Below are 56,683 nucleotides of genomic sequence, written 5' to 3' on the forward strand. Positions count from 1 at the left end.
CTGCTCGACGAAGGGACGCGACTCCTCGGTGTAAGGGGCTGTGTAGCGCTCCCAGACGCTGATCCCTATCTTCAGGCAGGAGTCGGGGTCGTCGAGGATCTCGGCGGTTCCCTCGAAGCTGACGCCGCGCAACGTGTCGTAGGTGTCGCCGTCCTCGATCATCACCGTGCACCGGTTGTTGCGGCGGAGGTTGACCGCCTTCTGCGACTTGGACTTCGTCTCGAACCAGATCTCGCCGTCGATGACGCCGTACCACATGGCGACGAGGTGGATGCCGCCGTCGGGGCCCGTGGTCGCGAGGGTGGCCGTGCGGCTGCGCGTGACGAAGTCCTCGATCTCGGCGTCGGACATGACGATCTGGTTGCGTTGGTTGACTCCCATGTGACGAAGCTATCCGACGGGCCCGTCACACGGAACGGTCACTATCGGGAGCGGCTGTGAAGGTGACTCAGGCGCGGGAGGTCTGCAGGCGCTTGTGGATCGCGTCTGCGGCGGCGAGGAGATCGGCGGCCCACCGGGCGCCGGGCCGTCGGCCCATGCGGTCGATCGGGCCGGACACCGAGATCGCCGCGACGACGTCGCCGTTGCCGTCGCGCACGGGCGCCGAGACGCTCGCCACGCCCGCGGCACGTTCGCCGGCACTCTGGGCCCAGCCGCGGCGTCGGATCTCGTGCAGTGTTCGTTCACCGAAGACGCTGTCGTGCAGCAGTGCACGCTGCGTCGCGGGTTCGGCCCAGGCGAGTAGGACCTTGGCCGCGGAGCCGGCGGTCATCGGGAAGCGCGTTCCGACGGGCACGGTGTCGCGGAGTCCGGTCGGCGGTTCCATCGCCGCCACGCACACGCGCTCGGCGCCTTCGCGGCGATAGACCTGTACCGATTCGCCGGTGATGTCGCGGAGCCGGGGAAGGACCATCAGGGCCGACTCGGTCACGGGATCGTGGGCGGATGCGGCGAGTTCGCCGAGGGCCGGCCCCGGCTGCCAACGGCCGCTGATGTCGCGGGCGAGGAAGCGGTGGGTCTCGAGACCCACCGCCAGACGGTGGGCCGTGGCGCGCGGGAGCCCGGTCCGCTCGCACAACTCCGAGAGGTTGCACGGGGCCTCCGCGATGGCATGGAGCACAGCCACGGATTTGTCGAGTACGCCGATTCCGCTGCTGACTCCGGATGCGCTATCCTTTCCCATAGGACGATACTAGCTGTCCAAATAGTGAGATGCACGTTTCATCGCGAGATGGGCGTGCACCGTCCGCCGAACCCGAGAAGATATCGAGTGCAGCCATGAGCAACAGCCCAGCCCAGCCGCTTACTCTTGCCGAGAAGGTCTGGCGCGACCACGTTGTCGTGCCCGGTGAAGCAGATGCGTCCGGAACCAGGAACCCGGACCTGATCTACATCGACCTCCATCTCGTGCACGAGGTCACCAGTCCGCAGGCCTTCGACGGCCTCCGGTTGGCGGGACGTCCCGTGCGGCGTCTCGACCTGACGATCGCGACCGAGGACCACAACGTCCCGACGATCGACATCGACAAGCCGATCGCCGACCCGGTGTCGCGCACCCAGGTCGACACCCTCCGCAAGAACTGCGAGGAGTTCGGTGTCCGGCTACACCCGATGGGTGATGTCGAGCAGGGCATCGTGCATGTCGTCGGCCCGCAGCTGGGTCTGACGCAGCCCGGCATGACCGTGGTGTGCGGTGACAGCCACACGGCCACCCACGGCGCCTTCGGATCGATCGCGATGGGTATCGGCACCAGTGAGGTGGAGCACGTCCTCGCCACGCAGACGCTTTCGCTGCGTCCGTTCAAGACGATGGCGATCAACGTCGACGGCGAGCTGCCGCCCGGCGTCACGGCCAAGGACCTCATCCTGGCGATCATCGCCAGGATCGGCACCGGCGGTGGGCAGGGATACGTCCTCGAGTACCGCGGCGAGGCGATCCGCAAGCTGTCGATGGAAGCCCGGATGACCGTGTGCAACATGTCGATCGAGGCCGGCGCCCGCGCCGGGATGATCGCCCCCGACGAGATCACCTACGAGTTCCTCAAGGGTCGTCCGCACGCCCCGAAGGGTGCCGAATGGGATGCGGCTGTTGCCTACTGGGACAGCCTGCGCACCGACGACGACGCCGTCTTCGACGCCGAGGTCCACATCGACGCCACCGAGCTGACCCCGTTCGTCACCTGGGGAACCAACCCGGGCCAGGGCGCCCCGCTGGGATCGACCGTTCCGAACCCCGCAGAGTTCGGTGACGAGGTCGCGTCGAGCGCCGCTGCGAAGGCGCTCGAGTACATGGACCTGAAACCCGGTACGCCGTTGCGTGACATCAAGGTCGACACCGTCTTCGTCGGATCGTGCACCAACGGTCGCATCGAGGATCTGCGCGCGGTCGCCGACGTGCTCAAGGGGCGCAAGCTCGCCGACGGCATGCGGATGCTCATCGTGCCCGGCTCGATGCGGGTCCGCGCCCAGGCCGAGGAAGAGGGTCTCGGGGAGATCTTCCTGAACGCCGGCGCCGAGTGGCGTCAGGCCGGTTGCTCGATGTGTCTGGGAATGAACCCGGATCAGCTCGCGCCCGGCGAGCGTTGCGCGTCGACGTCGAACCGCAATTTCGAAGGGCGGCAGGGCAAGGGCGGACGGACCCACCTGGTGTCCCCGGCTGTCGCGGCCGCGACCGCGATCCGCGGGACGCTGTCCGCTCCGGCCGATCTCGGTTGAGTAACCCCCAGACCACATTCCAGACAACTTCCGAACAGGGGCTTTGAAAAATGCAGCCGTTCACCGAACACACGGGCATTGGCGTCCCGCTGCGCCGCAGCAACGTCGACACCGACCAGATCATCCCGGCCGAGTACCTGAAGCGCTTGACCCGCACGGGCTTTGAGGACGGTCTGTTCGCCGGGTGGCGCACCGATCCGGACTTCATCCTCAACAACGAGCCGTGGAGCAACGGCTCGGTGCTCGTCGCCGGTCCGGACTTCGGCACCGGTTCCTCGCGCGAGCACGCGGTGTGGGCGCTGTCCGATTTCGGGTTCCGCGTGGTGATCTCGTCTCGTTTCGCCGACATCTTCCGCGGGAACGCCGGTAAGGCCGGGCTCGTCGCTGCCCAGGTCGAGCAGTCCGACGTCGAATTGCTGTGGAAGCGACTCGAAGAGAGTCCCGGGATGGAAATCACGGTGAGCCTTGTCGATAAGACCGTCACCGCCGGAGACCTCGTGGTGCCGTTGGCAATTGATGACTACACGCGGTGGCGCCTGATGGAGGGTCTCGACGACATCGGATTGACGTTGCGCCAGGTAGACGCGATTTCCGAGTACGAATCGAAGCGCCCGTCGTTCAAACCGAGGACTCTCGCGGACTGACCGGAGACCCTTGTCGGCCGCGCGAACGGCCGGGTCCCGCCGAAGCGGAGACCTTGTGAGCTGACATGCGATTTCGCAACACGGCGTCTTAATTGGCGTGGAAGATGGACGTTTTCAAATTCGACGTTTACCGTGTGTTGGTAGCTGGCCGAAAATCGGTCAGATCAGCTTGCGGAGGTACTCATGAACAAGGCGGAGCTCATCGATGAGCTGACCAAGAAGCTCGACGCGGATCGCAAGACTGCGACTGAAGCCGTCGAGCTCGTCGTCGACACGATCGTTCGCGCGGTCCACAAGGGCGAGAGCGTGACGATCACCGGCTTCGGTGTTTTCGAGAAGCGGAAGCGCGCGCCGCGCGTGGCTCGCAACCCGCGCACGGGCGAGACCGTGAAGGTCCGTGCTACTTCGGTTCCCGCGTTCCGTCCGGGCGCTCAGTTCAAGGCCGTCGTGGCCGGCAAGCAGAAGCTTGCCGCCAGCGGTCCGGCTGTGAAGCGCGGCAGCGGCACCACCACCACGGCGGCCAAGAAGGCGGCCCCGGCGAAGAAGACCGCGGCAAAGAAGGCCACCCCGGCCAAGAAGACCGCGGCCAAGAAGGCGCCGGCCAAGACCACGGCAGCGAAGAAGACCACCGCGGCCAAGAAGGCTGCGCCGGCGAAGAAGACGACCGCAGCAAAGAAGACGACGACCGCGGCGAAGAAGACCACCGCGGCCAAGAAGGCTGCGCCGGCGAAGAAGACCGCGGCAAAGAAGGCTCCGGCCAAGAAGACTGCGGCCAAGAAGGCTCCGGCCAAGAAGTCGACGCGTCGCTGAAAACCGGCCCGGTAGGGCAAACCTCTCAGATCAACCCCTGGTGACTTCCCCGCCAGGGGTTGATCTGTGTCCGGGGGTGCTCAGCCCGGGGGCAGTGGACTCGCGATGTGATCGGCCGCCACGAGCCGGCCGTCGAAAAGAGAGCAGACCCATACGCTGCCCTTGCGGTTCGACGCCTTCGGCAGCGTGATCCCGTCCTGCTCGGCCCACCATTCCATGAGCGGCGGGATCACCTTGCCCTGGCTGCACACCGCCAGGGTGTCCGGCATCTCGGACGCCAGCTCCCGGATCCGGCGTTGTGCCGCCGCCGGATCCGCGCGGTAGACCTCTTCGGAGAGATCCGGCTCGCTCCGCGCCTCGACCTCGAGGCGGTCCCGCAGCGGCTCGAGCGTCTGCTCGCAGCGCACCCGATCCGCGGCGTGAACCCGACGGGCGCCGAAGGCCAGCAGAAGGGGGACGAGCGCCGCCGACTGCGTGCGTCCGAGCGCGTCGAGCGGACGGAGGCGGTCGTCGCCCTTGTACTGAGAGCGCCGACCGGCCTTGGCGTGGCGCACCAACAACAGGGTGTGCAGATCGGCCGGCAGCCGCGTGAACTCGCTCAGGATCTCGCGATCCAACTCGTGGCTCAGTGTCTCGCGCGCCTTCTCGACCGTGAGCCAGCGCAATTCGTCGACCTCGTCGTCCGGGGTGAACGCAGCGTCGCCACCGCGCGCCGACCAGTAGCGCACGTGTTTGCGACCTGCCTCGACGTCGTAGTGGACATCGCCCAGGTGCCGTCCGAGGACGACGTGTTGTCCGGTCTCCTCGGCGATCTCGCGAACCGCGGTGTCGACGAGGGTCTCGCCCGATTCACCCTTGCCCTTCGGGATCGTCCAGTCGTCGTAGCGCGGCCGGTGGACGACGGCGATCTCCACGTCCTCCGTCGCCGTCGAGCCCGACGTCCCCGGACGCCAGACCACGGCGCCCGCGGCCCACACATCCTTCGGCGGGTTCTTACTCATCGGTGATCACCGTCGGGACGGGGCGCCGAGATCGGCCGGTCACGAAATGGTCTCCGGCCGACGACGATTGCGGCGCATCATCTGCCGCTGGTGATCGCGGACCTCTTCGCCGGCGGCGGGTGAGGCCACCCAGCTACCGTCGGTCTGCAGGACCCAGCAACGGGTGCGGAGGTCGAGGGCCGAGTCGAAGATGTCGCCGAGCTCGCCGGCAAGACGCTTGTCGCGTACGTTCACCATCACCTCGACGCGGCGGTCGAGATTGCGGTGCATCATGTCGGCGCTGCCGATCCAATACTCGTTCTGGGCACCGAAATGCAGGATTCGCGAGTGCTCGAGGAATTGACCGAGGATGGACCGGACGTTGATGTTGTCGCTGACACCTTCCATCCCCGGGCGCAGTGCGCTGATGCCGCGGACCACCACGTCGACCGGAACCCCGTTCTGGGACGCGCGATACAGCGCGTCGATCACCTGCTCGTCGACCAGCGCGTTGGCCTTCAGCTGCACGCGGGCACGATCGTCGCCCGCGCGGAACAGTTCGATCTCGCGGTGGATTCGCTCGATGATGCCCGCCCGGATGCCCTGCGGGGCAACGAGGATGTTCCGGTACTCCTTCTTGCGTGAGTATCCGGTCAGCGTGTTGAACAGGTCGGTCAGGTCCGCGCCGATGTCGGGGGCGGCCGTCAGCAGGCCCACGTCCTCGTACAACCGCGCGGTCTTCGGGTTGTAGTTGCCGGTGCCGATGTGGCAGTAGCGCTTGATCGTCGAGCCCTCACGCCGCACCACGAGACACGTCTTGCAGTGCGTCTTGAGTCCCACGAGTCCGTAGACGACGTGCACTCCCGCCTGCTCGAGTTGCCGGGCCCACTTGATGTTGGCCTGCTCGTCGAAGCGGGCCTTGATCTCCACCAGCGCCACGACCTGCTTGCCTGCCTCGGCGGCGTCGATGAGCGCGTTGACGATCGGGGAGTCACCCGAGGTGCGGTACAGCGTCTGCTTGATCGCGAGGACCTGAGGGTCGGCCGCGGCCTGTTCGATGAAGCGCTGCACGCTCGTCGAGAACGAATCGTAAGGGTGGTGCACGAGGACATCACCCTCGCGCAGCGTGGAGAAGACGCTCTTGGGCGTCTCCCGTTCGCCGAACGCCGGGTGCGTGCCCGGCACGAACGGGCGGTCCTTCAGATGCGGCCGATCGAGGTCGTAGAGCTCGAAAAGCGAAGACAGATCGAGCAGACCGGGCACCTGGATGACGTCGGCCGGGTTCACGTCGAGTTCGCGCAGCAACAGTTCGAGCATGTGCTCGCTCATGTCGTCGGCCACCTCGAGTCGGACCGGCGAGCCGAACCGGCGTCGGGCGAGTTCCCGCTCGAGCGCCTGCAGGAGATCCTCGTCGCGATCTTCCTCTACCTCGAAGTCGGCGTTGCGGGTGATCCGGAAGGCGTGATGCTCAACGACTTCCATGCCAGGGAACAGGTTGCCCAGGTTGGCGGCGATGAGGTGCTCCATGGGGAGGTACACCGCCTGTTTGGGGCGCCCGTCGTCGGCGCCGCGGTACGGCACCAGCTGATCGACCCGGATGAAGCGGTTCACATTGTCGGGGACCTTCACTCGCGCGAAATGCTCGCCGCTCTCGTTGATGTCTTTGACGGTCACCGCGAGGTTCAGCGACAGGCCGCTGATGTACGGGAACGGGTGAGCCGGGTCGACGGCCAGCGGCGTCAGGACGGGGAAGACCTCGTCCTGGAAGTAATCGACCATGCGGGCGCGTTGTTCGTCGGTCAGCTGCGACCAGGAGACGACATAGATGTCGTTGGCGGCCAACGCCGGCCGGACCGAGTCGAGGAAGACGCGGGCATGGCGGTCGGCGATGCTCTGCGTGCGGCCGGCGATGCGCATCAGCTGCTCGCGCGGGGACAACCCGTCGGCGGACCGGACCGACAGACCCGTCTCGTCGCGACGCTTCAGGCCGGCGACCCGGACCATGAAGAACTCGTCGAGGTTGGAGGCGAAGATGGCGAGGAACTTCGCCCGCTCGAGGAGCGGCAGCGAAGTGTCCTCGGCGAGGGCCAGCACACGGGAGTTGAAGTCGAGCCAACTCAATTCGCGGTTCAGGTACCGGTCCTCGGGCAGGTCCGCGGACTCGTCGGGGACGAGGGTTGCGGCCGGCGGTGCATTGGGGATCGGCGTGGTCGTGACCGTTGCGGTGGTCGTTGAGGTGTCGTCGGCAGGGCTCACCCGTCAATCATGGCTCAAACTCACCGCGCTTGGGATGGGTCGGAGGCCGGAACCTCACCGTCGGCGGCACGATGTCCGAATCGGCACGGTGCGACAGGCGAAGTCGCGCACCCTCAGACGTGGCGCGGACCGATCGTCACAGACGACGCAGAGCGTCGGCGGTGTGGGGGCCGAGGCCGAGTGCGCGTGCGGCGTCGAGATCGGTTGCGGTGTCGACGTCCGTACGCAGATCGGTCCACCGCGTGTGCGCGGGGTCGAGTTCGACGGCGCCGGCGGCTCGGTGCGCAGCCGCCGATCCCGGGCCGAAACGCGGTGCGTCGTCGAGCGCGCCGGGGTCGTCGGGGGTGAAGGTGCCGTGCAGCAGAACGGTGCCGGTCCCGTCGCGGTCGGTGAGGAAGCTGAGTCGGTGGGCCGGCGCCTCCTGCAGAACCTCGCGCATCGAGTCGCTGGTGGCAGCGGGCAGATCGGCCTGGACGAACACGACCCGCGTCGAATCCGGCCACGTCTCCCGCGCCCACCGTGCACCGTGACCGAAGGCGACGTTGAGTCCCGGGCCTGCGGGCGGGGAGACCACCTCGGGCAGCCCATGGGTACCGGCGCGTTGCGCGGCGGCGAGCACGTCGTCGTCGGGACTGACGACCACCACCCTCGAGACGCCGGCACCGCGCAGCGCCTCGACCGTGTCGAGGAACATCGCCAGGACCAGCCAGCCGCGGGTCGTCGGATCGTCGTGGCCGAAGGCCGACGCCAGCGTGGCCGCCAGCCTCGACTTCGCGCGATGCAGACTCTTGACCGCCAGCACGGCCGCGACCGTCGCCCCGCCGGCCGCGGGGCTCCCCGAGGCGGCGCTGAGGTCGACGCTCATGTCGACGGCGCTGTGGTCCATGCTGACCATCATGGTCCACCACGGGACCGTGGGTGACATTCCGGGTCGGTCAGAAGTGGACTGGCATTAGGGTGGGCAGGTAGTCGTTCGGTCCGGTGAAACGGACACGGGGCAGGAGGAGTGCGGTGCGCGCGGCGGTCATGGGTGCTGGTTCCTGGGGTACGGCGGTGGCGAAGGTTCTCGTCGACGCGGGGACCGAGACGGTCATCTGGGCTCGACGCCCGGAACTGGCCGATGCGATCAACTCCGAACACGTCAATCCGAACTATCTGTCGGACATCACGCTGCCCGGAGAACTCACTGCGACCAGCGACCCGGTGGCGGCCCTGAGCGGCGCCGACATCGTTGTCTGCGGGGTGCCGTCGCAGTCACTGCGGGAGAATCTCAAGCAGTGGACTCCGCACATCGGCTCCGATGCGTCGCTGGTGTCGCTCGCCAAAGGCATCGAGACCAGCACGCTGCTGCGGATGAGCGAGGTCATCGCCGAGGTCACCGGAGTGGCCGACGACCGGATCGCGGTGCTCACCGGACCCAACCTCGCGCACGAGGTCGCCGAAGGGCAGCCCGCGGCGACCGTGATCGCCTGCACCGACGAATCACGCGCGGTCACCCTGCAGAGTGCTTTCAGCACGCGCTATTTCCGCCCCTACACCAACACCGACGTCATCGGATGCGAGATCGGCGGCTCGGCGAAGAACGTGATCGCCCTCGCGTGCGGTATCGCCAGCGGCGTCGGATTCGGCCAGAACACGCTCGCCACGATCATCACCCGCGGTCTCGCCGAGACCATCCGCCTGGGCGTTGCCGTCGGCGCAGAGATCGAGACCCTCGCCGGACTCGCGGGTGTGGGCGACCTGGTCGCAACCTGCTCGTCCCCGCTGTCGCGGAACCGGAGCTTCGGTGCGCGGCTGGGCGAAGGGGCGACGATGGCCGAGGCGCAGGCGGCCACCAACGGGCAGGTCGCGGAGGGCGTGAAGTCGTGTTCGTCGGTACGCGCGCTCGCCGAGAAGCATCAGGTCCCGATGCCGCTCACGGACGCGGTGCACAAGGTGTGCCACGACGGGCAGTCGGTCGCCGACGCCATCAACTCACTGCTCGGCCGCAGTGCCAAGCCGGAGATCTACCGGGACTGAGCCCGGCGGAGCCGACCCGCGGAATCCGGCGGCAGGTCAGCCGAAGTCGAGTGGGCCGCGTTCGAGTGTCTGGTCGATGAAACCCGAGATGTCGGTGATCGGACCGTTCCCGGCATTCGACGGAACCCACAGCGCGACGTAGGGACGGTGGTCGACGCATACGTAGGCCTGGCCGGAGCCGTCGACGGTGTCGGTGATGAACCACTGCACACCGGCCTGGCCCGCGGCGTGGATCTCCTGGAGGTTGCTCGTCGGGGACAGTTCCGCCGGCCGGGTCACACCGCAGCGGAGCGTCAGATCGTCGCCGGACCCCTCCGCGGGCCAGGTCGCGCGGTCCCCGGAGATCTCCTTGCTGCCGAATCCCTCGAACGTCTGCGGCACCGCCTCGAGCAGTCGCGTGCAGTCCGCTGATGCGCTGCCGTCCGCGGCATAGGACTCGACGGGGTTCACCGTGTCGGGTCGCAGCGCGGCGAACGCGATGAATCCCGCGATCACCATGATGGGGATGGCGACGAGGGTCGCGATGAGCGCAGGACTCAGCCGGGAGTCGGTGCCGTAGCGCTCGTCGGCGACGGGGTCCTCGGTGGCCGCGGCGTCGTCACCACGGGCCGGGTCACCGGCGACCGGGTCGTCCGCCCTGTCGTCCACGGGATCCTGCGGGGTGTCATCCGAATCTGCTGACGTCACGCCACCACATTAGGAGCCGTGCACGTCTGCGCCGACGCCGGGACCGGGGAACCGTGACCCGCGGGTGTTGCCGACCACCGAGCAGGTCAGGGTGCGGGTGATCCCGTCGACCTTCTGGATCTGAGGAACCACATTCTCGGTGAGTTGCGTCGCATCGGCGGCATCCACCCGGACGATCACGTCATAGGGTCCGCTGACCTCTTCGGATGAGGCGACCCCCGAGATCTCGGCGATCGTCGCCGCCGCCAGGGCGGCTCTACCGACCTCGGTCTGGATCAGTATGTATGCCTGAACCACGGACATCCTCTCCGTTCGTGCCCCATCGCCGACACGGGCTGTCGAATCCGGCGGCAATGGGCGCTGCGCGGCGAACACCGTTCGCCGTGAGCCCAATACACTGTGGCACACATTGTCACCGACAAACCCGCTCGCGCGCGACTCAAAGCGGACCCGACGAGAGTGAGACCCGACAAGTGACCCCCGAGGAAGTCGGTACCAACGGCCCCGACAACGTCGGTATGGACAGGTCCGACAGCGGCGGCTCAGACGGCCCCGACTCCGTCGGTATGGACAGGTCCGACTCCGTCGGTATCGACAGGTCCGACTCCGTCCGTATCGACAGGTCCGACTCCGTCGGGGAGATCGGCGAGCGGGCGGTGATCGCCGCACTCACCGCGGCAGCGACCGCGGCCGGGCCCGTTGACGACATCGTGATCGGCTCGGGCGACGACGCGGCCGTCCTCGACATCGGCGGGTCGGCGGTCATCAGCACCGACACGGTGGTCGAGGGACGGCATTTCCGGTTCGACTGGTCGACGCCGCAGCAGATCGGGGCGCGGGCGGTGGTCCAGAGTTCGGCCGACGTCGCCGCGATGGGTGGTCGGACGACAGGGCTGGTGGTGTCCATCGCCTGCCCGGCTGCGACTCGAGTGGGCGTCATCCTCGACCTCAACGACGGTGTCGTCGGCGCCGCACATGCGCTGGGCGCACGAGTTCTCGGCGGGGACCTGGTGGCGGCGGAGCAGGTGGTCGTGAGCGTCACCGCGGTCGGGGCGCTCGAAGGTCGACGGCCGGTGTCGTTGGGCGGTGCCCGTCCTGGCGACGTGCTCGCCGTGAGCGGTCCCCTGGGTGCGAGCGCCGCCGGGCTCGCGGTGCTGTCGACGCCCGGCGTCGACGATGCGCAGTGGACGGAAGTGGTTGCTCTGCATCGTGTTCCGATGCCTGATCTGAGTCAGGGTCCCGTCGCGGCCGCTGCCGGAGCGCATGCGATGACCGACATCTCCGACGGTCTCGTCGAAGAACTGATCACCATGTCGCGGGCCGCGCAGGTGGCGATGGCCGTCGAGGTCGCCGCGGTGCCGCGACGACCCGATCTGGCCCGCCTGGCAACGGAACTCGGAGCGGAAGTGGACGAATGGGTTCTGACGGGTGGCGAGGATCACCACCTGCTCGCGGCCTTCGACGCCGCGTCCGTGCCCGACGGTTGGACCGTGATCGGGTCGGTCCGCGAGGCCACGTCGACGACCCCGGAGGTGTGGGTCGACGGCCGGCGCGTCGGCGGACCCGACGGACCGGACCTGCACGGGTGGCAGTCGTTCGCCGAGCCGCGCGGATGATGTGCCGAATCCGTACGGTTCCGCCACCGGAACCGCCGCGCTCCACGACACTGTGGACATGGACTCGCGATCCGATTCCGCCGGCGACTCATCGTCGTCGATCCTCCTCGCGACCGTCGTCAACCCGGCCGGACTGACGCTGGCGAAGACGGTCACCCCGGAACGCGTCCCGGTGTTCGCGTCGGTGGGGCTCGGCGCCAGTCCGTCGTGGCATGCCTTCGCGATCGACCAGACCGGAATCGCGTTCAGTGACGAGGTCGGGGTGGTGGGGGACCAGCGCATCCGGATCGATCTCGGCGCGCGGGTGGAGGTGGACCCGACGCTGAGCTGGGCGCCCGGCGAGTTCTTCGGCCTCGCCGGGGATCCGGTGCCGCAGTGCGCCCGTGGCACCCTGCGTCGCGTCGTCGCGGAACTGGCGGATGCCGGCCTGCACGCCATGGTCGGCCACGAACTCGAGTTCGTTCTCCTGGCTGCGGACGGATCGCCGCTGCCGTCCGCTCCGTGGACCCCGTATGGCGCGGTCGGGCTGCTGGAGTACGAGGAGTTCGTGCGGAACGTCCTCGTCTCGTGTCGTGCCGCGGGTATCACGGTCGAACAGCTGCATCCGGAGCATGCGCGTTGGCAGTTCGAGGTTTCTCTGGGGCCGGCGGACCCCATCACCGCCGCCGACCGGCTGGTACTCACGCGGCTCATCATCGGTCGCCTTGCCCGCAAACACGGTCTGCGCGCCGGCTTTTCCCCTAAACCCTTCGTCGACGAAGCCGGATGCGGTGCTCATCAACATGTCTCGTTACACCGTGGAGGTCGGCCCCTGTTCTCGGGCGGAACCGGCGTCGCCGGGATGACGCCAGACGGTGCCCACGCGGTCGCAGGCATCGTCGACGCGCTCCTCGAACTACAGGGTGTGCTGTGCGGATCGGTGGTGTCAGGCTTGCGCATGCTGCCCGGTCAGTGGGCCGGCGCGCACGTCTGTTGGGGGGTGGAGAACCGCGAAGCGGCGGTGCGCCTGGTCCGTGCGGACTCGGCAGACGCGAGTGCCGCTGATGCCCGGCGAGATACATCGGACGTCAGGGGACGGGGTGCCAACGTCGAGGTGAAGATCGCCGACCCGTCGGCGAACGTCTACTTCGCCACCGCCGCCATCCTGGGCGCGGCGGCGGCCGGAATCGAGCGGAAGGCCACCCTGCCGCCCGAGGTCGGCGTCGACCCGCGCACCCGTGCAGCCGGGGAACGAACACTGCTCTCCACCGATCAGAGCGAGGTTGTCGACCGGATGGACGTGTCGCCGCTGCTGCGCGGGATCCTGGGCGACCCGGCGGTCGATGCGCTCGTGGCGGTCCGCCGGTACGAGGTCACCCACATCCCCGATCACACCCCCGAAGCACTCACCGAACGGTTCCGGCTGGCCTGGAGCGTGTGACCGGCGCGGGCGGGCACGGACCGCTGTCCGTACGTGGCTAGAGTCTCCGTATGGCGATCTACGCACTCGACGACCGCGAGCCCGTTCTGGGCAACGACACCTATGTCCATCCCGATGCGGTGGTGATCGGAGCCGTCACTCTGGGCGACGGCGTCTCGGTATGGCCCGGGGCCGTCCTGCGCGGCGACTACGGCACCATCACCATCGGTGAGCGCAGCAACATCCAGGACGGCACGGTCATCCACTGCACGGTCTTCGAACCGACCGTGATCGGCGCCCGCTGCGTCGTCGGACACAACGCGCACATCGAGGGCGCGACCATCGGCGACGACTGCCTCATCGCCTCCGGCTCGGTGGTCCTCAACGGTTCGACGGTCGGCAACGGAGCGATCGTCGGAGCCGGCGCCGTCGTCCCGTTCAAGTTCGACGTGCCGCCGCGCCGCATGGCGCTCGGCGTGCCCGCCCGCCTGCGCGAGAACTACGAGGTCCCCGACGGACACACCGACCTCAACAGCGACATGTACTTCCAGAACGCCCAGTACTACCGCAAGTCGCTGCGGCGACTCGACTGACACGAATGACCGCACCGATGGGACCGATGGGGAGACCGGAGTGACCGCACCGACCAAACCGCTCGCCGAGATCATCGACCCCGGCTGGGCCGAGGCCCTCGCCCCGGTCGAGCCGATCATCACCGAGATGGGCCAGTTCCTGCGCAACGAGATCGCCGAGGGACGCCGCTATCTGCCCGCCGGGCAACACATCCTGCGGGCGTTCACCCGGCCGATCGACGACGTGCGCGTGCTCATCGTCGGGCAGGACCCGTACCCGACTCCGGGACATGCTGTCGGACTGAGCTTCTCCGTGGCCCCCGACGTACGTCCGATCCCGCGGTCGCTGGCCAACATCTACACCGAGTACTGCTCGGATCTCGGATATCCGATGCCGAGCAACGGCGACCTCACCCCGTGGGCGGACAACGGAGTGTTGTTGCTGAACCGCGTCCTGACGGTCGCGCCGGGGGAGCCCGCGTCTCATCGCAAGAAGGGCTGGGAGACGGTCACCGAATGCGCGATCAAGGCACTCGTCGACCGCGACGAACCGCTCGTCGCGATCCTGTGGGGCAAGGACGCCGCCTCGCTGCAGGAGTGGTTGCCGGACGTCCCGACCATCGTCTCCGCACACCCGTCACCGCTGTCCGCATCGCGCGGCTTCTTCGGGTCGCGCCCGTTCAGCCGGGCCAACGAAGAACTCGCCGACCTCGGCGCCGACCCGGTGGACTGGCGACTGCCCTGATCTGGGCTCCCCGAGGTGCGAGGAGCGATAGCGGTGAGCGTCGACGGGCCTGGTGAGAGCGACTCACCAGGCCCGTCGAGGCTCGCTTGCAGCGATGAGAGTCAGCGACTCTTGCCGAACTCCGGCGCGCGCTTGCCCACGAACGCGTCGACCCCTTCGATGCCTTCGGCCAGCCCCGACCGCTCGGAGATGGAGCGACCCTCGAGGGCGAGCTGCTCGATGAGCGAGTTCTCCGACGAGACCGAGAGCAGGTGCTTGGTGCCGGAGTCGGCGGAGCGCGGCCCGGCGGCGATCTTCTCGGCGTTGGCGCGCGCCACGGCCTCGACGTCCTCGTCGGCGACGACCTCGGAGAAGATGCCCCAGTTCAGCGCGTCGTCGGCGGAAAGAACCCGGTCGGTGAGGATGATCTGGCGGGCCCGGGCCGCGCCGACCGCACGGGGGAGGGTCCAGGTGAGTCCGCCGTCGGGGGTGAGGCCGATGCCGCGGTACGCGGGACGCAGCTTGGACGAGGTGCCGCCGATCGCGACGTCGGCGTGCAGGACCAGCGACATGCCGGCTCCGGCCGACCAGCCCTTCGCGGCGGCGACGACCGGGATATCGGCCTCGTACAGGGCCGTCACGAAGGCATGGAAGTTGTCGGCGATCAGGCGCAGGTAGGTGGGGCGATCGTCGGCGGCGGCGAAAGCGCGCACGTTGCCGCCTGCACAGAGGTTCTTGCCCGGACCGACGAGCAGCACCGCGCCCACGTCACGACGGCCACGTGCCACCTCGCGCAGCGCCTGGGTGCCGGCGGCGATCCCGCCGTCGTCGAGGGAGTTGCCCGCGCCCGCAGCCGATACCGCGATCGTCAGGACGCCGTTGGCCTCACTGACGAGAGCCGGGGCGTCGGGCTGGGTGGTGTCGGTGGCAGGGGATTGCGTGGAGGTCATGCGCGAAACATTATCCCGCGCACACCAAAGACCCGACGCCGGGGAGCTTGCGCTCGGTGGCATCGGGTCTTGTGCTCTCGGAACCCCAAGTCACCCGCATGCGGGTGAGGAGGAGATCAGACAGCTGCGGTCCTGCCGGCCTTCAGGCAGGAGGTGCAGACGTTCTTACGCTTGCGGTTGCCCGGGGCGACCTCGACGCGAACAGACTGGATGTTCGGGTTCCAGCGGCGGTTGGTACGGCGGTGCGAGTGAGACACCGACTTGCCGAAGCCCGGGCCCTTGCCGCAAATGTCGCAGACGGCAGCCATCGTCGAACTCCCTTGATAGATGAATATGGTCTCGTGGTCAGCCTTCCGGATCGGCACCACCGGAAGGTGTGCGCGTGGACCGAAAGGCAACCCTGCAAGGATAACCAGCTCGGGTGGGTGTGACCAAATCCGGGTCGGTGTGCCTCACCTCGTGGTGCGGACGTCCCCGGGTCGTCGGGGACGCCGAGTAATCTGACACACATCCTTCCGGCCAGTCCTGTCGGCCCGCGACCCAGCCCCGTCGTAAGCCCACGTCAGAGCGAGAAAGGGTCATCGCGTGATCGCCCGCACCATCAACCCGCAGCTGCTGCGCGACTGGGCTCGTGTCTGTGTCGACCGGCTCGAGGAGTCGCGGGGCGAGATCAACGACCTCAACGTGTTTCCGATCCCCGATTCGGACACGGGCAGCAACATGCTGTTCACCATGCGTGCTGCCGCGGAGGCCGCTGCTGCCGCGCCGGATGACGCGACGTTGCCGCAGGTCGCCCGTGCGATGGCCGACGGTGCGGTGGCACAGGCCCGCGGGAACTCGGGCATCATCCTGTCTCAGGTTCTCATCGGGATGGCCGACGGTGCGGAGATCCTCGGCGACACCGACTCCCTGACCTTCGGCGACCTGGCGTCGCTCGGCCTGCGCCTGGGATCGCTGGCAGCGACCCGTGCGGTCAGCGAACCTCGCGAGGGCACGGTGCTGACGCTGGTGCGGGTGGCCGCCGAGGCGGCCGCGGCGCATGAGAAGGAGACCGCCGCCGACATCGTCCGGGCCATCGCCGACGACTGCGCCGAGGCACTCGAACGCACACCGGAGCAGTTGTCGGTTCTGGCGTCCGCAGGCGTTGTCGACGCCGGCGGTCGCGGATTCCTCGTGATCGTCGATGCAATGGTCCAGGTGATCACCGGTGTCGCGAACCGTCGACGCCGCTATCGGGGCATCCTCACCGACAGTGCGACCCTCGGACACGGTGTCGACGACTCGTGCGTGGAGAGCAGCGATCAGGACTTCGAGGTCATGTACCTGCTCGACGGCGCGGCCGGGGACCAGATCGCCGGACTGCGCGAACGGCTGAACGAACTCGGCGACGCCGTGGTCATCGTCGGCGACAGTTCGAGCGGCGAGGGCGAGCGCTTCTCCGTTCACGTCCACACCTGCGAACCCGGTGCCGCGGTGGAGGCCGGCGCGGGACTGGGGCGACTGTCGGATGTTCGCATCAGCTGTTTCGCACTGGATGCCATTCGCGCACAAATCGATTCGAACGAGCCCCCGCCCCGGCACAAGCGTGCGGTGGTCGCGGTCACATCCGGTGAGGGTGCCGCTGACCTCTTCGCCGAGGCCGGGGCGACCGTCCTCCGTGCCGACGACGGGCTGACCGCACGCGCGTTGGGGCAGGCGATCCGCGACACCGACAGTGCGCATGTCGTCGTGATGGCCAACGGCGCGTTGAGCTCTCAGGATCTGGTCACTGTCACCACCGAGGTGCGTTCGACGCAGCGGTCGGTGCTGATGCTCCCGACGTCGTCGATGACCCAGTGTCTGGCCGCGCTCGCGGTGCACGACCCGAGCGAGATCCCGGATGTCGACGCCTACGCGATGGCCGAGGCCGCCGCCGGTGCGCGGTGGGGGTCGCTGCAACTCGCGACCACCAAGATGATGACGCTGGCCGGGATGTCGGACGTCGGCGATGTACTCGGACTGATCGGCGACGACGTCCTGGTGGTGGCGCCCGATCAGACCTCCGCGGGCACCGCGCTCATCGACCTGATGCTCGCGACCGGCGGTGAACTGGTGACGGTGCTCGCCGGAACCGACGTCGACGAGGACGCGCTCGAGGCCGTCGGCGAGCAGATGCGCCGCAGTCACCCCGGTATCGAGCTCGCGGTCTACCGGACCGGGCAGCGCAGCGATCTGCTGCAGGTGGGTGTCGAGTGAACGAACTCGCTCTGGCGGATTCGCTGTCCGACGTCCTCGGGTCCAAGCCGGCCGAGAAGCTCGCAGGACTCGGCGTGACAACGGTCGGGGAACTGCTGCGCTACACACCCCGTCGGTACATCCGGCGTGGTCTCGTGGCCGACCATCAGCGACCCGAGCCGGGGGAGTGGCTCACCATCGTCGGCCGGATCACCAAGTCCGACCTGATCCAGATGAAGAGTCGTCGCGGCCAGTTCCTCAAGGTCAAGGTCACCGACGACAACGAGGTCTACGAGGCGAGCTTCTTCAACCCGAAGTTCATCCGCCACCAGCTGCGCCCCGGGGCCCGGGTCATGATGGCCGGCACGGTCAAGTACTTCCGCGAGCAGATCCAGCTGTCGCATCCGGAGTGGATGATCCTGCCCGACGGTGATCCCGAGATCGAGGACCACGTCGTCGGCTCCAAGATGCTGACCGAGATGTACGCCGTCGAGGAGGAGATCGCCCGGGAAGAGGGTGCTCATCCGCTCGTTGCGATGTTCGACCGCGAGATCCTGCCGATGTACCCGGCGACCAAAGAGGTTCAGACCTGGGACATCCTGGGTGCGGTGCGCCGGGTTCTGGACCATTGCGCGCCGATCCCCGACGCGTTGACCGATGCGCAGCGTCGTGAGCGCGGGCTCGTCTCGACCGACGAGGCGATCCGCAAGATCCATCTGCCCGACTCCGAGGACGACGTGAAGGTCGCCTCGCATCGACTCAAATTCGATGAGGCGCTGGCGATCCAGACGGTGCTCGCACAACGACGCCTCGCGGGTCGCAGCGATTCGGCGCCGCCGTGCCCGCATGTGCCCGGCGGTCTCGAGGACAAGCTGCGCGAACGTCTTCCGTTCACGCTCACCGAGGGTCAGGTTGCGGTGGGAGAAGAACTCGCCGAGGATCTCGCGCTCGCGCAACCGATGTCGCGGTTGCTGCAGGGCGAGGTGGGTTCCGGTAAAACCCTCGTCTCGCTGCTCGCGATGCTGAGGGTCGTCGACAACGGATACCAGTGCGCGATCCTCGCACCCACCGAAGTGCTTGCCGCGCAGCATCACCGGACGATGAAGAAGATGCTCGGTGACCTCGCCGACGGGGGCGAGCTGACCGCGGCCGAGGGGGCGACCCGCATCGCCCTGCTGACCGGGTCGATGAAGACCAAGGGACGACGCGAGACACTGCTCGACGTGGTGACCGGTACCGCGGGCATCGTCATCGGTACCCATGCCCTGCTCGAGGAGAAGGTCGAGTTCTTCGACCTCGGCCTCGTCGTGATCGACGAACAGCACCGGTTCGGCGTCGAACAGCGTGATGTGTTGCGCAACAAGGGGCGTGATGGTCGAATCCCGCACTTCCTGGTGATGACCGCGACGCCGATCCCGCGCACCGTCGCGATGACCGCCTTCGGCGACCTCGAGACGTCTGTCCTGCGTGAGCTTCCCCGCGGACGTCAGCCCATCTCGACGTCGGTGGTGCCGATGGGCCGGCAGAACTGGGTCGACCGGGTGTGGTCGCGTGCCAACGAGGAGATCGATGCCGGCCGCCAGGTCTATGTCGTCTGCTCGCGCATCGGCGACGACGACTCACCAGAACCCGAACCCGGCCCCGACGGCGAGAAGGGGCCGAAGACCACGTCGGTGGTCGAGCAGTACGAGGCCCTCGTGGCCGGTCCGTTCGCGCATCGTCGGGTGGAGATGCTGCACGGCCGTCTGGCGCCGGAGGAGAAGGCGGCGATCATGGACGCGTTCGGCCGCGGCGAGGTCGATGTCCTGGTGTCCACCACCGTCATCGAGGTCGGTGTGGACGTGCCCAACGCGACCACGATGGTCATCGTGGACGCTGAGCGGTTCGGTGTAAGTCAGCTCCATCAGCTGCGGGGCCGCGTCGGTCGTGGGCAGCATGCGGGGCTATGTCTGCTGATGACCAACAGCAACGAGATCTCCCGGTCGATGCAGCGCCTGCGCGCGGTCGCCGGGTCGAACGACGGCTTCGAACTCGCCCGCGTCGACCTCGAGCAACGTCGCGAAGGTGACCTGCTCGGTTCGTTGCAGTCCGGTGTCAACACCTCGCTGCGGTTCCTGTCGCTTCTCGAGGACGTCGAGGTGATCGAAGACGCGCGCGGACTCGCGGAGGACGTCGTGAGCGAGGACATCACGCTGTTGCATCACCGGCCACTGGCCGATCTCGTCGACGGGATTCTGGTTCCGCAGAAAATCGCGTATCTCGACAAGTCCTGACCGGCGGTCGCTACCCGCTTGTGGAACCGTGCGGGACCGCATTACGTCAAAGTCCCATGGTCCTTCACGAGGCGACGTTCCGTTCGCCGACGCTGCGGCGGTTGCGTATGCGTCTGCGGTGGATCGGCCGGAACGGTTCGGCATCCGGGTCGTGGTCGGCGAGGCAGTGGTGGTTGCTGGTCTTCGCGGTGGTCACGGCGATCGTGGTCGCGGTGGGGTCGGGTGGCTTCGGTCCGCGCCCCGACACCGACCCGCGGGTGCGGGCCACGGCGCGAGAAGCACTGGCGCGCTTGGCGTCCATCCCCGTGTACGCGCAGCGTCCGGACCGCGACGACTACGACCGGAGGGCGTTCGGCTCGGCGTGGACGGATGCGGTGGCCGTGGCCGGCGGTGGCAACGGATGCGACACCCGCAACGACATCCTGGCCCGCGATCTGCAGGACATCCGGGCCGGACCGGTCCCGAGTTGCCCGAGAGCGGTTGTCGCCGGGGAGTTCCGGAGTCCGTACAGCGGCGAGTTCGTTGTGTTCCGTCGTGACCGTGGGGCGTCGACCGTGCAGATCGATCACATCGTGCCGCTGGCCTACGCCTGGGACATGGGCGCGTGGTCGTGGGAATTCGGCCGACGACTCGAGTTCGCGAACGATCCGGCCAACCTGGTCGCCGTCGACGGGGCGTCGAATCAGGACAAGAGTGACTCGGAACCGGCGCGCTGGATGCCGCCGGCGCGCGGGTTCTGGTGTCAGTACGCGATCCAGTTCGTGACCGTCAGCGTGACATACGGTTTGACGATCGACGTGGAGTCACGGGAGGTGCTCGCCGACGCGCTCAGTTGCGCCGGTTGACGTGATTCAGGCGGTTTCGCCACCGGATGCGTTGTGCAGCAGATTCAATCCCACGACGCCGACCAGGATGAGAAAGATGCACCCGAGACGGGCGAGTCCGGCGGGTTCGCGGAGGAACAGCATGCCGTAGAGGGCGGTTCGGCACGTCCGACACTCCTCACCAACCCGGCTCCACACTCGTTCGTCACCCTAAGTGCGGCCGGGCCGGTCCGCTGGCCGAGCGCTCGACCAGGTCAGGCCGAGAACGTCGGTCGCCCACCCGTGGGACGCTTGAGCTGCGAGAACGCTGAGGTGGCACCGATTGTGGTGATCGCGGAGTAGAGCGCCTGCGCCTCGTCGCCGGTAGGGATGTCGGAGAGCACCGGGCCGAAGAAGTGGGTGCCGTTGATGCCGGTGATGGGGCTGCCGCCGGTCTCTCCCAGTGCTTCCTGGCTCCGCTGGTGCGCTGTTCCCAGTGTGTCGTCCCACGAGTCGTCGTCCATGGCGTCGGCCACTTCGGGAGGGAGCCCGGCCTCGGCGAGGATCTCGGCGACCACAGCGGGGGTCATCTCATCACCGGCGTGGTGGATGCGGCGGCCCATCGCTGTGTAGAGCGGCTCAACCGAATCGGCGCCGTTCTTCGCGATGGCGGCCATGAAGACCCGGCCGAGACGGCGCGAGGTGTCCCATTGCCGGCGCTGCTGGTCCGACGCGGGCTCCCGATCCTCGTTCAGGACGGCCAGGCTCATCACGTGCCAGGCGACGGTGTCATCGTGTCTCTCGGCCTGGTCGGTGAGCCATCGCGATGCGGCCCATGCGAAGGGGCACACGGGATCGAAGTAGAAGTCGAAGCGGGTCATGACAACTCCTGTCGTGTCAGGGATTCTTTTCCGGGGTCGTCGGGGTCAGGACTGATCCGACAGGGCGTCGATCGCGGCCTGCAGCTTCGTGGCGGCGTCGCGCGCGACGGACTCGAGGTCGGGCTCTCCCGAGACCTGAACCATCAGAGCCGGATTCATCGCCTCCACGAGTGTCGTGCCGGGGTGGTCCGGGTCCGACCGGACGACGACATTGCACGGCAACAACAATCCGATCTGACGTTGGACCCCGAGTGCTCGGTGGGCCAGAGGCGGATTGCAGGCGCCCAGGATCAGGTACGGCTCCATGTCCTCGTCGAGCTTCTTCTTCAGGGTGGCCTGGACATCGATCTCCGTGAGGACGCCGAAACCCTGGTCGGCGAGCGCGGCGCGCGTGCGTTCGACCGCTTCGTCGAAGGGGACGCTCATCGTGGTGCTGAGTGCGAGTGACATTGTCTTCCTTTCATATCGGCCCCGTCCCGGGCCACACGGGTTGTCATCCGTTGGCCCGGGACGGAACCGGTTCGGGGGTCAGTGCGCGAAGCTGATCTTCGGGAGGACGCGACGCAACCAGGCGGGTGACCACCATGCGGCGCGGCCCGTGATCCGCAGCATCGCCGGAAGCAGGGTGAGGCGGATCAGAACGGCATCCAGCAGGACGGCGACACCGAGGATGATGCCCATCTCCTTCGGGGGGAGAGGTTCGGCCAGGGCGAAGGTGAAGAACACCGCCACCATGACCGCTGCCGCGGCGAAGATGATCCGGCCGGAATGGGCCATCCCGTCGACCTGGGCACTTGTTGCGCTGTCGGACCGCTCGAAGTGTTCCTTCGTGGTGGCGAGCAGGAAGACCGTGTAGTCCATCGCGATCGCGAAGATCATCGCGAAGAAGAACACCGGTCCCCACCCGTCGAGGAAGCCCTGGGGTGTGAAGCCCAACAGGTCCGCGAGGTGGCCGTCCTGGAAGATGAGCTTTGCCACGCCGAAGGCAGCTGCCGTCGACAACAGGCTGACCACGGTGCCGATCAGTGCGATCAGCGGTGCCTGCAGCGAGACCAGGAGCAACACGAAGCCCAGGATGAGGATGACGGCGACGACCAGCGGGAAGTAGTCGTTCAGGGCCTGCTGGAGGTCGAGGTTCTCGGTGGGTGCGCCACCGACCAGTGCATCGCTCGGCAGGGCGCCGCGCAGGTCGTCGACGATCGTGCCCATCTGCTCATCGGACGGGTCGACTGACGGAAGTGCCTGCATGAGAACGTAATCGGAGCCGTCAGCGGCGGGCATCGGAGGGGTCACCATCTCGATCCCCGGCGACTTGGAGGCGATCGCGGCGGTCTGCTGCGCCTCGCCGGCGGGTGCGACGATCTGCAGCATGCCGGGTGCGCCCTCGCCCATCTGTGACTGGACGAGTTCGTAGCCCTGACGCACCGGCGCGTCCTCGGGGACGACGGTGATCGACGGCATCGCGACCTTCAGGCCGAACACCGGGATCGACAGCGCGATGAGAACAGCGAGGGAGCCGGCGGCCACCGTCCAGGGGTGACGGTGCAGGAAGAGTCCCCAGCGGGCGAACACGGGTGAACGGTGTTGCTGGCGGCGGGCATACGGCAACGACACCGCATTGACCCGGGGACCCAGCTTGCCCAGTGCGGCGGGCAGCAAGGTCAGGGTGGCGGCCAGGACGAAGACGACGGCGAGCATGATGCCCACGGCCATCGTGCGCACCGCGGGTGCGGGAACCAGCAGCACCGCCGACAGGCTCACCAGGACGGTGATGCCGGAGAGCAACACCGCTTTTCCTGCGGTGTCCATGGTTTCGGCGACCGCGGCACGCATGTCGTCGGCGTGGCCGCGGATTGCGTCGCGGAAGCGCGACACGATGAACAGTGCGTAGTCGATGCCCAGGGCCAGGGCGAACATCATGGCGAAGTTGATGGCCCACACGGAGATCGGGGTGACCTGGTTGAGGAGGACCAGTCCGCCCGCGGATGCGACGAGTCCGGCGATGGTCAGCAGCAGGGGGAGTCCGGCAGCGACGAGCGATCCGAAGGCGAGCACCATGATGGTCAGGGTGACGGGCCAGGAGAACAGTTCGGCCTTGATCATCGCGTCGTGATTGGCCTTGTTGAAGTCACTCCACAACGCCGACGCGCCGGTCGGATAGACCTCGACGCCGTTGCCGGACAGACCGGTCAGCTCGTCTTTGTGTTCGTCGACCGCCCGCACCATGTCGTCGGTGTTGGCGGCAGCGCCGATGAGGACGATGCCGGTGTGACCGTCGGGGCTGATGGACATCCCCGGTTGTGGTGGCACGACCTGGGCGAATCGGTCATCGGTCGCCGCGAGTTCGGTGATCTGTCCGACGACGGCCTGGACCGTGGGGCTCTCGACGCGGTCACGGTCGGAGTGGACGACCACCTGGACCGCCGCCGAGGAGTTTCCGCCGAAGTGTTGCTGGGCCAGCTCGCGGACCTGGACGGACTCGGACCCGTTGGCCTGCCATCCGGCGCCGGCGAGGGAGGAGAACACCGAGGGTGCCGCCGCTCCCAGGACCACCAGGAGCAGGACCCAGACGCCGAAAACCCAACGGGCGCGACCCGCCATCGTCGCGCCCCAGCGTCCGAGGAGCCCGGCTGTGGGACCCGAGGTATCAGGTGCTGCTTCGTCTTCGGACAAGGCCGAATTCGACGACATGAGAATCCTTTCGTTTTATACCCCTAGGGGTATCCGATCTGGCGTCGAACATACCCCTGGGGGTATCCTTGGTCAAGGGGCCGATATCGATCGGTTGCGGAAACGGCGGAATGCCGAGACAGGAGGGGTCGGAATGACCAGTGATGTGAGGGTCCGTGCGGCCGTCGACGACGAGGCTATGGGTGCTGTCCTGAATCGGCTTCGACGCGCTCAGGGCCAGCTTGCGGGCGTGATCGCCATGATCGAGGCGGGTCGGGACTGCACGGACGTGGTCACGCAGCTCGCAGCGGTGTCACGAGCTCTGGATCGTGCCGGCTTCAAGATCGTGGCGTCCGGGATGCGGCAGTGCGTCGAGGCTGTGGACGGTGAGCGGGCCCCGCTGTCGGAGGCGGAGCTGGAGAAGTTGTTCCTCGCCCTGGCGTGAGGGGCGGGCCCGGACGCCCGCCGGGTGACGGTTACGGGAACGGAAGAGGGGGGCCGAGGAATCGGCCCTCCCTCTTCGATGATCGTCGGATGGGTGTTCGCGGGTCGGGTGCTGGGCCCTCAGCGTGGACATGAGGCGCGCGGGAGTCCGGCCTTCGCCATGAGCAGGCTGGCCGGGCACCACCCGACCGCGCTGTAGAGCAGCAGATTCGCGGCCACGAAGAGGGTGAGCACGGTCCACCACGGGGACACCGTCAGCACGAGGATGACGCTGACCGTCACCATCACGCCCGCAAGCGCGGGCACCATCCGCTCCACGGTCAATCGGGGCTGGTGGGTCTCGGTTGTGGGGGTCATGGGTTCTTCTTTCTGTTCCGGGGTCGTCTGACTGTCAAGGGACGATTACTCTGACCAATATACCCCCTGGGGTATAGTTACGGCGAGTGCAGACGAAAGGACTCTCAGAACATGTGTCAACCGGTGACCTGTAGAACGTGTGGCAAGACCACCTGGTCGGGCTGTGGTCGTCATGTCGACGCCCTCAAGCGCCGCGTCCCCGACTCCCAGTGGTGCGACGGGCACGCAAAAGAGTCGTCCCGACGCTCGAAGTGGTGGTCCCGCGCCTGACCGGACCGGATCTCTTTGGGGACGTGCGCGGGCCGGCGCTACTCTTGAGAACGGCATATCTCCCGCGACGACCTCGTCGCGGCGACCACCCGCGAAGTCGAGGAAGTTGATGAGCGCACCCACCGCAGAGCCCTCCGTCGCAACAGGCGAGTCCGACACCGAGAAGGTCGTCCTCGGACTCGCCAGAGCTGCGAAATCGGCATCCCGCTCGCTGGGTGGACTGACGACAGCGGACAAGAACGACATCCTGCTCGCGGCAGCCGACGCCATCGAGGCCGCCACGGAGACGATTCTCGCGGCCAACGCCGAGGACATCAAGCGCGCCGAGGAGGCGGACACCGAGGCGAGCCTGCTCGATCGTCTCCGTCTCGATGCAGCCCGGGTCGTCGGCATCGCCAACGGTCTGCGGCAGGTCTCGGTCCTGCCCGACCCCATCGGTGAGGTCGTCGCCGGCAAGACCCTGCCCAACGGACTCCAGCTCCGACAGCTCCGGGTTCCCCTCGGTGTCGTCGGCATCGTCTACGAGGCGCGTCCCAACGTCACGGTCGACGCGTTCGGCATCGCCTTCAAGTCGGGCAACGCGGTGCTGCTCCGCGGGTCGTCGTCGGCTCGGTCGTCGAACGCCGAACTCGTCCGCATCCTGCGGGAGACCCTGTCCTCCAAGGGAGTCAGCGCCGACGCGGTGTCGTTGCTGCCCAGCGAAGATCGCTCGAGCGTCACCGCACTCATCCGCGCCCGCGGGCTCGTCGACGTCGTGATCCCGCGTGGCGGTGCCGGACTCATCGAGGCCGTCGTCTCCAACGCGACCGTCCCGACCATCGAGACCGGCGTCGGCAACTGCCACGTCTACGTGCACGCGCTCGCCGACCTCGACGTCGCCGTCCGCGTCATCCTCAACTCCAAGACGCGCCGGCCGAGTGTCTGCAACACCGCCGAGACCGTCCTCGTCGACAAGGCCGTCGCCGCAGACGCGCTGCCCCGGATCACCCAGGTGTTGCAGTCCCAGGGCGTCGTCATCCACGGCGACGAACCCGGCATGGAACCGGCCACCGAGGACGACTGGTACAAGGAGTACCTGTCGATGGACATCGCGCTGAAGGTCGTCGACGATCTCGACGCCGCGGTCTCGCACATCGACACCTACGGCACCGGGCACACCGAGGCGATCATCACCACCGACCTCGCGGCCGCGGACGAGTTCACCCGCCTCGTCGACGCCGCCGCCGTCATGGTCAACGCCTCCACCGCCTTCACCGACGGCGAGCAGTTCGGGTTCGGCGCCGAGATCGGCATCTCCACCCAGAAGCTGCACGCCCGCGGCCCGATGGGCCTGCCCGAACTGACCTCCACCAAGTGGCTGGTCTGGGGCAACGGCCACGTTCGGCCGGCCTGATGACGACCCCCGCCGAGTACACCGCCTCCGGACCGCAGGTCGTCCCGTCGTTCACGTCGGTCGACGACGTCGTCTCGAAGCTGCGTGAGACCGGCTACCTCGCCGACGACGCCACCGCGACGTCGACCTTCCTCGCCGACCGGCTCGGCAAGCCGCTGCTGGTCGAGGGGCCCGCCGGTGTCGGCAAGACCGAACTGGCCAAGTCGATCGCCGCGGCCACGGACGCCGAACTCGTCCGCCTGCAGTGCTACGAGGGCATCGACGAGGCGCGGGCGCTCTACGAGTGGAACCACGCCAAGCAGATCCTGCACATCCAGTCCACCGGCAACCGCGCCTGGGAAGAGGCGAAGACCGACATCTTCTCCGACGAGTTCCTGCTGCCGCGTCCGCTGCTGAAGGCGATCTCGCGCGAGGGCCCGACCGTGCTGCTGATCGACGAGGTCGACAAGGCCGACGTCGACATGGAAGGTCTGCTCCTCGAGGTCCTCAGCGACTTCGCGATCACCATCCCCGAGATGGGAACGGTTGCCGCGCAGCGTCGCCCGATCGTGTTGCTCACCTCGAATGCCACCCGTGAACTGTCCGAGGCGCTCAAGCGTCGTTGTCTGTACCTCTACATCGACTTTCCCGACGCCGAGCGGGAGAAGGAGATCCTCGCATCGCGGGTACCGAATCTGTCGGCGTCGCTGAGCGCGGAGCTGGTGCGCATCGTCGGCGTGCTGCGGACGCTGGACATCCGCAAGAAGCCGTCGGTGGCCGAGACGATCGACTGGGCCAACACCTTGCTCGCACTCGGTGCGGGTGAGCAGGCCGACACCAAGCGCGGCGGCCTCGACGACGGCCTCATCGCGCGCACGCTCGGTGTGGTGCTCAAGCACCGGCCCGATCTGAAGACGGCTCTCAAAGAACTCAAGCTGGGCTGATGACGACTCCGCTCGTCGCGCACCTCACCGACTTCGTCGACGAGCTGCGCCGTCGCGGGATCGTCGTCGGGCCGTCGGCCCTGATCGACGCGGCGAGCGCGATGGAGGTCCTCGACCTGCTGGAGCGCTCCCGCCTCCGCGAGGGTCTGGCGACGACGCTGCTCGTCGACAATTCGCATCGCGGGGTCTTCGACCGCGTCTTCGATCTGTGGTTCCCGGTGGGCGCGGGGATGCGCACCATCACCGAGGACCTGCCGCGCGACGAGGACGGCAACCTCGAGGTCGAGGCGGTACGGGACGCGCTCGCGGAGATGCTGGCCGACGACCCGGCGGCCGGTGACGGTCGACTCGAGCAGGCGATTGCGATGATCGTCGACGAGCTGGGACGCTATGGCTCGACGAAGGGTGAGGCCTTCTCGGCTTACCAAGCGATCTCCGCGGTGAGCCCGCAGACGCTGATCGCCAAGATCGCCGCGGCGATGGCCGGGGACGGCGAGGGCGACGCGGGCCGGCCGGGCACGGAGCCGCTGTACCGGCAGGCCGCCCGGCAGAAGGCCACCGATCTGCGGGCCGCGATCGAACGCGAGACGCAGCGTCGGATGGCCGACCGCAACGGCCGTGACAAGGTCGGCGCGTACGCGGTGCCGCCGCTGCCGGAGAACGTCAACTTCCTGTCCGCGGGCGCCAAGGAGCAGGTGGAGATCCGCAAGACCATCGAGCCGCTGGCCCGGCTGCTCGCGGCGAAGCTCGAGACGCGACGACGCCGGGCCCATCGCGGTGCGGTGGACGTGCGCAAGACCCTGCGTGCGTCGATGTCCACCGGCGGTGTCCCGATCGAACTCAGTCACCGCAAGCCGCGTCCCGGCCGCCCGGAGCTGATCATCATCTGCGACGTGTCGGGGTCGGTCGCCGGGTTCAGCCAGTTCACCCTGCGACTGGTGTACGCACTCCGGCAACAGTTCTCGAAGGTGCGGGTGTTCGCGTTCGTCGACACCGTCGACGAGGTGACCGAGTTCTTCGACCACGGCGAAGAGGACTTCGGTGCGGCGATGCACCACATGATCTCGACTGCACGGATCTCGACGCGCGACGGGCATTCGGATTACGGGAACATGCTCGCCGGCTTCGTCGGTGACTATGCGGAGACGCTGACGCATCGGGGAGCGCTGCTGGTCCTCGGCGACGGCCGTAACAACTATCACGATGCGCACGTCGATGCTCTCGCCGAACTCGTCGAACGTGCCCGTCACGCCTACTGGTTGAATCCCGAGGCGAAGGAGCATTGGGGGACCGGTGACTCGGCCGCCACCGATTACGCGGAGGTCATCGACATGTTCGAATGCCGCAATGCGACACAGCTCGGCACGGTCATCGCCGACCTGCTGCCGATCTGAGCGCGGCGTCACCGCGTAGACTGACCGTCCATGTCAACCGACCGCCATCGTGCGCGCCGCATCGGCGTGATGGGTGGCACGTTCGACCCGATCCACAACGGGCACCTGGTGGCGGCGAGCGAGGTCGCTCATCGCTTCGAACTGGATGAGGTGATCTTCGTCCCGACCGGGCGCCCGTGGCAGAAGCTGGGCGAGCACACGACGGTGAGTCCGCCCGAGGACCGGTACCTGATGACGGTCATCGCGACGGCGTCGAATCCGCAGTTCAGCGTGAGTCGCGTCGACATCGACCGGGACGGCGACACCTACACCGTCGACACGTTGCGCGATCTGCGGAAGCAACTGCCGGACGCGCAGCTGTACTTCATCACCGGCGCCGATGCGCTGGAGTCGATCCTGTCCTGGCAGGATTGGGAGGAATTGTTCGACCTCGCTCGCTTCGTGGGCGTGAGCCGGCCCGGCTACGAGCTCGACGCCACCCATCTGGCCCAGCATCTCGCGCAGATGCCGGACGACACGCTGCACCTGCTGGAGATCCCGGCGCTGGCGATCTCGTCGACCGAATGCCGCACACGTGCGGCGCAGGGTCGTCCGGTCTGGTACCTGGTGCCCGACGGCGTCGTGCAGTACATCGCGAAGAGGAAGCTGTATCGTGCGCCTCGGGCGTCGTCGCCCGGGGTGTCCGCGCCGGGAGCGGAGCGAGCGGGTGTCGAGCCCTGAGGGAATTTCGAGAGGACTTGTGTGACTGCGTCAGCTGAAGCGTTGGAGATGGCCAAGGTGGCTGCTCTGGCGGCCGCGGAGAAGCTCGCCCATGAGGTGACGGTGATCGATGTGTCGGAACAGTTGGTGATCACCGACGCCTTCGTCATCGCGTCGGCGGACAACGAGCGACAGGTCAATTCGATCGTCGACGAGGTCGAGGAGAAGTTGCGCGAGGCCGGGCACAAGCCGCTGCGTCGCGAGGGCACCCGTGAGGGGCGTTGGGCGCTGCTCGATTACGCCGAGATCGTCGTGCACATCCAGCACACCGACGAGCGCCGCTTCTACGCGCTGGAGAGTCTGTGGAAGGACTGCCCGGTCGTCGAGGTCGAAGGACTTACGTGAGCGGGGGTCCCGACACCCACGACACTTCGGTCGAGCGTCTGACCCCGGTCGTCCGGCGGCTGATCCTGTTGCGCCACGGGCAGACCGAGTACAACGCGGGCAGCCGTATGCAGGGCCAGCTCGACACCGACCTCTCCGAGCTGGGTGTGCGGCAGGCGAATTCGGCCGCCAACGAACTGGCGAAGCGGCAACCGCTGGTGATCTGGTCGTCGGACCTGAAGCGTGCCCGCGACACCGCGGAGGCTCTCGCGCAGCGAACCGGCCTTCCGGTGACAACCGATGTGCGCCTTCGAGAGACGCATCTCGGCGAGTGGCAGGGTCTTACGCATCTCGACGTCGACGAGGTCATGCCGGGCGCACGCGCGGTGTGGCGCGACGACGCGACCTGGACGCCGCCGGGTGGCGAGAGCCGCGTCGACGTGGCGAGGCGCTCCACTCCGCTGGTCGACGAGCTGATCGAGCAGTTGCCGGACTGGGGTGTCGGCGACAATCCCGAGGCGCCGGTGGTGCTGGTGGCCCATGGTGGGGTCATCGCGGCGATGACCGCGGCGCTCCTCGGTCTGCCGGTGGACAACTGGCCGGTCTTCGGTGGTCTCGCGAACACCAGCTGGGTGCAGCTGTCGGGCCATGGTGTGCCCGGCGACCTTCCGCGGTGGCGGCTCGACGTGTGGAACGCGTCGGCCGAGGACTCGGACCCCGCCGTTCAGTGACCGACGTGAACGGCGGCGCCCCCTCGGGAGAGCGCTGCATGATGGTCCTGTCCGATTCGCTGGCCTACTACGGTCCGGTCGGCGGGCTGCCCGCGAACGATCCGCGGATCTGGCCGTCACTCGTCGGCGCCGACGTGGACCTGCCGGTGAAGCTGTTCGGCCGGATCGGCTGGACGAGCCGCGACGTCTGGTGGGCGCTGACCCAGGACCCGAACATCTGGGCCACCGTGCCGCACACCGATGTCGTCGTGCTGGCGTTCGGCGGCATGGACACGTTGCCCTCGCCGCTGCCGACCGCGCTGCGCGAGCAGATTCGCTACGTGCGACCGAATCGGCTGCGGCAGTTGGTGCGTGACGCGTACTCGTGGGTGCAACCCCGTGGCGCGCGTCTGGGGTGGCCGCTGGCGTTGCCGCCGAAGGTGACCGTCGAATATCTCGAGAAGATCCATGAGGCCCTCTCACAGCTCCGTCCGGATCTGCCGATCGTCGTGTGCCTCCCGCCGACGCACAGCAGCCCGTATTACGGCCATGTCCACACGGGCCGAATTCCGACGACGGCGGCGATGGCGCGGTGGGCGGAGCAGCACGGGTTGCCCTGCGTCGACTTCTATCCGGTGACGCGGGACGCCTTCGAGGATCCGGCGGCGGAGATGAACCCGGACGGCATCCACTGGGGCTTCTCCTGTCATCGTCAGATCGCTGATCTGGTGACGCCCGTGGTCGAGAAGAGTCGGGCGAACACGTAGTCGACGGACGTCGCGACTCCCATGTGAGGTCCGACCGGTGAACCGGCTAACGTAGACGGGTGCCTGTCGTCGTCGTCACAGATTCGTCGTCTCGGTTACCGGAGTCGGTCACCGAGCACTACGGGATCCGGCAGGTCCCGCTACATGTCACGATCGAGGACAAGGACTACCGCGAGGGCGTCGACTACATCCCGGAGGATGTGGTGTCGACACCGGGCGTGACCACCTCGGGTGCCAATCCGAGTGAACTGACGGAGTACTTCGAGTCGGCACTCGAAGCGAGCGAAGGTGCCGGCGTGGTGGCGGTGCACATGTCGCGAAAGCTGTCCGGCACGTGGAGCTCGGCGCGGCTGGCAGCCGAGAAGTTCTCCGGGCAGGTCCGCATCGTCGACTCCCGATCCGTCGGTCTCGCAGTGGGTTTCACCGCCATCGGGGCGGCGCAGGCGGCCGCGAACGGCGCCGACCGGGATCGCGTGTACGAGTCCGCGATCCGGCAGGCCGCGACCGTCGACTCGCTGCTGTGCGTCCAGCAGCTCGACAACCTGCGCCAGAGCGGCCGGATCTCCGCCGCCGGCAGGCTCTTCGGTTCGGCACTGTCGATCAAGCCGATCCTGCACATGGTCGACGGCACGCTCCAGCTCAAGGAACGTCACCGCACCTTCTCCAAGGCGCTCGACAAGATGGTCGACGCGGCGGTCGAATCCGCAGGAGGACGCGCGGTCACGGTCGGCGTCCAGCACTGCGAGACCCCGGACGTCGCGGCGGAAGTCCTCGCCACGCTGCGCAACCGTCTACGGATGGTGACCTCCGAGCTGACCGTCGACCTCGGACCGATCCTCGGCTCCCATGTGGGTCCCGGATCGGTCGGTATCGTCATCGCCTCGCACCTCGACCCGATCGAAGGGCTCGAGGAGAGCTGAGCGCGGTCCGGTCGGGACCTGAATCGGGAATCGGTGCACAGTCTGGTTGCTGTCCACAGATCTCTCGGCTGCGCGCCGGGCCACGTCGATTCGGCACTGAACCGCCCTAGCGTGTGGCGCCATGAGCGCATCAGGACGGCGGAATCCGCTGGACCGTCTGGGACCGGTCGTCGAGCCGCCGGCTCGTCGGGATCTGTCTCCGGCCGCTGCCGAATCCGACCCGCCGCCCGGTGTCGGTGACCCGGGCGCGGCTGTCGCAGTCGAGGAGCCCGCGCATCCCGGTTGGGGGATCGGCGGGATGCCGACGTGGCTGGATGCGCCGCCGTCGCCGTCGCCGTCGCCACCGCGGCGTGGTCGGGTCGGGCGATTCGACGACGTGCTCGACCCGGACGCCGACTCTCCGGGCGGGGACTGGGACGAGGACGACGACCCTGTTGCACGCCGACGCTTTGCCGTGGCACCGCCCGCGGCGATCGCGCTGATCGCGGTCGGGGTGATCGCCTGCGTCGTGGCGGGATTCGGACTGTTCCGCGGAACGGATACGACGCCGGTGGTGGACTTCGGTGCACCCGGACCGTCGTCGACGTCAGAGGTGTCGGCGCCGACTGCCGCGCAACCGAGTACGACGCCGGCGCAGTTGGTCGTGAGTGTCGTCGGCCTCGTGAACAAACCCGGACTGGTTCGTCTGGCTCCCGGAGCACGGGTCGCGGAGGCGATCGAACAGGCCGGTGGCGCCCGTAAGGGTGCGGATCTGTTGTCGCTGAATCTTGCTCAGGTCCTGCGCGATGGCGATCAGGTCCTCGTGGGCTACGCCGGTGGTGAGGGGCAGATGTCGATGCGCAGTGCGGTGGTCGGTGCGGAAGGTGCTGCGCCGGCGCCCGGTCCCTCGGCGGGCCCGGGCAGTCCGCCACCGGCGTCGTCGGCGGCGGAGGCCGGCGGTCGGGTCAACCTGAACACGGCGACCGAGACAGAACTGGATGCGCTGCCCGGGGTCGGGCCGGTGACGGCGAAGGCGATCCTCGACTGGCGAGAACGCAACGGCCGCTTCATGTCTGTGGGTCAGCTCGCCGAGGTGGACGGGATCGGTCCGGCGCGGCTGGCCAGACTTCGTGACCTCGTGACGGTCTGAGGATGGACTTTCGGCTGCTGGTGCCGGCGGTGGTGGTGTGGTCGGTGACGGCGTGCGGTCTGATGGCCCCCGTTGGTGTCGGCGTCGGCATGGCGATCGTCGCGTCACTGGTGGCCGTCGTCGGTGTCGTCGGTTCCCGCCGGTTCGGCTGGGAGTTGGTGGGGCTCGTCGTCGTGGGAGCCGGTCTGGCCGCCGCTTGTGCGGCATCGCTCGCGCTCCGGCAGGAGGCGCGCGCCGACCACCCGCTGGCACACGTGTCGGGCAAGGCGACGGCGGTCATGACCCTGCGCAGCGATCCGACCCCGATCGGACCGGCGAGGCAGGGGCGGATTCGCGTACGCGTAGGCGTCGAACAGATTGGCGGTCAGCGGGTTACGTCCGCGCCCGCGGACCTGCGTGCCGCGGCGCGGGCATGGTCGGGGTTGCTGCCCGGCCAACGGGTTGTCGCGGTCGTGAAGGTACGGCCACCGCCGAGCCGAACGCTCCTCGTCGCATCGCTGACCGCCTCGACTCCGAAGCTGATCGGCGGCCCGCCCGCGTATCAGCGAGTCGCCGGATCGATCCGGCAACGCCTGCAGCTGGTGGCCACCCGCGGCCTCGATCCGGAGGCCGCGGGTCTGCTGCCGGGTCTGGTGCTCGGCGACGAGAGCGGCGTGGACGAGGATCTGCGCGACGACTTCCGCGCCGCCGGACTGAGCCACCTCACGGCGGTGTCCGGGGCGAACTTCGCGATCGTCTGCGGCGCTGCGCTTCTCATCGTCCGGAGCATCGGGGTGCCACCGCGTGCCGCGGCGGTCGTCGGGCTGGTGGTGATCGTCGGATTCGTGATGCTCGTCCGACCCACGCCGAGCGTGTTGCGGGCAGCGCTGATGGGTGCGGTCGGGGTGCTGGCGCTGTTCGCGTCGCGTCGGTCGCAGTCGATGCCGGCTCTCGGGGCCGCGGTGATCGGTGGTCTCCTGTGGTGGCCGGAACTCGCTCTGCAACCGGGCTTCGCGCTGTCGGTGGCGGCCACCTGCGCCATCGTGCTGTGGGCACCGCGGCTGCGGGATCGGTTGCGGGGGTGGCGGTGTCCACCGGGGTTGGCGGAGGTGATCGCAATGGCGGTCACCGCGCAAGTCGTCGCCGCTCCGATCGTCGTGCTGGTCACCGGTCAGCTGTCGGTGGTCGGGATCGTCGCCAATCTGCTCGTCGCGCCCGTCGTCGCGGTCATCAGTGTGGTCGGTACCGTTGCTGCCCTCGTGGGTGCGATCGGTCCACCGGATGGGGTCGGCGCGGGGATCGCGGAACTGTTGGTCCGTGCGCTGGGGCCGGAACTGTGGTGGATGATCTGGTGCGCGCACACCCTCGGCGGTCCGGGGTGGGCCAGTGTCGAGGTGTTCGGGTGAGGAGAAGTTGAGGCAGATGCCCCACGCGGGTGAGGCGGGTCGCGGACGACGCTGGGGTCATGAACACACATACACCCCGAGAAGTCGTCACCGAAGCCCGCGCTCACCCACGGCTCGCCGACGGCGATGACGAGCGATTCGCCGGGTACGGCGTCATGGGCCTGCCGTTTGCGTCGAGCCACTATCTGGCCCTGCGCGACATGGTCGCCAGTTCCATCGGACCCGCGTATCGGTCCGTCTGGCATCGAGATCCGCACGGCCTCTGGACGCTTTACACCACAACCGAGCCGGACCAGAGTTGCCCACGCTACTTCGGCGCGGGCGCGACCACACGGCGCGTTCCGTCGATCAATGTCGGATGGGCCGACGACCAGACGTTCGAGGTGACGATGGGCGACACGCTCCGCTGGACGGTGGAGCTGGCCTCGTCACCGGCGACCAGGCTGATGACCACGCTGAGCGGTGCGACGCCCACCGCAGCGTGGCGCAGCCGGACCATGCTGCACGCCGTCGGGCCGATGGCGACGCTCATGCTGCGCGCCGGCCGAATCCGCATGTGCGCCCGGACCCCCAACGGGCCGCAGTTCCGCGGGACACCGCTGTACGTCTGGCGCGTCGCCGACAGCCGGGCGTGGCTGGACGGTGAGACTTTCGGTTCTCCCGCACCACTCGACGAACAGATCAGCATCGGCGACATCCCCCTCCCGCAACGCGGACTGTTCTTCGTCGGCCGATCGGCTTTCGATGCACCCGACGCCGCAAACGACACCACGCACGCCTTCACCGACACAGGAGTACAGACATGACCACGATGGAATCGCCGTCGCCAACGGACACCGCCCCGGCGGCAACCCTTCTCACCCGCACCGTCTACCTCGCCTATGGGGTGACTGCCTACGTCGCCTTCCTGGTGGTGTTCCTGTGGGCGATCGCGTTCGTCGAGAACGCCTCGATCGTCCTCGGCGGCGTCGATATCGTGCCGCGGACCATCGATCGTGGCGGGCCGTCGACGGGGGTCGTGGCGGCGGTGGTGGTCGACCTCGGACTGCTGACGCTGTTCGCCGCGCAGCACAGCGTCATGGCGCGCGACGGGTTCAAACGTCGGTGGACGCGCATCGTGCCCCAGCCGATCGAGCGCAGCACCTACGTCCTGGCGGCGACCGCGTGCCTGGCAGCTCTGCTCTGGTGGTGGCATCCGATCACCACCACCGTGTGGGACGTCTCCACATCGGCCTTGCGGTGGGTCCTCGTCGCGGCGTCGTTGTTCGGCTGGGTCCTCGTCCTGACCTCGACGTTCCTCATCAACCACTTCGACCTGTTCGGTCTGCGACAGGTGGTCGCCAACGCGCGTCGGCGGCCGCTCCCGCCGTATCGGTTCATCACACCCCTCTGGTACGGAATCGTGCGACACCCGATCTACCTGGGCTTCGTCATCGCGTTCTGGGTGGCCCCGACGATGACCGCCGGACATCTTCTGTTCGCCTGCGCGACAACGGGATACATCTTCATCGGTATCCACTTGGAGGAACGGGATCTGATCCGGGACTTCGGGAACGACTATGTCGAGTATCGGCGTCGCGTCCCGATGCTGGTGCCCGGGCTGCGTGCGCGTCGAGCGTCGGGGCCGGCGCACGCGCGAGTCGCCTGACACCCGAGGCGATGAGCGCGACAATGAACGTCATGAGCCCGCAAAGGGTGCTTCCGCGTCGAGTCGAGGTGCTGGCCGGCCTGTCCGTCGCCATCGACCTCGGACTCGGTCAGCCAGCAGAGCACATGCTGCGGTCGGCGGTCATCGCCACGCGATTGGCGCGCCGGCTGGGGCTCGACCGATCGCAACAGGACACCGTCTACTACGCGACGCTCGTGATGTGGATCGGCTGTCACGCCGACTCCGCCGAGTACGCGCGCTGGTTCGGCGACGACATCGCGGTGCGCCGCGACGCCTATCTCGTCGACTGGTCGGGACTTCCGTATCTGCGTTTCCTCATCGGCAATCTCGGTCGCGGAGAATCACTTCCGCATCGGATGAAGATCATGGCCGAACTCTTCCGGGATTCGCGCGGCAATATCGCGGCACTCGTGCACTCGCACTGCCTGTCGGCGGCTGCGCTGGCCGGCCACATCGGACTGGGTCCCGACGTCGAGCAGGCGATCACCTACACGTTCGAGCGCTTCGACGGGGGAGGGCTTCCCGGCGGGGTGTCCGGTGTGGAGATCCCGATCGAGATGCGGGTGGCACAACTGGCCGACATGGCCGAGGTCCACCAGCGCACGTATGGCGTCGACGGAGCGGTCGCGATGGCGCGGAGCCGGCGGGGAGGGCACTTCGATCCCGACGTCGTCGATGCCTTCGTCGACGATCCCGCGACTCTCTTCCCGGCTGACTCCGACGATCCGTGGGAGCTGGCGTTGGCGATCGCGCCGGATGCCGAGCTCCGTCTCGACGATCCGGGACTGGACCATCTGCTGCTCGCCATCGGAGATTTCGTCGACCTGAAATGTCCCTTCGCGCTGGGGCATTCACGCGGAGTGTCGGCGCTGGCCGAATCGGCTGCGGGGCACCTCGGTGTCGAACGATCGGACATCGACGCGACTCGTCGTGCGGGGTGGCTTCATGACGTCGGGCGAATCGGGGTGTCGAATCAGATCTGGTCGAAGGCCGGGGACCTCACCGCGGCGGAGTGGGAGCGCGTCCGCATGCACCCGTATCTCACCGACCGCGTCCTCACGCGCATCCCGGGTCTCCGGGACGTGGCACGCATCGCCCGGACCCACCACGAGCACCTCGACGGGACCGGCTATCCACTGGGACTCAACGGACCGGCGCTCGGGCAGCCGGAGCGTATTCTCGCTGCCGCAGTCACGTATCGGTCGGCGGTCGAACCCCGGCCGTACCGGGCGGCGATGTCGACGGACGAGGCGGTCGCACGGCTCGAGCGCCGCGCCCATCGCGGTGAACTCGACGCCGACTGCGTCGAGGCCGTTCTCGCCGCCGCCGGACACGCGCGGACCCGGGCGCGGCACAGCGACGCGTTGACGCGGCGGGAGCGGGAGATCCTCGGACTCGTCGCGCGTGGGCTGTCCAACCGGGACATCGCGTCGAAGCTCGTTCTGAGCGAGAAGACGGTGCGCAACCACGTCGAGCGGACGTACACGAAGATCGGGGCGTCGAACCGGGTGGGTGCCAGCCTGTACGCACTGGAGAACGGGCTCGCGGGGTCGTCGTAGTCCCCGCAGCCATGTCGGCCCGATCTGGCACGATGAGCGGGTGACCGATCGCCTGCACCTGCTCCTCGGAGACGACGACTTCCTGACCGGCCGGGTGATCTCCGCGGTCGCCGAGGCGACGTCGAAGGAAGCGGGCACCCAGGTCCCGGTGACCCGGGTGCGTGCCGGTGACGTCAGCGAGCACGAGCTCGCCGAGCTGCTCAGCCCGTCGCTGTTCGCCGAGGAACGCATCGTCGTCATCGAAGCGGCGGCAGAGGCAGGCAAGGAGCCGGCTGCGCTCATCGCGGCTACGGCCACATCCCTGCCCGACGGCATCACGCTGATGGTGATCCACTCTGGTGGCGGTCGCGCAAAGTCGATGGTTCCGGCGTTGAAGAAGGCCGGCGCCGTCGAGCACGCGACCACCGCGCCGAAGTGGGCATCGGACCGGATGACCTTTGTCCGCAACGAGTTCCGCTCACTCGGTGTGAAGGTCAGCGCCGACGTCGTCGAGCAGGTCGTCGAGAGTGTCGGTTCCGAACTGCGTGAGCTCGCTGCCGCATGCGCCCAGCTCGTCGCCGACACCGGCGGCAAGGTGAACCGCGAGAGCGTGCAGCTGTACTACCAGGGCCGGTCCGAGGTGACCGGCTTCGAGGTCGCCGACAAAGCAGTCCTGGGGGACCGGGCCGGAGCACTCGAGTCGCTCGCCTGGGCGCTGCACCACGGAGTGCCGCGCGTACTCCTGGCCGACGCCCTCGCCGAAGCCGTCCACGCCATCGCCCGCATCCGGCCGATGGGGTCGATCGACCACTTCGCCGCCGCCTCCGAACTCGGCATGCCGCCGAACCGGGTCAAGAGCGTGCAGGCGAAGGCCAAGGCATGGGACTCGGAGTCGATCGCCCGCGCGGTCGGGGTGGTCGCGAAACTCAACGGCGATGTCAAGGGACAGGCCGCCGATGCCGACTACGCACTGACCTACGCCGTCGCCGCGGTTGCAGATCTCCGGCCGGACGGGCGTCGTCGGAACTGAGTCGGCAGTAGGTATCGGCTACTGCCGACTGGCCGAGTCTCGGTCAGCGGATCGGCGTCGAAACTCGTCCCCCTGACGCGATAGCGGGGGCAATGTGCCCTCGGGCGCCAGTCACGGGGACGACTTCTCACCCAGGCGAGGGGAGCGACTCAACCGCGCGCGGCCGGGCGGACGGTGTCTCTCAGCAGAGAAGAACGACGATCACCCCGGCAACCGCGTGGATGCTACCGGGGTGATCGTGAGTATGAACATATGGCGGCGCGCCATGCGCCGAGGCGACCCGGAGGTCGGAGTGGGTCAGCTCAGAGCTTGTTGACCGCGAGAGCGATGGCCGACTTCTTGTTGGCGGCCTGGTTGGCGTGGATGACGCCCTTGCTGGCGGCCTTGTCGAGCTTGCGGCTCGCAGCCTGACCGAGCTCGGTAGCCTTGTCCTTGTCGCCGGACTCGACGGCCTCGCGGAAGCTACGGATCGAGGTACGCAGGGCCGACTTCACCGACACGTTGCGCTGCCGGTTCTTCTCGTTGGTGCGGTTGCGCTTGATCTGAGACTTGATGTTCGCCACGCGTGTTACCTCTGTCGTTGCTGGTGGATATGTCTGTCTTTTCTGGTCGGGCGGCGGACCGGTTGGCCCGAACTCGCACCGCGCGGCGTCGGCGCGTGAAGGATCTTCACGGCGTCACCGCAACAGCGGACAACATTACCAGCCGGGATCAGTCAGCCCAAAATCCGTCGTCGGGCCGATGCGCGCCGAAAAGAATCATCGTGGGCAAAAGTCTAGGCTCGAGTCATCATGTCCGTCGTTTACGTACACATCGGCCTCCCGAAGACCGGCACCACGCACCTGCAGGATCGACTCTGGCGCAACCGTGACCTGGCGTTGCAGACGTCCGGGTTGCTCTATCCGGGCAACGTCATCTCCGATCACTTCCACGCCGCGGTCCACCTCCAGCCAGAGCGCTACCTCGACTGGGCCGACCCGGCCTTCTCCGGGGTGTGGCCCAAGCTGCTCGGGCAGATGCGGGCCTGGCCCCAGACCTCGCTGCTGTCGCATGAGCTCTACAGCACCGCGACGAGCGAGCAGATCGAGCGGCTCCTGGCCGATCTGTCGTTCGCCGACGAGGTGCACGTCATCGCAACGGTTCGCGACCTCGCCCGCCAGCTCCCGTCGGTCTGGCAGGAGAACGTCAAGAACCAGCGGCGTGCCTCCTTCGACGAGTTCGTCGACGCGGTCGCGTTCGCGGCGGAATCGAACACGGTGGGTGAGGTGTCCGCGGAGAATGCCGGTCCGCTCGTCGAGGACGAACCGTTCTGGGAGTTCCAGGACCACGTCGGCATCCTCGCCAAGTGGGCGAAGTTCGTCGGACCCGAACGCGTCCACGTGGTGACCGTGCCGCGCGGTCGGCCGGCGCAGGGCGACGCCCTCTGGGATCGCTTCCTCCGCGTCCTGGAGGTCGACGCGGCACCGCTGAACATCCCGGTGCCCAGCCTCAACAGCTCGCTGTCGGCGTCGCAGGCCGAGTTCCTCCGCGGTCTGAACCAGCGCCTGCAGCCGGAGACCATCGAATGGCGCCGGTACGAACGCATCATCAAGGGGCAGGTGATCGGCGAGATCCTGTTCGAGGCGCGCTCGGGCGCGCCCCAGGGGCTGACGGTCAAACACCGGCAGTGGGCCGCCGCGCAGGCGGCCACGATGGTGGAGGCGGTACGCAGCGCGGGATACGACGTCGCAGGCGACCTCGCCGACCTCGAGGTGTCGGCGGACGGTGCCGCCGACGACGCGCCGATGCCCTCCGATCGCGAGGTGCTCGACGTGGCTCTCGACACGATCGCCTCGATGGTCCTCGCCGCGCCGCTGCCCAAGGTCGGACCGCCGATGAAGACGCGCGCAGCCAATGTCCTGCGGCGAGTCAAGCGCCGCGCCCTCGCGATGCGACGTTCGCAGTGAGGCGCCGGCGCATGGCGCGCACGACACGGTCGGCCAACCGTGGTGCCGATTTCGCGGTTATGCGGCACCATGGCAATTTATGACCCCCGCATCGACAAGTGCGCCCGCCAAGAAGGCGCCGCGAAAGTCCGCATCCGCGAAGACAACGACGTCGAGCTCGTCCGGGAAGGCGGCCTCGGGCCGCTCCGGATCGTCGAAGAGTTCGGGGTCAGGAGGCAGATCCCGCAAGTCGAGCGGTGAGGAGAACTTCACCGGGAACTTCGGTGGGTACTCAAAAGGTCCGTACGGCAAGGCATATGACGAGATGTTCGATGCCGCGGGCGATGTGCGCACCCCGTATCGCGGCATCTACAAGGCGATGTCCGACGAGGACTCGTCCGACCTGGTCGAGGCCCGCGTCGAAGCGTTGGGCCGCGCCTACCTCGATCAGGGTGTGACCTTCTCGCTGTCCGGCCAGGAACGCCCCTTCCCGTTGGACATTGTGCCGCGCGTGATTTCGGCCGGGGAGTGGAGCAAGCTCGAAGCGGGTATCACCCAGCGCGTGCAGGCCCTCGAGTTGTTCCTCGACGACATCTACGGTGAGCAGGAGATCCTGCGCGACGGCGTGCTGCCGAAACGGCTCGTCCACTCCTGTGAGCACTTCCATCGGCAGGCAGCAAACATTCGGCCGCCCAACGGTGTTCGCATCCACGTCGCCGGCATCGACCTGATCCGCGACGAGAACGGCGACTTCCGGGTCCTCGAGGACAACCTGCGGTCGCCGTCGGGTGTCTCATACGTGCTCGAGAACCGCCGCGCGATGGCGCGCGTGTTCCCCGACCTCTTCTCCAAACACCGCGTCCGCGCGGTGGCCGACTATCCGAGCCATCTGCTGCGTGCGCTGCGCGCATCGGCGGCGTTCAACGAGGCCGACCCGAACATCGTCGTGCTCACCCCGGGGGTGGCGAACTCCGCGTACTTCGAACACTCGCTGCTCGCACGCCTGATGGGTGTCGAGCTCGTCGAGGGCCGAGATCTGTTCTGCCGCGACAACGTCGTCTACATGCGCACCACCGAGGGCGAACAGCGCGTCGACGTCATCTACCGCCGCATCGACGACGACTTCCTCGACCCGATGCAGTTCCGCCCCGATTCGATGCTAGGTGTCGCCGGACTGCTCAATGCGGCCCGCGCCGGCAACGTGGTCATCTCGAGCGCGGTCGGCAACGGCGTCGGCGACGACAAGCTGATTTACACCTACGTCCCGGAGATCATCGAGTACTACCTCGGTGAGAAGCCGAGTCTGCAGAACGTCGACACCCTGCGCTGCTGGCTTCCCGAGGAGTGCGAGGAGGTCCTCGACCGCATCGACGAGCTCGTCGTGAAACCCGTTGAGGGATCGGGTGGATACGGAATCGTCTTCGGGCCCGAGGCCACCAAGGCGGAGCTGGACACCCTGGCCCGCAAGGTGCGCAACGATCCGCGCGGCTGGATCGCACAACCCGTCGTGCAGCTGTCGACGGTGCCGACGAAGATCGGCAACGAGATCCGTCCGCGTCACGTCGACCTGCGTCCGTTCGCCGTCAACGACGGCGAGTCGGTCTGGGTCCTGCCCGGCGGCCTCACTCGCGTCGCCCTGCCGGAGGGATCGTTGGTGGTGAACTCCAGCCAGGGAGGTGGTTCCAAGGACACCTGGGTGCTCGCCAGCCGGACGTCGGAGGCCGAACGCGAACTCTCCGGCGCGAAGGTGGTCACCACCAGTGGCGTCGCCGCGGCCCGGCCCGCCGACAGCGCCCCCGACCCGGTGCACACCCAGACCCAACAGCAGCAACAGCAGGGCGGTGATCCCCGATGATGTTGGCGCGCAACGCCGAGTCGTTGTACTGGATCGGCAGGTACGTGGAGCGCGCCGACGACATGGCGCGCATCCTCGACGTCGCGATCCACCAGCTGCTCGAGGACACCACCGTCGACGTCGACCAGCAGGCGCGACTGATCATCCAGGTACTCGGGCTCGAGGCGCCGGAGACCGACGAGGAACTCGACGTCTGGTCGCTGACGGAACGCGTGGCCTACGATGCCGACGCGGTCGGGTCGATCGTCGACCTCATCCGCGCGGCACGCGAGAATGCGCGCGGCGCAAGGGAAGTCACGTCGAGCGAGCTGTGGGAGTGTCTCAACACCACCTACAACGGACTCGACGCCGCCGAACGCCGGTCGCGCCGCCTCGGTCCGCACGAGTTCCTCTCGTACGTGAAGAACCGTGCGGCCATGTTCGCCGGACTCGCCGACGCCACCCTCAGCCACGACGACGGCTACCGCTACCTGCTGCTCGGCCGCTCCGTCGAGCGGGTCGACATGACGATCCGAATGCTGTTGTCGCGAGCGGGGGATCGCACCTCGTCGCCCGCATGGGTCAACGTGCTGGTCTCCGCCGGCGGTCACGACACCTTCCTGCGCACCTACCGCGGCGTCCTCGACGCGGAGAACATCGTCGAGTTCATCCTGCTCGACCGTCTCTTCCCGCGGTCGATCTTCCACGCGCTCAGCGTCGCCGAACGCAACCTCGGCCAGCTCGAGAAGGGGCCCAGCCGCGTCGGCGCGCAGGCCGAGGCCCAGCTGCTGCTCGGCCGGGCGCGGAGTTCGCTGGAGTTCCTCGAACCCGGCGAGCTGCTCGACGGACTGCAGGAGCGGCTCGTCGATCTGCAGGACACCTGCCGTGCCGTCAACGAGGCGGTCACCAAGCAGTACTTCCATGTGTCGCCGTACGTCTCGTGGGCCGACACCCGCGTCAGCGACAACCAAGTCATCGAGGAGAGTGAACTGTGAGCTGGCGTCTGCGCGTCGTCCATTCGACCGGTTTCGCGTACCACAGTCCCGTCACCTCCTCGTACAACGAGGCCCGGATCACGCCCCGCAGTGACGCCCGGCAGAACGTGATCGTCAATCGTGTCGAGACCGTGCCGGCCACCAGGTCGTACCGCTACACCGACTACTGGGGTACCGCGGTCACAGCCTTCGACCTACACGCACCGCACGAGGAGCTCGAGGTGTCGGGCATGTCGGTCGTCGAGACCGACGCCGGACAGCGTCCGGCAGAGGAAGACCAGGCGTCGTGGGAGGACATCCGCAGTGAGGCCACCATGGATCGCTACGACGAGATGCTCTCCAACACCACCTATGTGCCGAAGAACCGGCAGTTGATCGCGGCGGCGAAGAAGGTCGCCAAGGGGCTCACCCCGGCGGAGACGGTCGAGGCGCTGTCCCGGTTCGTCCATGAGGAGATGGAGTACGTACCCGGCACCACGGGCGTGCACACCACGGCCGTCGACGCCTGGAACGAGCGCAAGGGGGTCTGCCAGGACTACGCCCACCTCACCCTGGTTATGTTGCGCGGCCTGGGAATTCCGGCCCGCTACGTGTCGGGGTACTTGCATCCGAAACCGAATGCGGCGATCGACAAGACGGTCCAAGGCCAGAGCCACGCATGGATCGAGGCATGGACCGGCGGCTGGTGGGGCTACGACCCGACCAACGACACTCCGATCACCGAGCAGCACGTGTCGGTCGGCGTCGGCCGCGACTATGCGGATGTGTCGCCACTCAAGGGGGTCTACACCGGTGGTGGCGCAACGGATCTCGACGTCATCGTGGAGATCACGCGGCTGGCGTAGGGGAGTGCTCAGCGCCAGCCGAAGCGGGACCTGAGTTCGTCGGCGACCGCGTCGAAACGGCGACGGTCGAGGATTGCGCCCTCGCGCCGGATGCCGTCGGCGTCGACGGCGAGGACACGGTCGAGGCGGACGAAGCTCGGCCGATTCTGTGAGTCCCAGGTCCCGGTGCCGACGGCGAACCAGTCGTCGTCGTCCCGGTGGTAGTCCTTGCTCGACAGCATCAGACCCAGAACCTCCTCGAAAGTGTCACCGTCGGCGGTCTCGGCGTTGGCGTCGCGGCCCACCACGAGCACCGGGCGGTCCTTGCCCTGGCTGGGGTCGTCCTCGTAGGCGACCCAGGTCCACACGATCTCGCCGGGGTCGGCGTCGCCGTCGAGTTCGGGGTTGTAGCTGATCGTGCGGGCGACCTCGGCGGTGGGACGGAGGCGGGACCGGATGCTGCGGCTCGTCACGCCCGGAATGCTTTCATCAGGAACTCGTCGACCGCGTCGGCGGTCAGCTGCGCGGTCGGCTTCTTCTTCGGGTTGAGGTCGTGACCGACCTTCTCGAGTTCGACGATCCGCGTCGGCGCGTCGATCAGGCCGATCGCCTCGGCCATCTCCTCGGCGGTGCCGAACGGGTCGGTGCTGCCGTGGACGACGAGGGTCGGCACGGTGATCGACGGCAGGTGTTCGGTGCGCAGCCGGTCGGGCTTGCCCGGTAGGTGCAGGGGATAGGAGGTGAGCAGCAGGCCGTCGGCGAGGTCGGTGCCGTCCTCGGCGACCGCCATCGACGCCTGACGCCCGCCGTAGGAGTGGCCGCCGACGAACAGCGGGCCGTCGGACTCCTCGCGGAACATCGCGCAGGCGGCGCGGATGCCGTCGCGGTCGGCCGGCGACGTCGACGGACTAGGCGGTCCCTTGGGTCGGCGCCGGCGATAGGGGAGGTCGATCCGGGCGACGACGTAGCCGCGCGAACTCAGTTCGTCGGCGAGCGCGCGCAGGATGATCGCGTCGCGGTTGCCGCCCGCGCCGTGCGCCAAGACGATCGTGGCGCGAGGAGTGCCGTCCGGGCGGTGCACGTCGGCGGCGACGTCATCGGTCTCGACGGTGGCGATGGTGGTCCCTGGCTTTTTCGACTCGGCGGACTCGGCTGTCACGGCTGCCACGGTAGCGCCCCACCATCCGCTTGGGCACCATTCGCGGCGCTCATGAGAACATGGTGGTCAACGTACGTGTCCATCCTCGAGGAGTAGTTCCAATTCCCACCTTCGTCGACACAACCTTCACCGACCCGGCGCGCATCCGGAACTTCTGCATCATCGCCCACATCGACCACGGAAAGTCGACGCTGGCCGACCGGATGCTGCAGCTCACCGGTGTCGTGGAAGAGCGCCAGATGCGGGCGCAGTACCTCGATCGCATGGACATCGAGCGTGAGCGCGGCATCACCATCAAGGCGCAGAACGTGCGGTTGCCGTGGCAGCTCGACGGTGACGACTACGTCGTGCACCTCATCGACACCCCCGGTCACGTCGACTTCACCTACGAGGTGTCGCGTGCGCTCGAGGCGTGTGAAGGCGCGGTCCTCCTCGTCGACGCCGCTCAGGGCATCGAGGCACAGACGCTCGCCAATCTGTACCTCGCGATGGAGAACGACCTCACCATCATCCCGGTCCTGAACAAGATCGACCTGCCCGCGGCCGACCCCGAGCGTTACGCCGCCGAGCTCGCCCACATCGTGGGCTGTGAGCCCGAGGACGTCCTGCGGGTGTCCGGCAAGACCGGCGTCGGCGTCGGCGAACTGCTCGACGAGGTCATCCGCAAGGTGCCCGCCCCCGTCGGGAACGCCGACGCGCCGGCACGCGCGATGATCTTCGACTCGGTCTACGACACCTACCGCGGCGTGGTCACCTACGTCCGTGTCGTCGACGGCAAGATCGTGCCGCGCGAGAAGATCCAGATGATGTCGACCGGCGCGACCCACGAACTGCTCGAGGTCGGCATCGTGTCGCCGGAACCGAAGCCCACCCAGGGACTCGGCGTCGGCGAGGTGGGTTACCTCATCACCGGTGTGAAGGACGTGCGCCAGTCGAAGGTCGGTGACACCGTCACCAGCGCCCGCAACGGCGCGAGCGAAGCGCTGACCGGTTATCGCGAACCGCGGCCGATGGTCTACTCGGGCCTGTACCCGATGGACGGTTCCGACTATCCGGTCCTGCGTGAGGCGCTGGAGAAGCTGCAACTCAACGACGCCGCGCTCACCTACGAGCCGGAGACGTCGGTGGCGCTGGGCTTCGGATTCCGCTGCGGCTTCCTGGGTCTGCTCCACATGGAGATCACCCGCGAGCGTCTCGAGCGCGAGTTCAACCTGGACCTCATCTCCACCGCACCCAACGTGGTGTACCGCGTCGTGATGGAGGACGGCTCCGAGCACATCGTCACCAACCCGTCGGACTGGCCGGAGGGCAAGACCCGCCACATCTACGAGCCGGTCGTCAAGACCACGGTGATCGCGCCGAGCGAGTTCATCGGCGCCATCATGGAACTGTGCCAGTCGCGGCGCGGCGAGCTCGGCGGCATGGACTACCTGTCGGAGACCCGCGTGGAACTCCGCTACACCCTGCCGATGGCCGAGATCATCTTCGACTTCTTCGACTCGCTGAAGTCGCGCACGCGCGGCTATGCATCTCTCGACTACGAAGAGGCAGGCGAGCAGGAAGCCGACCTGGTCAAGGTCGACATCCTGCTCCAGGGCGAGGCCGTCGACGCGTTCAGCGCGATCGTCCACCGCGACGCCGCCTACGCCTACGGCAACAAGATGGCGCTCAAGCTCCGCGAGCTCATCCCGCGTCAGCAGTTCGAGGTCCCGATCCAGGCGGCCATCGGCTCGAAGATCATTGCGCGCGAGAACATCCGGGCGATCCGCAAGGACGTCCTCGCGAAGTGCTACGGCGGCGACATCAGCCGTAAGCGCAAGCTGCTCGAGAAGCAGAAGGAAGGCAAGAAGCGGATGAAGACCATCGGCCGCGTCGAGGTCCCGCAGGAGGCGTTCGTCGCGGCGCTCTCCACCGATGCAGCAGGTGACAAGCCGAAAGGGAAGTAGATGACGGGGCAGGACAGCGCAACCAATCCGGTACTGGCACAGAGTGATCTGCCCTACGATCTACCGGACTTCGCGTCGATCTCCGACGACGACTTCCTGCCCGCCTTCCGTGAGGCGATGGCGTCGCACCTCGCCGAGGTCGAGGCCATCGCCGCCGATCCTGCGGAACCGACCTTCGGCAACACGATCGAGGCGCTGGAGCTGTCGGGTCGCGACCTTGCCCGCGCGTCGGGCATCTTCTTCAATCTCGTCGGCCCCGACACCAACCCCAAGCGCAACGAGATCTCCCAGGAGCTCTCGACGCTGCTGACCGACCACGGCAACACGATCGCGATGAACCCGGTTCTGTTCGGCCGGATCTCGGATCTCGCGTCCCGCGCCGACGACCTCGACCTGACCGAGCCGCAGCGTCGTCTCCTCGACAAGCGATACCGCGAGTCCGTGCGTGCCGGTGCCGGTCTGCCGGAGGCCGAGCAGGCGGAGATGCGCCAGATCGCCTCCCGGCTCGCGTATCTGACGACCACGTTCTCGCAGAAGATCCTCGACGACACCAACGATTCGGCGGTCCTCGTTGAGGACGCGTCGGACCTCGACGGCTTGTCCGCCGGCCAGATCGCGGCCGCTCGACGCGCGGCGGCCGATGCCGGCCACGAGAGCGGCCACCTGATCACCCTGGAACTCCCGACCAGCCAGTCCGTGCTGACCGAGTTGACGAATCCTGCCGTGCGGCAACGGGTGTTCGACGCGTCGGTGAACCGCTGCGCGCGCGGCAACGACCACGACACCCGGGAACTCATCCTCGAGATCGTGCGTCTGCGTGCTCGCCGTGCCGAAATGCTCGGGTACCGCGACCACGCCGAGTTCGTGATCGCCGAGCAGACCGCGCCCGACGCGTCCGCGGTCGACGACCTGCTGCGGGAACTCAACCAATCGGCGATGCGTGCCGGGGGTCGGGAACTGACGCGGCTCACCGAGTTCGCCGAAGGCGCCGAGATCGGACCCGCCGACCTGACCTTCTGGCTCGAACGTGAGAAGCAGGCCAAGTCCTCGGTACCGCTCGACGGTTTCGCCGACTACTGCGAACTCGACACCGTCCTGACGCGCGGAGTCTTCCACGCCGCCAACAAGTTGTACGGCCTGACGTTCGTCGAACGGACGGGACTGCCCGTCTATCACCCCGACGTGCGTGTCTGGGAGGTGCGGGACGACTCCGGCACTGGCATCGGGCTGTTCCTCGGTGACTTCTACGCGCGGCCGTCCAAGCGCGGCGGTGCCTGGATGAACAACATCGTCGACCAGTCGTCGGTGCTGGAGACCCAGCCGATCATCGTCAACGTCCTGAACCTGACGAAACCCGATGAGGGGCAGCCGTGTCTGCTCACCATCGATCAGCTGACGACCCTGTTCCACGAGTTCGGGCATGCTCTGCACGGTCTGCTGTCGTCGGTGCAGTACCCGTCGCAGTCGGGGACATCGGTGCCGCGTGACTTCGTCGAGTTCCCGTCGCAGGTCAACGAGATGTGGGCGCTCCACCCGGATGTGCTCGCCAACTATGCGTTGCACCACGCGACCGGTGAGGCGATCCCGGCCGAACTGGCCTCCGCCGCACGGGAGTCCGCCGGCGCCGAAACCGCGCACGGGACCATCGAGTACCTCGCGGCGTCGTCGCTCGATCTGGCCTGGCATCGGTTGACGGTCGAGGAGGCCGCGGCCGTCACCGACGTCGAGGCGTTCGAGGCGAAGGCGCTCACCGAGGTCGGGCTGCAGACCGACCTGATCCCGCCCCGCTACCGCAGCGCCTACTTCAACCACATCTTCGGCGGTGGTTACTCGGCCGGCTACTACAGCTACATCTGGTCGGAGGTCCTCGACGCCGAGACCGAACAGTGGTTCCTCGCCTCGGGCGGCCTGGAGCGCGACAACGGGCGACGCTTTGCCGAGGCGACGCTGTCGCGCGGTGACAGCATCGACCCGCTGGTATCGCACGAGGCGCTGATCGGCCGTAAACCGCAGATCGAGCCGCTCCTGCGTCGACGGGGGCTCGCGGCTTGAGCCGGGTTCGATCATGACAAGGGGACAACGCCACAACCTCGCCCGGTTCGCGGTGCTCAGCATCGTGACCGCGGTGGTCGTGTTCGGCCTCAAGCTGCTGGCCTGGTGGATCACCGGGTCGGTGGGCCTGCTGTCCGACGCGCTCGAATCGATCGTCAACGTCGTCGCCGCCGTGGGCGCGTTCGTCGCACTACGCGTCGCCGCGAAGCCGCCGGACCGGGGGCACAACTTCGGGCACACCAAGGCCGAGTACTTCTCGGCGGTCTTCGAAGGTGTCCTGATCGTCGTGGCGGCGGTGATCATCGTAGTGACCGCGATCGACCGGCTCATCAACCCCCGCGAGCTCGAAGAGGTCGGGCTCGGCCTCGGCATCTCGGTGGGCGCCACGGCCCTCAACGCGGCGGTGGGGTTGATCCTCATCCGCGCCGGCCGCAAACACCGGTCGCTGACCCTCGAGGCCGACGGCAAGCATCTGATGACCGACGTGGCGACCACCGTCGGCGTCCTCGTGGGTGTGTTCCTCGTCGCGTTGACCGGCTGGCTGCCCCTCGACCCGCTGATCGCCATCGCGGTCGCGATCAACATCATGGTCGTCGGTACCCGGCTCGTGTGGCGCTCGAGTGCGGGACTGATGGATTCCGCGCTTCCCGCGGAGCAGCGCTCCGCCATCGACGACGTGCTCGACCGGCACCGCACCGACGGCATCGTCTTCCACGACATCCGCACCCGCGAGGCCGGTCACGAACGGTTTCTGCAGCTCCACATGCTCGTGCCCGGCGACTGGTCGGTGCAGCGCGCCCACGATCTCACCGAGGTCGTCGAGGACGACCTGCACGCAGCGGTCCCGGACCTGAACATCACGACGCACGTCGAACCGGTCAACGATCCGCGCGCCTACGAAGACTGGCGGTTGGAGTAGAGGGTCGGGGTGCTCACCGTGTGTGTGCATGGCCTGGGCGGAGTTCAGATCGCGATGATTTCAACTCCGGCGAGGCCCTTTCGGGTTGCTAGCGTGATCCGGTCCCGCCGGTCACCGCCCTGTCCCGACCGGCCCCGCTGAGTCTTGGAGGAAGAGTGAGCGCTGGCCCTGTCACGCCGCGCGGCACCCGAGTGCTGGTGAGCCTTCTGGCGTTGGCGATGGTGTTCGTCGCGGGCTGCGGTGGCGGATCGACCGACGAGCCCGGCGGAGTGGACATCTCCAGCGGCGACCGGCACCTCGATCTGGTCGCCTACGCCGTCCCCAAGATCGGCTTCGACGAGATCATCCCGGCGTTCCGCGACACCCCGGAGGGCCACGACATCGGCTTCTCGGCGTCGTACGGGGCCTCCGGTGATCAGTCGCGCAAGGTGGCCCGTCGTGTTCCGGCCGACGTCGTCAACTTCTCCGTCGAACCCGACATCACCCGCCTGGTGCAGGCGGGTCTGGTCGACGAGGACTGGAAGAAGCAGGCACCCAACAACAGCACCCCGTTCGGGTCGGTCGTCGCGCTGGTGGTCCGCAAGGGCAATCCGAAGGGCATCCGCGACTGGGACGATCTGCTGAAGCCCGGCGTGCAGGTGGTCACCCCGAACCCCGGCAGCTCCGGGTCGGCGAAGTGGAATCTGCTGGCACCGTATGCCGCGCTCAGCGACGGCGGCCGGGATTCGCAGGCCGGCCTCGACTACGTGGCCGAACTGGTACGCGACCACATCAAGGTGGTGCCCAAGTCGGGCCGCGAGGCCACCACGGCGTTCGAGCAGGGGCAGGGCGATGTCTTGATCAGCTACGAGAACGAGGCGATCATGCTCGACAAGGCCAACTCCACGGCCGCCCCGAACAGCCAGGTCGAATATGTGATCCCGCCGCAGACTTTCAAGATCGAGAACCCCGTCGCGGTCGTCAACACCTCCGACGACAAAGCGGGCGCACGCTCCTTCGTGGACTTCCTCTTCACCCCGGAGGCGCAGCTGATCTGGGCCGAGCGGGGATTCCGGCCGGTGGACCCCGCGGTCATCGAGGCGACCCGGGATCTGTTCCCCGGTGACATCGCGAAGCTGTGGACCATCGCCGAACTCGGCAAGGTGCTCGGGGAGGGCACCGCCGAGGACAACGACGGCAAGGACCTGACCGGCTGGAAGGCCGTCGACGAGGCGCTGTTCGGGAAGAAGGGCGCCATCACCAAGATCTACGACTCAGGGGGTAAGCAGTGACCTCGGTCGACTCGACGGCCACGGAGAGCGGGGCACCCGTTCCCGACTCCCGGCCGCCACGCGGGTTCCTCGGACGCTCGCGGACCTTCGCCGGCGTGAGCCCGATGACCATCGGCGTCGCCTGGCTCTGGCTCAGCGTCATCGTGCTGCTGCCACTCGCGGCGATCACCGTGCAGTCCTTCGACGACGGCTGGAGCGGCTTCTGGGAGGCCGTTTCGGCGCCCGCCGCGGTGGACGCCATCTGGATCACCGTGGTCGTGTCCGTCGTCGCGGCGCTGATCAACGTCGTGTTCGGCACGCTGATCGCGTGGGTGCTGGTCCGCGACGAGTTCCCCGGCAAGGGATTCGTCAACGCCATCATCGACCTGCCGTTCGCGCTGCCGACGATCGTCGCCAGTCTCGTGTTGTTGTCGCTGTACGGGCCGAACAGCCCCATCGACATCCAGCTCAACGCCACCAAGCCCGCTCTGGTGATCGCGCTGACGTTCGTCACGCTGCCGTTCGTGGTCCGTCAGGTGCAGCCGGTGCTCATCGAACTCGACGTCGACGTCGAGGAGGCCGCGGCGGTACTCGGCGCCAACAACCTCACGATCTTCCGCAAGATCATCCTGCCCGCGCTGCTGCCGGCGATCCTGATCGGTGCCGGCCTGGCCTTCACCCGCGCCATCGGCGAGTTCGGTTCGGTGGTGCTCATCGGCGGCAACATCCCGGGCGACACCCAGGTGGCCTCGCAGTACATCCAGCAGCAGATCGAGATCGACGCGCCGATCGACGCGGCCGCGATCTCGGTGGTCCTGCTGCTCATCGCCTTCGTCGCGCTGCTCATCCTGCGCGTCGCCGGACGGTGGCAGTCCAAGCGGGAGGACGCTGACCGATGAAGGTGTCGAACCCGACCAAGTACACGCTGCGCACCATCGCGCTCGTCTACCTGTTCGTCCTCCTGATGGTTCCGGTCGGCACCATCTTCTACCGCTCCTTCGAACACGGCATCGTCCAGTTCTGGGAGTGGATCACCACCCCGGCGGCCATCTCCGCACTGCAGCTCAGCCTGCTCATCGTCGCCATCGTCGTGCCGCTCAACGTGGTCTTCGGCGTGATCACTGCGCTGGCCCTGGCCCGTGGGCGGTTTCCCGGCAAGGGATTCCTGCAGGCTGTCGTCGACTTGCCGTTCGCGGTGTCACCGGTGGTCGCCGGTGTCGCGCTGATCCTCCTGTGGGGCCACGGCGGCTGGTTCGGCGGCATCGAGAGTCTCGGCTTCCGGATCATCTTCGGCTTCCCCGGGCTGGTGCTGGCCACGCTGTTCGTCACGCTGCCGTTCGTCGCCCGCGAGGTCGAACCGGTGCTCCGGGAGATCGGTACCGAACAGGAAGAGGCCGCCGCGACGCTGGGCGCCAGCAATTGGCAGGTCTTCTGGCGGGTCACCCTCCCGGCGATCCGCTGGGGCCTGACCTACGGCATCGTTCTGACCGTCGCGCGAGCGCTGGGCGAATACGGCGCGGTGACCATGGTGTCGTCGAACTATCCCGGTGTGTCCCAGACGCTGACGCTGCTGGTCCACTCCCGCTACACCGACGACTACAACGAGTTCGGCGCCTACGCGGCCGCGACCCTGCTGATGTTCGTCGCCATCCTGGTGCTCGTCCTGATGTCACTGATCGAGCGCCGCGCCAAGTCCCGTCTCGTCGACGCCAGTGAATCCACCTCGGGCGACGTCGAACTCACCGAGGTCGACCTCACCCCGCCGCACGGGCCGGCATCCGTCGACGCCAAGCAGATCGTCCATCCCAACGCCCAGCACAAGGAAGGCGTGTGACATGTCCATTCAGGTGATCGGCGCAAACAAGCGCTACGGCGACTTCGCCGCCCTCGACAACGTCTCCATCGACATCCCGGACGGTCAGCTCACCTCGTTGCTGGGGCCGTCGGGCTCCGGCAAGTCGACGCTGCTGCGGGCGATCGCCGGCCTCGACACCCTGGACTCGGGCACCGTCCGGATCAATGACAACGACGTCTCGCAGAAGTCACCGCAGAAGCGCGACATCGGATTCGTGTTCCAGCACTACGCCGCGTTCAAACACCTCACCGTGCGCGACAACATCGCCTTCGGCCTCAAGATCCGCAAGCGGCCCAAGAAGGAGGTCGACGCCAAGGTCGACCAGCTGCTCGAGGTGGTCGGACTCTCCGTCTTCCAGCACCGGTTCCCGGCGCAGCTGTCGGGTGGCCAGCGGCAGCGTATGGCCCTCGCCCGCGCACTTGCCGTCGACCCCAAGGTGCTGCTCCTCGACGAGCCGTTCGGTGCCCTGGATGCGAAGGTGCGAGATGACCTGCGCCGCTGGCTGCGTCGTCTCCACGAGGAGGTGCACGTCACCACCGTGCTGGTCACCCACGACCAGCAGGAGGCGCTCGACGTGAGCGACCGCATCGCCGTCCTCAACAAGGGACGCATCGAGCAGGTCGGTACCCCCGACGATCTCTACGACCGTCCGGCCAACGAGTTCGTCGCGTCGTTCCTCGGTTCGACGGTCCGCCTGAACGGCGAACTGGTTCGCCCGCACGACATCCGGATCGGACGCACCCCGGAGATGGCCTCGCCGGCCGCCGACGCATCGCTCGATACCGGTGTGATCAAGGCGACGGTGCTGCGCGTCGTGAACCTCGGCTTCGAGACCCGTGTCGAGCTCGTGGCCGCGACCACGGGCGACGAGTTCGCCGCCCAGATCACCCGTGGCGACCAGAACGCCCTCAACCTGCAGGCCGGGGAGACCGTGTACGCGCGGGCCACCAAGGTCGCCGCGCTGACCGAGGCCTGAGCATCTCGATCGTCAGTGATTCGCCGGCTGGAACGTGTGCTGGTGTTCGGCTTCCTCGGCGCGGATCACGTGCATGACCGCGTTGATCAGCGCGAGGTGGGTGAACGCCTGTGGAAAGTTGCCGAGCTGCTGGCCGGTCTTCGCGTCGATCTCCTCGGCGTAGAGCTTGAGGGGGCTCGAGTAGGACAGGAGTCGCTCGCACAGGGTCTTCGCGCGTGACAGTTCGCCGATCTCGACGAGCGCCGACACAAGCCAGAACGAGCAGATCGTGAAGGTGCCCTCCTCGCCGGTGAGGCCGTCGTCGGTCTCCTCGACCTTGTAGCGCAGCACCAGGCCGTTGTCGGTCAGCTCGTCGGCGATCGCGAGAACCGTTGCGCGGACACGATAGTCGTCGGGCGGAAGGAACCGCAGCAGCGGCACGAGAAGCAGCGACGCATCGAGCGCGTCGTTGCCGTAGCGCTGGGTGAAGACCCCGCGGTCGTTGACGCCGTGGGCAAGGATGTCGGCCTTGATCTCGTCGGCGATCGCCGCCCACTCGCGGGCGTGCTTCTCCTCGCCGTGCATGGTCGCGAGGCGGGAACCGCGGTCGAGAGCCACCCAGCACATCACCTTCGACGAGGTGAAGTGCTTCGGTTCGCCGCGCACCTCCCAGATGCCGCGGTCGGGTTCGCGCCAGTGCTTGATCGCTTCCTCGACCTGAGCCTTGAGGACGGGCCACAGGGTCTCGGGGACCGCCTCGTGGGACTTGATGTTGAGGTACACCGAGTCCAGCATCGTGCCCCAGATGTCGTGCTGCGCCTGGTTGTACGCACCATTGCCGATGCGGACGGGGCGGGCGCCGTCGTAACCGGAGAGGTGGGTGAGCTCTTCCTCTTCGAGCGTCCGCTCGCCGCCGACGCCGTACATCACCTGCAGGGGATGCCGTTCGCCGTTGGTGATGCCGGAGACGTCGGCGATGAAGGAGAAGAAGTCGTCGGCTTCACGATCGAGGCCCAGCGTGTACAGCCCCCACAGCGCGAACGTCGAATCGCGCACCCACGCATAGCGGTAGTCCCAGTTACGTTCGCCCTGAGGGGTTTCCGGCAGCGAGGTGGTCGCGGCGGCCAGGAGCGCGCCGGTCGGGGAGTAGGTGAGTCCCTTGAGGGTGAGCGCGGAGCGTTGCAGATGGGAGCGCCACGGATGGTCGGGGAACGTGCCGATGTTGATCCACTGCCGCCACGACTCGGCCGTGGACCACATCTTCTGGGCCGCCTCGTCCCAGTTCTGCGGTGCAGGAAACCGAGACCAGCTCAACGCGACGAACCGGTTGTCGCCCTCGACGAGACGGGTGCGCGCACGTGCTTCACGGCCCTCGAGTCCGAGACGGAGGTCGGTGGTGAGTTTGAGAGTGGGCATGTCCGCGTCGGACTCGGTGTCCTTGGCGGTCGCGATGGCCTCGCCGTAGGCCGGGCCGGTGTACTCCCACTTGGTCGTACCCCGGTGGTAATCGAACGCCGGTTCACAACTCATGTGCAGTTCGACGGTGCCTGACACACACCGCACCGTGCGGAGCAGGATGTGCTCGGCGTCCCAGTCGGTGGGCGTACGGCGATGAGTGCGGGAGCGTCGCTCGTTGTCGTGCCACGGGCCCATGACCAGGGCATCGCGCACGATGATCCAGCCGGTGTCGGTCTGCCACGTCGTCTCGACCATCAGGCTGCCGGGGAGGTACCGGCGGTCGACG

Annotated in this window: 54 protein-coding genes (2 of these 54 running past the window's edge); 37 read left to right on the top strand and 17 right to left on the bottom strand. The window is 67.6% G+C overall.

Going from position 1 to position 56,683, the window contains the following annotated elements; all coding sequences use genetic code 11:
- On the bottom strand, nt 1-381 hold the 5' portion of the coding sequence (locus C5O27_RS11375; RefSeq protein WP_035751256.1) for a PPOX class F420-dependent oxidoreductase. The gene continues 117 nt to the left of window position 1, outside the view; the window shows 381 of its 498 coding nt (coding positions 1-381); its start codon is at nt 379-381; the stop codon falls past the left edge of the window.
- A 67-nt stretch (nt 382-448) separates the two neighbouring features.
- Nucleotides 449-1,183 (bottom strand): IclR family transcriptional regulator, encoded by a 735-nt coding sequence (locus C5O27_RS11380; RefSeq protein WP_127962740.1) that lies wholly within the window; start codon nt 1,181-1,183, stop codon nt 449-451.
- 95 nt (nt 1,184-1,278) lie between these two features.
- Here C5O27_RS11380 and leuC point away from each other — a divergent pair, with 95 nt between their 5' ends.
- The 3 genes from leuC (at nt 1,279) to C5O27_RS11395 (ending at nt 4,169) form a co-directional block, all read left to right on the top strand.
- Entirely contained in the window at nt 1,279-2,715 is a 1,437-nt protein-coding gene (gene leuC / locus C5O27_RS11385) for a 3-isopropylmalate dehydratase large subunit (RefSeq protein WP_127962741.1), read from the top strand.
- Nucleotides 2,716-2,765: 50 nt separating this feature from the next.
- Complete coding sequence (leuD, locus tag C5O27_RS11390; protein WP_127962742.1) at nt 2,766-3,359, top strand: 3-isopropylmalate dehydratase small subunit; 594 nt, start codon at nt 2,766-2,768, stop codon at nt 3,357-3,359.
- Between the two features lie 183 nt (nt 3,360-3,542).
- Nucleotides 3,543-4,169: an HU family DNA-binding protein gene (locus C5O27_RS11395; RefSeq protein WP_006359371.1), complete on the top strand. Its 627-nt coding sequence runs from the start codon at nt 3,543-3,545 to the stop codon at nt 4,167-4,169.
- Between the two features lie 80 nt (nt 4,170-4,249).
- On the opposite strand, the gene C5O27_RS11400 is transcribed toward C5O27_RS11395, so the two are convergent.
- The 3 genes from C5O27_RS11400 to cofC form a co-directional block, all read right to left on the bottom strand.
- Nucleotides 4,250-5,170: an NUDIX hydrolase gene (locus C5O27_RS11400; protein ID WP_127962743.1), complete on the bottom strand. Its 921-nt coding sequence runs from the start codon at nt 5,168-5,170 to the stop codon at nt 4,250-4,252.
- 39 nt (nt 5,171-5,209) lie between these two features.
- Nucleotides 5,210-7,405, bottom strand: a complete 2,196-nt coding sequence (locus C5O27_RS11405) for an RNA degradosome polyphosphate kinase (RefSeq protein WP_127962744.1) — start codon at nt 7,403-7,405, stop codon at nt 5,210-5,212.
- A 136-nt stretch (nt 7,406-7,541) separates the two neighbouring features.
- Nucleotides 7,542-8,291, bottom strand: a complete 750-nt coding sequence (cofC, locus tag C5O27_RS11410) for a 2-phospho-L-lactate guanylyltransferase (protein ID WP_006359368.1) — start codon at nt 8,289-8,291, stop codon at nt 7,542-7,544.
- A gap of 125 nt (nt 8,292-8,416) precedes the next feature.
- Here cofC and C5O27_RS11415 point away from each other — a divergent pair, with 125 nt between their 5' ends.
- Nucleotides 8,417-9,424, top strand: a complete 1,008-nt coding sequence (locus tag C5O27_RS11415) for an NAD(P)H-dependent glycerol-3-phosphate dehydrogenase (RefSeq protein ID WP_006359367.1) — start codon at nt 8,417-8,419, stop codon at nt 9,422-9,424.
- 36 nt (nt 9,425-9,460) lie between these two features.
- On the opposite strand, the gene C5O27_RS11420 is transcribed toward C5O27_RS11415, so the two are convergent.
- Both C5O27_RS11420 and C5O27_RS11425 read right to left on the bottom strand, forming a co-directional pair.
- Nucleotides 9,461-10,111, bottom strand: a complete 651-nt coding sequence (locus C5O27_RS11420) for a DUF3515 domain-containing protein (RefSeq protein WP_127962745.1) — start codon at nt 10,109-10,111, stop codon at nt 9,461-9,463.
- A gap of 9 nt (nt 10,112-10,120) precedes the next feature.
- Nucleotides 10,121-10,414 carry an Lrp/AsnC ligand binding domain-containing protein gene (locus tag C5O27_RS11425; RefSeq protein WP_006359365.1) on the bottom strand — a complete coding sequence of 98 codons (294 nt, stop codon included), beginning with the start codon at nt 10,412-10,414 and terminating at the stop codon, nt 10,121-10,123.
- A 263-nt stretch (nt 10,415-10,677) separates the two neighbouring features.
- Between C5O27_RS11425 and C5O27_RS11430 the strand changes: the two genes are divergently transcribed.
- Genes C5O27_RS11430 through C5O27_RS11445 form a run of 4 tightly spaced genes read left to right on the top strand, consistent with a single transcriptional unit; the run spans nt 10,678 to nt 14,443 of the window.
- The gene (locus C5O27_RS11430) at nt 10,678-11,727 is read left to right on the top strand and encodes a thiamine-phosphate kinase (RefSeq protein WP_075862989.1); all 1,050 of its coding nucleotides are present in this window, start codon (nt 10,678-10,680) and stop codon (nt 11,725-11,727) included.
- Nucleotides 11,728-11,785: 58 nt separating this feature from the next.
- Nucleotides 11,786-13,147, top strand: coding sequence for a type I glutamate--ammonia ligase (locus C5O27_RS11435; protein ID WP_127962746.1), 1,362 nt, complete (start codon nt 11,786-11,788; stop codon nt 13,145-13,147).
- 50 nt (nt 13,148-13,197) lie between these two features.
- Nucleotides 13,198-13,719 (top strand): gamma carbonic anhydrase family protein, encoded by a 522-nt coding sequence (locus tag C5O27_RS11440; protein ID WP_006359362.1) that lies wholly within the window; start codon nt 13,198-13,200, stop codon nt 13,717-13,719.
- Nucleotides 13,720-13,759: 40 nt separating this feature from the next.
- Nucleotides 13,760-14,443, top strand: a complete 684-nt coding sequence (locus tag C5O27_RS11445; protein ID WP_006359361.1) for a uracil-DNA glycosylase — start codon at nt 13,760-13,762, stop codon at nt 14,441-14,443.
- A gap of 101 nt (nt 14,444-14,544) precedes the next feature.
- On the opposite strand, the gene C5O27_RS11450 is transcribed toward C5O27_RS11445, so the two are convergent.
- Both C5O27_RS11450 and rpmB read right to left on the bottom strand, forming a co-directional pair.
- On the bottom strand, nt 14,545-15,372 hold the full coding sequence (locus tag C5O27_RS11450; RefSeq protein WP_127962747.1) for an enoyl-CoA hydratase/isomerase family protein: 828 nt from the start codon (nt 15,370-15,372) through the stop codon (nt 14,545-14,547).
- Nucleotides 15,373-15,488: 116 nt separating this feature from the next.
- Nucleotides 15,489-15,680: a 50S ribosomal protein L28 gene (rpmB, locus tag C5O27_RS11455; RefSeq protein ID WP_127962748.1), complete on the bottom strand. Its 192-nt coding sequence runs from the start codon at nt 15,678-15,680 to the stop codon at nt 15,489-15,491.
- Nucleotides 15,681-15,957: 277 nt separating this feature from the next.
- Here rpmB and C5O27_RS11460 point away from each other — a divergent pair, with 277 nt between their 5' ends.
- Genes C5O27_RS11460 through C5O27_RS11470 form a run of 3 tightly spaced genes read left to right on the top strand, consistent with a single transcriptional unit; the run spans nt 15,958 to nt 20,704 of the window.
- On the top strand, nt 15,958-17,607 hold the full coding sequence (locus C5O27_RS11460) for a DAK2 domain-containing protein (RefSeq protein ID WP_127962749.1): 1,650 nt from the start codon (nt 15,958-15,960) through the stop codon (nt 17,605-17,607).
- Entirely contained in the window at nt 17,604-19,859 is a 2,256-nt protein-coding gene (recG, locus tag C5O27_RS11465) for an ATP-dependent DNA helicase RecG (protein ID WP_127962750.1), read from the top strand. Before C5O27_RS11460 ends, recG begins: the two co-directional genes overlap by 4 nt.
- A 56-nt stretch (nt 19,860-19,915) precedes the next feature.
- Nucleotides 19,916-20,704 (top strand): HNH endonuclease family protein, encoded by a 789-nt coding sequence (locus tag C5O27_RS11470; protein ID WP_127962751.1) that lies wholly within the window; start codon nt 19,916-19,918, stop codon nt 20,702-20,704.
- A 233-nt stretch (nt 20,705-20,937) separates the two neighbouring features.
- Here the strand turns inward: C5O27_RS11470 and C5O27_RS11480 are convergent, their stop codons facing one another.
- The 3 genes from C5O27_RS11480 to C5O27_RS11490 form a co-directional block, all read right to left on the bottom strand.
- Nucleotides 20,938-21,543 (bottom strand): mycothiol-dependent nitroreductase Rv2466c family protein, encoded by a 606-nt coding sequence (locus C5O27_RS11480; RefSeq protein ID WP_006359354.1) that lies wholly within the window; start codon nt 21,541-21,543, stop codon nt 20,938-20,940.
- A gap of 45 nt (nt 21,544-21,588) precedes the next feature.
- On the bottom strand, nt 21,589-21,993 hold the full coding sequence (locus tag C5O27_RS11485) for a DUF302 domain-containing protein (protein ID WP_006359353.1): 405 nt from the start codon (nt 21,991-21,993) through the stop codon (nt 21,589-21,591).
- A 78-nt stretch (nt 21,994-22,071) separates the two neighbouring features.
- Entirely contained in the window at nt 22,072-24,234 is a 2,163-nt protein-coding gene (locus C5O27_RS11490) for an MMPL family transporter (protein ID WP_006359352.1), read from the bottom strand.
- Between the two features lie 133 nt (nt 24,235-24,367).
- Here C5O27_RS11490 and C5O27_RS11495 point away from each other — a divergent pair, with 133 nt between their 5' ends.
- On the top strand, nt 24,368-24,658 hold the full coding sequence (locus C5O27_RS11495; RefSeq protein WP_006359351.1) for a metal-sensitive transcriptional regulator: 291 nt from the start codon (nt 24,368-24,370) through the stop codon (nt 24,656-24,658).
- 119 nt (nt 24,659-24,777) lie between these two features.
- Here the strand turns inward: C5O27_RS11495 and C5O27_RS11500 are convergent, their stop codons facing one another.
- Complete coding sequence (locus C5O27_RS11500; RefSeq protein WP_035751273.1) at nt 24,778-25,014, bottom strand: YgaP family membrane protein; 237 nt, start codon at nt 25,012-25,014, stop codon at nt 24,778-24,780.
- 379 nt (nt 25,015-25,393) lie between these two features.
- On the opposite strand from C5O27_RS11500, the gene C5O27_RS11505 reads away from it, so the two are divergent.
- The 14 genes from C5O27_RS11505 to holA all read left to right on the top strand — a co-directional run bounded on the left by C5O27_RS11505 (nt 25,394) and on the right by holA (nt 39,225).
- Entirely contained in the window at nt 25,394-26,677 is a 1,284-nt protein-coding gene (locus C5O27_RS11505; protein WP_127962752.1) for a glutamate-5-semialdehyde dehydrogenase, read from the top strand.
- Nucleotides 26,677-27,600: an AAA family ATPase gene (locus C5O27_RS11510; RefSeq protein WP_006359348.1), complete on the top strand. Its 924-nt coding sequence runs from the start codon at nt 26,677-26,679 to the stop codon at nt 27,598-27,600. The genes C5O27_RS11505 and C5O27_RS11510 overlap by 1 nt, the downstream gene beginning before the upstream one ends.
- Nucleotides 27,600-28,994, top strand: a complete 1,395-nt coding sequence (locus tag C5O27_RS11515) for a vWA domain-containing protein (protein ID WP_127962753.1) — start codon at nt 27,600-27,602, stop codon at nt 28,992-28,994. The genes C5O27_RS11510 and C5O27_RS11515 overlap by 1 nt, the downstream gene beginning before the upstream one ends.
- A 30-nt stretch (nt 28,995-29,024) precedes the next feature.
- The gene (gene nadD / locus C5O27_RS11520; protein WP_035751281.1) at nt 29,025-29,714 is read left to right on the top strand and encodes a nicotinate-nucleotide adenylyltransferase; all 690 of its coding nucleotides are present in this window, start codon (nt 29,025-29,027) and stop codon (nt 29,712-29,714) included.
- A gap of 21 nt (nt 29,715-29,735) precedes the next feature.
- Nucleotides 29,736-30,098: a ribosome silencing factor gene (gene rsfS, locus C5O27_RS11525; RefSeq protein ID WP_035751282.1), complete on the top strand. Its 363-nt coding sequence runs from the start codon at nt 29,736-29,738 to the stop codon at nt 30,096-30,098.
- Nucleotides 30,095-30,808 (top strand): histidine phosphatase family protein, encoded by a 714-nt coding sequence (locus tag C5O27_RS11530; protein ID WP_006359344.1) that lies wholly within the window; start codon nt 30,095-30,097, stop codon nt 30,806-30,808. The genes rsfS and C5O27_RS11530 overlap by 4 nt, the downstream gene beginning before the upstream one ends.
- 38 nt (nt 30,809-30,846) lie before the next feature.
- A complete protein-coding gene (gene octT / locus C5O27_RS11535) occupies nt 30,847-31,554 on the top strand; it encodes a diglucosylglycerate octanoyltransferase (protein WP_244216642.1) in 708 nt (235 codons plus the stop codon).
- 59 nt (nt 31,555-31,613) lie between these two features.
- Nucleotides 31,614-32,474, top strand: a complete 861-nt coding sequence (locus C5O27_RS11540) for a DegV family protein (RefSeq protein WP_006359342.1) — start codon at nt 31,614-31,616, stop codon at nt 32,472-32,474.
- A 121-nt stretch (nt 32,475-32,595) separates the two neighbouring features.
- Nucleotides 32,596-33,603, top strand: coding sequence for a ComEA family DNA-binding protein (locus C5O27_RS11545; RefSeq protein ID WP_075862974.1), 1,008 nt, complete (start codon nt 32,596-32,598; stop codon nt 33,601-33,603).
- Nucleotides 33,604-33,605: 2 nt separating this feature from the next.
- Nucleotides 33,606-34,988: a ComEC/Rec2 family competence protein gene (locus tag C5O27_RS11550; RefSeq protein WP_127962755.1), complete on the top strand. Its 1,383-nt coding sequence runs from the start codon at nt 33,606-33,608 to the stop codon at nt 34,986-34,988.
- 59 nt (nt 34,989-35,047) lie between these two features.
- Nucleotides 35,048-35,794 (top strand): hypothetical protein, encoded by a 747-nt coding sequence (locus C5O27_RS11555; protein WP_075862976.1) that lies wholly within the window; start codon nt 35,048-35,050, stop codon nt 35,792-35,794.
- Nucleotides 35,791-36,636, top strand: coding sequence for a methanethiol S-methyltransferase (gene mddA, locus C5O27_RS11560; RefSeq protein ID WP_006359338.1), 846 nt, complete (start codon nt 35,791-35,793; stop codon nt 36,634-36,636). The genes C5O27_RS11555 and mddA overlap by 4 nt, the downstream gene beginning before the upstream one ends.
- 23 nt (nt 36,637-36,659) lie before the next feature.
- A complete protein-coding gene (locus C5O27_RS11565) occupies nt 36,660-38,216 on the top strand; it encodes an HD domain-containing phosphohydrolase (RefSeq protein WP_006359337.1) in 1,557 nt (518 codons plus the stop codon).
- Between the two features lie 40 nt (nt 38,217-38,256).
- The gene (holA, locus tag C5O27_RS11570; RefSeq protein ID WP_127962756.1) at nt 38,257-39,225 is read left to right on the top strand and encodes a DNA polymerase III subunit delta; all 969 of its coding nucleotides are present in this window, start codon (nt 38,257-38,259) and stop codon (nt 39,223-39,225) included.
- Nucleotides 39,226-39,527: 302 nt separating this feature from the next.
- Here the strand turns inward: holA and rpsT are convergent, their stop codons facing one another.
- Nucleotides 39,528-39,788, bottom strand: a complete 261-nt coding sequence (rpsT, locus tag C5O27_RS11575) for a 30S ribosomal protein S20 (RefSeq protein WP_006359335.1) — start codon at nt 39,786-39,788, stop codon at nt 39,528-39,530.
- Nucleotides 39,789-40,016: 228 nt separating this feature from the next.
- Between rpsT and C5O27_RS11580 the strand changes: the two genes are divergently transcribed.
- From C5O27_RS11580 to C5O27_RS11595, 4 genes are all read left to right on the top strand, one after another.
- Nucleotides 40,017-41,171, top strand: coding sequence for a sulfotransferase family protein (locus C5O27_RS11580; RefSeq protein ID WP_127962757.1), 1,155 nt, complete (start codon nt 40,017-40,019; stop codon nt 41,169-41,171).
- A 79-nt stretch (nt 41,172-41,250) separates the two neighbouring features.
- Complete coding sequence (locus C5O27_RS11585) at nt 41,251-43,005, top strand: circularly permuted type 2 ATP-grasp protein (RefSeq protein ID WP_040004209.1); 1,755 nt, start codon at nt 41,251-41,253, stop codon at nt 43,003-43,005.
- Complete coding sequence (locus C5O27_RS11590; RefSeq protein WP_127962758.1) at nt 43,002-43,979, top strand: alpha-E domain-containing protein; 978 nt, start codon at nt 43,002-43,004, stop codon at nt 43,977-43,979. Before C5O27_RS11585 ends, C5O27_RS11590 begins: the two co-directional genes overlap by 4 nt.
- On the top strand, nt 43,976-44,824 hold the full coding sequence (locus C5O27_RS11595; RefSeq protein ID WP_035751295.1) for a transglutaminase family protein: 849 nt from the start codon (nt 43,976-43,978) through the stop codon (nt 44,822-44,824). Before C5O27_RS11590 ends, C5O27_RS11595 begins: the two co-directional genes overlap by 4 nt.
- An 8-nt stretch (nt 44,825-44,832) precedes the next feature.
- On the opposite strand, the gene C5O27_RS11600 is transcribed toward C5O27_RS11595, so the two are convergent.
- Together C5O27_RS11600 and C5O27_RS11605 are read right to left on the bottom strand one after the other, a co-directional pair.
- Nucleotides 44,833-45,276: a type II toxin-antitoxin system PemK/MazF family toxin gene (locus C5O27_RS11600; RefSeq protein ID WP_035751296.1), complete on the bottom strand. Its 444-nt coding sequence runs from the start codon at nt 45,274-45,276 to the stop codon at nt 44,833-44,835.
- Nucleotides 45,273-45,971 (bottom strand): alpha/beta hydrolase family protein, encoded by a 699-nt coding sequence (locus tag C5O27_RS11605; protein WP_127962759.1) that lies wholly within the window; start codon nt 45,969-45,971, stop codon nt 45,273-45,275. Before C5O27_RS11605 ends, C5O27_RS11600 begins: the two co-directional genes overlap by 4 nt.
- Nucleotides 45,972-46,021: 50 nt before the next feature.
- Between C5O27_RS11605 and lepA the strand changes: the two genes are divergently transcribed.
- The 7 genes from lepA (at nt 46,022) to C5O27_RS11640 (ending at nt 54,960) form a co-directional block, all read left to right on the top strand.
- Nucleotides 46,022-47,908, top strand: coding sequence for a translation elongation factor 4 (gene lepA, locus C5O27_RS11610; RefSeq protein ID WP_042376345.1), 1,887 nt, complete (start codon nt 46,022-46,024; stop codon nt 47,906-47,908).
- A complete protein-coding gene (locus C5O27_RS11615; protein ID WP_127962760.1) occupies nt 47,909-49,960 on the top strand; it encodes a M3 family metallopeptidase in 2,052 nt (683 codons plus the stop codon).
- A gap of 13 nt (nt 49,961-49,973) precedes the next feature.
- On the top strand, nt 49,974-50,879 hold the full coding sequence (locus C5O27_RS11620) for a cation diffusion facilitator family transporter (RefSeq protein ID WP_042376341.1): 906 nt from the start codon (nt 49,974-49,976) through the stop codon (nt 50,877-50,879).
- Between the two features lie 155 nt (nt 50,880-51,034).
- Nucleotides 51,035-52,150 carry a sulfate ABC transporter substrate-binding protein gene (locus tag C5O27_RS11625; RefSeq protein ID WP_127962761.1) on the top strand — a complete coding sequence of 372 codons (1,116 nt, stop codon included), beginning with the start codon at nt 51,035-51,037 and terminating at the stop codon, nt 52,148-52,150.
- Nucleotides 52,147-53,028, top strand: a complete 882-nt coding sequence (gene cysT, locus C5O27_RS11630) for a sulfate ABC transporter permease subunit CysT (protein ID WP_035751301.1) — start codon at nt 52,147-52,149, stop codon at nt 53,026-53,028. Before C5O27_RS11625 ends, cysT begins: the two co-directional genes overlap by 4 nt.
- Nucleotides 53,025-53,963: a sulfate ABC transporter permease subunit CysW gene (gene cysW / locus C5O27_RS11635; RefSeq protein ID WP_035751302.1), complete on the top strand. Its 939-nt coding sequence runs from the start codon at nt 53,025-53,027 to the stop codon at nt 53,961-53,963. The genes cysT and cysW overlap by 4 nt, the downstream gene beginning before the upstream one ends.
- Before the next feature lies 1 nt (nt 53,964).
- A complete protein-coding gene (locus tag C5O27_RS11640) occupies nt 53,965-54,960 on the top strand; it encodes a sulfate/molybdate ABC transporter ATP-binding protein (protein WP_075862981.1) in 996 nt (331 codons plus the stop codon).
- A gap of 12 nt (nt 54,961-54,972) precedes the next feature.
- On the opposite strand, the gene C5O27_RS11645 is transcribed toward C5O27_RS11640, so the two are convergent.
- A protein-coding gene (locus C5O27_RS11645) for a glycoside hydrolase family 15 protein (RefSeq protein ID WP_035751304.1) crosses the window boundary here: on the bottom strand, nt 54,973-56,683 show its 3' portion. It continues 317 nt past the right edge of the window; only the last 1,711 of its 2,028 coding nucleotides appear in the window; its start codon lies beyond the right edge, outside the window; the stop codon is at nt 54,973-54,975.

It is taken from the genome of Gordonia alkanivorans (assembly GCF_004011905.1).
Classification (GTDB): Bacteria; Actinomycetota; Actinomycetes; order Mycobacteriales; family Mycobacteriaceae; genus Gordonia; species Gordonia alkanivorans.

What these genes read in the sequence shown, in the direction of transcription:
- C5O27_RS11380 (WP_127962740.1), bottom strand. Translation starts at nt 1,183, where the DNA reads ATGGGAAAGGATAGCGCATCCGGAGTCAGCAGCGGAATCGGCGTACTC.
- leuC (WP_127962741.1), top strand. Translation starts at nt 1,279, where the DNA reads ATGAGCAACAGCCCAGCCCAGCCGCTTACTCTTGCCGAGAAGGTCTGG.
- leuD (WP_127962742.1), top strand. Translation starts at nt 2,766, where the DNA reads ATGCAGCCGTTCACCGAACACACGGGCATTGGCGTCCCGCTGCGCCGC.
- C5O27_RS11395 (WP_006359371.1), top strand. Translation starts at nt 3,543, where the DNA reads ATGAACAAGGCGGAGCTCATCGATGAGCTGACCAAGAAGCTCGACGCG.
- C5O27_RS11400 (WP_127962743.1), bottom strand. Translation starts at nt 5,170, where the DNA reads ATGAGTAAGAACCCGCCGAAGGATGTGTGGGCCGCGGGCGCCGTGGTC.
- cofC (WP_006359368.1), bottom strand. Translation starts at nt 8,291, where the DNA reads ATGGACCACAGCGCCGTCGACATGAGCGTCGACCTCAGCGCCGCCTCG.
- C5O27_RS11425 (WP_006359365.1), bottom strand. Translation starts at nt 10,414, where the DNA reads ATGTCCGTGGTTCAGGCATACATACTGATCCAGACCGAGGTCGGTAGA.
- C5O27_RS11430 (WP_075862989.1), top strand. Translation starts at nt 10,678, where the DNA reads ATGGACAGGTCCGACTCCGTCGGTATCGACAGGTCCGACTCCGTCCGT.
- C5O27_RS11435 (WP_127962746.1), top strand. Translation starts at nt 11,786, where the DNA reads ATGGACTCGCGATCCGATTCCGCCGGCGACTCATCGTCGTCGATCCTC.
- C5O27_RS11440 (WP_006359362.1), top strand. Translation starts at nt 13,198, where the DNA reads ATGGCGATCTACGCACTCGACGACCGCGAGCCCGTTCTGGGCAACGAC.
- C5O27_RS11450 (WP_127962747.1), bottom strand. Translation starts at nt 15,372, where the DNA reads ATGACCTCCACGCAATCCCCTGCCACCGACACCACCCAGCCCGACGCC.
- rpmB (WP_127962748.1), bottom strand. Translation starts at nt 15,680, where the DNA reads ATGGCTGCCGTCTGCGACATTTGCGGCAAGGGCCCGGGCTTCGGCAAG.
- C5O27_RS11470 (WP_127962751.1), top strand. Translation starts at nt 19,916, where the DNA reads ATGGTCCTTCACGAGGCGACGTTCCGTTCGCCGACGCTGCGGCGGTTG.
- C5O27_RS11480 (WP_006359354.1), bottom strand. Translation starts at nt 21,543, where the DNA reads ATGACCCGCTTCGACTTCTACTTCGATCCCGTGTGCCCCTTCGCATGG.
- C5O27_RS11485 (WP_006359353.1), bottom strand. Translation starts at nt 21,993, where the DNA reads ATGTCACTCGCACTCAGCACCACGATGAGCGTCCCCTTCGACGAAGCG.
- C5O27_RS11490 (WP_006359352.1), bottom strand. Translation starts at nt 24,234, where the DNA reads ATGTCGTCGAATTCGGCCTTGTCCGAAGACGAAGCAGCACCTGATACC.
- C5O27_RS11495 (WP_006359351.1), top strand. Translation starts at nt 24,368, where the DNA reads ATGACCAGTGATGTGAGGGTCCGTGCGGCCGTCGACGACGAGGCTATG.
- C5O27_RS11500 (WP_035751273.1), bottom strand. Translation starts at nt 25,014, where the DNA reads ATGACCCCCACAACCGAGACCCACCAGCCCCGATTGACCGTGGAGCGG.
- C5O27_RS11505 (WP_127962752.1), top strand. Translation starts at nt 25,394, where the DNA reads ATGAGCGCACCCACCGCAGAGCCCTCCGTCGCAACAGGCGAGTCCGAC.
- C5O27_RS11510 (WP_006359348.1), top strand. Translation starts at nt 26,677, where the DNA reads ATGACGACCCCCGCCGAGTACACCGCCTCCGGACCGCAGGTCGTCCCG.
- C5O27_RS11515 (WP_127962753.1), top strand. Translation starts at nt 27,600, where the DNA reads ATGACGACTCCGCTCGTCGCGCACCTCACCGACTTCGTCGACGAGCTG.
- nadD (WP_035751281.1), top strand. Translation starts at nt 29,025, where the DNA reads ATGTCAACCGACCGCCATCGTGCGCGCCGCATCGGCGTGATGGGTGGC.
- octT (WP_244216642.1), top strand. Translation starts at nt 30,847, where the DNA reads ATGATGGTCCTGTCCGATTCGCTGGCCTACTACGGTCCGGTCGGCGGG.
- C5O27_RS11545 (WP_075862974.1), top strand. Translation starts at nt 32,596, where the DNA reads ATGAGCGCATCAGGACGGCGGAATCCGCTGGACCGTCTGGGACCGGTC.
- C5O27_RS11550 (WP_127962755.1), top strand. Translation starts at nt 33,606, where the DNA reads ATGGACTTTCGGCTGCTGGTGCCGGCGGTGGTGGTGTGGTCGGTGACG.
- C5O27_RS11555 (WP_075862976.1), top strand. Translation starts at nt 35,048, where the DNA reads ATGAACACACATACACCCCGAGAAGTCGTCACCGAAGCCCGCGCTCAC.
- mddA (WP_006359338.1), top strand. Translation starts at nt 35,791, where the DNA reads ATGACCACGATGGAATCGCCGTCGCCAACGGACACCGCCCCGGCGGCA.
- C5O27_RS11565 (WP_006359337.1), top strand. Translation starts at nt 36,660, where the DNA reads ATGAACGTCATGAGCCCGCAAAGGGTGCTTCCGCGTCGAGTCGAGGTG.
- C5O27_RS11580 (WP_127962757.1), top strand. Translation starts at nt 40,017, where the DNA reads ATGTCCGTCGTTTACGTACACATCGGCCTCCCGAAGACCGGCACCACG.
- C5O27_RS11585 (WP_040004209.1), top strand. Translation starts at nt 41,251, where the DNA reads ATGACCCCCGCATCGACAAGTGCGCCCGCCAAGAAGGCGCCGCGAAAG.
- C5O27_RS11590 (WP_127962758.1), top strand. Translation starts at nt 43,002, where the DNA reads ATGATGTTGGCGCGCAACGCCGAGTCGTTGTACTGGATCGGCAGGTAC.
- lepA (WP_042376345.1), top strand. Translation starts at nt 46,022, where the DNA reads ATGGTGGTCAACGTACGTGTCCATCCTCGAGGAGTAGTTCCAATTCCC.
- C5O27_RS11615 (WP_127962760.1), top strand. Translation starts at nt 47,909, where the DNA reads ATGACGGGGCAGGACAGCGCAACCAATCCGGTACTGGCACAGAGTGAT.
- C5O27_RS11620 (WP_042376341.1), top strand. Translation starts at nt 49,974, where the DNA reads ATGACAAGGGGACAACGCCACAACCTCGCCCGGTTCGCGGTGCTCAGC.
- cysW (WP_035751302.1), top strand. Translation starts at nt 53,025, where the DNA reads ATGAAGGTGTCGAACCCGACCAAGTACACGCTGCGCACCATCGCGCTC.
- C5O27_RS11640 (WP_075862981.1), top strand. Translation starts at nt 53,965, where the DNA reads ATGTCCATTCAGGTGATCGGCGCAAACAAGCGCTACGGCGACTTCGCC.